At 45.9% G+C, this 45135-nt stretch carries 40 protein-coding genes and 3 pseudogenes; 6 read left to right on the top strand and 37 right to left on the bottom strand.

Annotated elements, in window-relative coordinates; genetic code table 11:
- Positions 1-581 precede the first annotated feature (581 nt).
- From LI015_RS25120 to pduB (LI015_RS25100), 5 genes are all read right to left on the bottom strand, one after another.
- Positions 582-3044: an ATP-binding protein gene (locus tag LI015_RS25120; RefSeq protein ID WP_195638804.1), complete on the bottom strand. Its 2463-nt coding sequence runs from the start codon at positions 3042-3044 to the stop codon at positions 582-584.
- 7 nt (positions 3045-3051) lie between these two features.
- Entirely contained in the window at positions 3052-4308 is a 1257-nt protein-coding gene (locus LI015_RS25115) for a DNA methyltransferase (RefSeq protein ID WP_227126592.1), read from the bottom strand.
- A gap of 693 nt (positions 4309-5001) precedes the next feature.
- Complete coding sequence (locus LI015_RS25110) at positions 5002-5196, bottom strand: hypothetical protein (RefSeq protein ID WP_002590932.1); 195 nt, start codon at positions 5194-5196, stop codon at positions 5002-5004.
- A complete protein-coding gene (locus tag LI015_RS25105; protein ID WP_227126591.1) occupies positions 5197-5523 on the bottom strand; it encodes a PIN domain-containing protein in 327 nt (108 codons plus the stop codon).
- A 750-nt stretch (positions 5524-6273) separates the two neighbouring features.
- The gene (pduB, locus tag LI015_RS25100) at positions 6274-6966 is read right to left on the bottom strand and encodes a propanediol utilization microcompartment protein PduB (RefSeq protein ID WP_227126590.1); all 693 of its coding nucleotides are present in this window, start codon (positions 6964-6966) and stop codon (positions 6274-6276) included.
- A gap of 143 nt (positions 6967-7109) precedes the next feature.
- Between pduB (LI015_RS25100) and LI015_RS29115 the strand changes: the two are divergent.
- Positions 7110-7250: pseudogene (locus LI015_RS29115) on the top strand (IS91 family transposase); the annotation flags it as partial.
- 296 nt (positions 7251-7546) lie between these two features.
- On the opposite strand, the gene LI015_RS25095 reads toward LI015_RS29115, so the two are convergent.
- The 22 genes from LI015_RS25095 to LI015_RS24990 form a co-directional block, all read right to left on the bottom strand.
- Positions 7547-8548, bottom strand: coding sequence for an AraC family transcriptional regulator (locus LI015_RS25095; protein WP_002568809.1), 1002 nt, complete (start codon positions 8546-8548; stop codon positions 7547-7549).
- Between the two features lie 17 nt (positions 8549-8565).
- The gene (locus tag LI015_RS25090) at positions 8566-9888 is read right to left on the bottom strand and encodes a PocR ligand-binding domain-containing protein (RefSeq protein ID WP_007038684.1); all 1323 of its coding nucleotides are present in this window, start codon (positions 9886-9888) and stop codon (positions 8566-8568) included.
- A 132-nt stretch (positions 9889-10020) separates the two neighbouring features.
- Positions 10021-12528 carry a glycyl radical protein gene (locus LI015_RS25085; protein ID WP_002570893.1) on the bottom strand — a complete coding sequence of 836 codons (2508 nt, stop codon included), beginning with the start codon at positions 12526-12528 and terminating at the stop codon, positions 10021-10023.
- Positions 12529-12871: 343 nt separating this feature from the next.
- Complete coding sequence (locus tag LI015_RS25080; RefSeq protein WP_002570894.1) at positions 12872-13918, bottom strand: helix-turn-helix domain-containing protein; 1047 nt, start codon at positions 13916-13918, stop codon at positions 12872-12874.
- 2 nt (positions 13919-13920) lie between these two features.
- Positions 13921-15252: a PocR ligand-binding domain-containing protein gene (locus LI015_RS25075; protein ID WP_118018452.1), complete on the bottom strand. Its 1332-nt coding sequence runs from the start codon at positions 15250-15252 to the stop codon at positions 13921-13923.
- 182 nt (positions 15253-15434) lie between these two features.
- On the bottom strand, positions 15435-16550 hold the full coding sequence (locus LI015_RS25070; RefSeq protein WP_002568814.1) for a 1-propanol dehydrogenase PduQ: 1116 nt from the start codon (positions 16548-16550) through the stop codon (positions 15435-15437).
- Between the two features lie 18 nt (positions 16551-16568).
- Positions 16569-17984: an aldehyde dehydrogenase family protein gene (locus LI015_RS25065; protein WP_002568815.1), complete on the bottom strand. Its 1416-nt coding sequence runs from the start codon at positions 17982-17984 to the stop codon at positions 16569-16571.
- A 21-nt stretch (positions 17985-18005) separates the two neighbouring features.
- A complete protein-coding gene (gene eutJ / locus LI015_RS25060; protein ID WP_002568816.1) occupies positions 18006-18830 on the bottom strand; it encodes an ethanolamine utilization protein EutJ in 825 nt (274 codons plus the stop codon).
- Between the two features lie 27 nt (positions 18831-18857).
- Positions 18858-19496, bottom strand: coding sequence for a phosphate propanoyltransferase (locus tag LI015_RS25055; protein WP_002568817.1), 639 nt, complete (start codon positions 19494-19496; stop codon positions 18858-18860).
- A 62-nt stretch (positions 19497-19558) separates the two neighbouring features.
- Positions 19559-19837 (bottom strand): propanediol utilization microcompartment protein PduA, encoded by a 279-nt coding sequence (pduA, locus tag LI015_RS25050; protein WP_002568818.1) that lies wholly within the window; start codon positions 19835-19837, stop codon positions 19559-19561.
- A gap of 45 nt (positions 19838-19882) precedes the next feature.
- Positions 19883-21067 carry a methionine adenosyltransferase gene (metK, locus tag LI015_RS25045; protein WP_002570896.1) on the bottom strand — a complete coding sequence of 395 codons (1185 nt, stop codon included), beginning with the start codon at positions 21065-21067 and terminating at the stop codon, positions 19883-19885.
- A 26-nt stretch (positions 21068-21093) separates the two neighbouring features.
- A complete protein-coding gene (locus LI015_RS25040) occupies positions 21094-22416 on the bottom strand; it encodes an aldehyde dehydrogenase (RefSeq protein ID WP_007038680.1) in 1323 nt (440 codons plus the stop codon).
- 33 nt (positions 22417-22449) lie between these two features.
- Positions 22450-22713, bottom strand: coding sequence for a EutN/CcmL family microcompartment protein (locus tag LI015_RS25035; protein ID WP_002568821.1), 264 nt, complete (start codon positions 22711-22713; stop codon positions 22450-22452).
- An 81-nt stretch (positions 22714-22794) separates the two neighbouring features.
- Positions 22795-23454, bottom strand: a complete 660-nt coding sequence (locus LI015_RS25030) for a BMC domain-containing protein (RefSeq protein WP_002570897.1) — start codon at positions 23452-23454, stop codon at positions 22795-22797.
- A gap of 21 nt (positions 23455-23475) precedes the next feature.
- Positions 23476-24249, bottom strand: coding sequence for a hypothetical protein (locus LI015_RS25025; RefSeq protein WP_227126589.1), 774 nt, complete (start codon positions 24247-24249; stop codon positions 23476-23478).
- 85 nt (positions 24250-24334) lie between these two features.
- Positions 24335-24613, bottom strand: coding sequence for a propanediol utilization microcompartment protein PduA (pduA, locus tag LI015_RS25020; protein WP_002568824.1), 279 nt, complete (start codon positions 24611-24613; stop codon positions 24335-24337).
- Between the two features lie 44 nt (positions 24614-24657).
- A complete protein-coding gene (gene pduB, locus LI015_RS25015; protein ID WP_002568825.1) occupies positions 24658-25452 on the bottom strand; it encodes a propanediol utilization microcompartment protein PduB in 795 nt (264 codons plus the stop codon).
- Between the two features lie 27 nt (positions 25453-25479).
- Positions 25480-26397 carry a glycyl-radical enzyme activating protein gene (locus LI015_RS25010; RefSeq protein WP_002568826.1) on the bottom strand — a complete coding sequence of 306 codons (918 nt, stop codon included), beginning with the start codon at positions 26395-26397 and terminating at the stop codon, positions 25480-25482.
- Between the two features lie 36 nt (positions 26398-26433).
- Positions 26434-29004, bottom strand: coding sequence for a glycyl radical protein (locus tag LI015_RS25005; RefSeq protein ID WP_002568827.1), 2571 nt, complete (start codon positions 29002-29004; stop codon positions 26434-26436).
- Between the two features lie 162 nt (positions 29005-29166).
- Positions 29167-29739: a DJ-1/PfpI family protein gene (locus tag LI015_RS25000; protein WP_002568828.1), complete on the bottom strand. Its 573-nt coding sequence runs from the start codon at positions 29737-29739 to the stop codon at positions 29167-29169.
- Positions 29693-30202 carry a EutP/PduV family microcompartment system protein gene (locus LI015_RS24995; protein ID WP_002568829.1) on the bottom strand — a complete coding sequence of 170 codons (510 nt, stop codon included), beginning with the start codon at positions 30200-30202 and terminating at the stop codon, positions 29693-29695. Before LI015_RS24995 ends, LI015_RS25000 begins: the two co-directional genes overlap by 47 nt.
- Before the next feature lie 31 nt (positions 30203-30233).
- Positions 30234-30614 (bottom strand): BMC domain-containing protein, encoded by a 381-nt coding sequence (locus LI015_RS24990; protein WP_007038675.1) that lies wholly within the window; start codon positions 30612-30614, stop codon positions 30234-30236.
- Between the two features lie 226 nt (positions 30615-30840).
- On the opposite strand from LI015_RS24990, the gene LI015_RS24985 reads away from it, so the two are divergent.
- The 3 genes from LI015_RS24985 to LI015_RS24975 are packed head-to-tail and all read left to right on the top strand — an operon-like array spanning position 30841 to position 33230.
- Positions 30841-32193 carry a 4Fe-4S dicluster domain-containing protein gene (locus LI015_RS24985; RefSeq protein ID WP_002570900.1) on the top strand — a complete coding sequence of 451 codons (1353 nt, stop codon included), beginning with the start codon at positions 30841-30843 and terminating at the stop codon, positions 32191-32193.
- Between the two features lie 16 nt (positions 32194-32209).
- Positions 32210-32755: a BMC domain-containing protein gene (locus LI015_RS24980; RefSeq protein WP_002568832.1), complete on the top strand. Its 546-nt coding sequence runs from the start codon at positions 32210-32212 to the stop codon at positions 32753-32755.
- A 16-nt stretch (positions 32756-32771) separates the two neighbouring features.
- Positions 32772-33230: a GlcG/HbpS family heme-binding protein gene (locus LI015_RS24975; RefSeq protein ID WP_002568833.1), complete on the top strand. Its 459-nt coding sequence runs from the start codon at positions 32772-32774 to the stop codon at positions 33228-33230.
- A 51-nt stretch (positions 33231-33281) separates the two neighbouring features.
- Here the strand turns inward: LI015_RS24975 and LI015_RS24970 are convergent.
- A pseudogene (locus tag LI015_RS24970) lies at positions 33282-34769 on the bottom strand (IS1182 family transposase).
- A gap of 184 nt (positions 34770-34953) precedes the next feature.
- Entirely contained in the window at positions 34954-35124 is a 171-nt protein-coding gene (locus tag LI015_RS24965; protein WP_002570902.1) for a hypothetical protein, read from the bottom strand.
- A 183-nt stretch (positions 35125-35307) separates the two neighbouring features.
- On the opposite strand from LI015_RS24965, the pseudogene LI015_RS24960 reads away from it, so the two are divergent.
- Both LI015_RS24960 and LI015_RS29110 read left to right on the top strand, forming a co-directional pair.
- Positions 35308-35826, top strand: a pseudogene (locus tag LI015_RS24960) (peroxiredoxin); the annotation flags it as partial.
- A 48-nt stretch (positions 35827-35874) separates the two neighbouring features.
- Positions 35875-36093, top strand: coding sequence for a glutaredoxin family protein (locus LI015_RS29110; RefSeq protein WP_316139475.1), 219 nt, complete (start codon positions 35875-35877; stop codon positions 36091-36093).
- On the opposite strand, the gene LI015_RS24955 is transcribed toward LI015_RS29110, so the two are convergent.
- From LI015_RS24955 to LI015_RS24920, 8 genes are all read right to left on the bottom strand, one after another.
- Positions 36090-36920 carry a hypothetical protein gene (locus LI015_RS24955; RefSeq protein ID WP_080637054.1) on the bottom strand — a complete coding sequence of 277 codons (831 nt, stop codon included), beginning with the start codon at positions 36918-36920 and terminating at the stop codon, positions 36090-36092. The genes LI015_RS29110 and LI015_RS24955 overlap by 4 nt on opposite strands.
- A gap of 584 nt (positions 36921-37504) precedes the next feature.
- Positions 37505-38860, bottom strand: coding sequence for a [FeFe] hydrogenase, group A (locus tag LI015_RS24950; RefSeq protein WP_002568840.1), 1356 nt, complete (start codon positions 38858-38860; stop codon positions 37505-37507).
- Positions 38853-40733: an anaerobic carbon-monoxide dehydrogenase catalytic subunit gene (gene cooS, locus LI015_RS24945; RefSeq protein WP_118018456.1), complete on the bottom strand. Its 1881-nt coding sequence runs from the start codon at positions 40731-40733 to the stop codon at positions 38853-38855. The genes LI015_RS24950 and cooS overlap by 8 nt, the downstream gene beginning before the upstream one ends.
- A 222-nt stretch (positions 40734-40955) precedes the next feature.
- On the bottom strand, positions 40956-41678 hold the full coding sequence (locus LI015_RS24940) for a FadR/GntR family transcriptional regulator (RefSeq protein ID WP_007038669.1): 723 nt from the start codon (positions 41676-41678) through the stop codon (positions 40956-40958).
- 112 nt (positions 41679-41790) lie between these two features.
- A complete protein-coding gene (locus LI015_RS24935; RefSeq protein WP_002570904.1) occupies positions 41791-42666 on the bottom strand; it encodes a dihydrodipicolinate synthase family protein in 876 nt (291 codons plus the stop codon).
- 13 nt (positions 42667-42679) lie between these two features.
- On the bottom strand, positions 42680-43003 hold the full coding sequence (locus LI015_RS24930) for an L-rhamnose mutarotase (protein ID WP_002568844.1): 324 nt from the start codon (positions 43001-43003) through the stop codon (positions 42680-42682).
- 18 nt (positions 43004-43021) lie between these two features.
- Positions 43022-43900, bottom strand: coding sequence for an amidohydrolase family protein (locus tag LI015_RS24925; RefSeq protein WP_118018458.1), 879 nt, complete (start codon positions 43898-43900; stop codon positions 43022-43024).
- A 36-nt stretch (positions 43901-43936) separates the two neighbouring features.
- The gene (locus tag LI015_RS24920) at positions 43937-45019 is read right to left on the bottom strand and encodes a Gfo/Idh/MocA family protein (protein ID WP_002568846.1); all 1083 of its coding nucleotides are present in this window, start codon (positions 45017-45019) and stop codon (positions 43937-43939) included.
- Positions 45020-45135: the final 116 nt, after the last annotated feature.

Below are 45135 nucleotides of genomic sequence, written 5' to 3'. Positions count from 1 at the left end.
GCCGGGAGGGGCGCCTTTAGGTGCACCTCCCTTTAACCTGCACACAAATCGAACGGGGGATACGGTTTGATTTATGGCTGCGAATGTAAAGTATCAATATCGGTTGTCCTTATACAAAAGGAGAATTTTTCATATTGGGCCAAATTAGCCGAATTTTCTATAGCATGCCCATCTATCCCATTCTTTTCCTTAAAAGCCAGTACTGCGGCTTACGGTGCGTTACAAGGGCTAATTCAAGTTGCTTTAGCTAAGTTAATTTTTTACTTTTCCCTAATCACTAAAACACTCGTCCGCATCATCTTTCAAATGCCCAGAAAAAAAAATTAAGCTATTGACTGTATTACTATCTCATTTATAGAAATCAATATTTACTCATAGCAAAATGTATACATTAATATAATTTAACAAATACTTGTATTGAGGTGATAAAATGAAGTCCATTATTGAAGCTTTTAATTGCCTAGAAGAAATACTACAAGATACTACTACGTTATCCACACAACAAATAGAGGCAATTAAAACCGCTCAGCAATCTATCTTAATAATAGAATTGCTTGGTATATCCATAAATGAGAGTATAACTAATCAATAAATATATCGCTATACATTGTCTTAGCTTCCTGTGGGATATCGGTATTTATTAAGTGAGCAATTCTATTTTTTATAGTATCTGGTTTATTTTGTACACCGACTGTTTTTGTATCTACTTCAATTGATATGGAACCTGGCACAAGTTGTGTGAGTATTCTGATATATCCTTCAACATCTGTTGTAGAAAATGTCTTTTTTAACTTTGAATTTAAATGATGACGAATCACGCTAATTGTAGGAGGTTCATTATCCGTGGTCTGAAACTCATAGATCGAATCGATAATTTCATAATATGGAGGGGTCTCAACTTTTTCAGCTTCTAATTTATCTATCCAACTTTTAACATCAAGAGGAGAAAAACATGTTTCAAATAAATTTCTAAGTTTATCCAAGCCTAACTGTTTAGGTGTCGCTAAAAAAAGTAATCTTATAAGATCCTTCGCTCTAATTATTGTAATCTTTTGTAATTTTGCCTCTTTAGAAATAGCGCTATCCGAATTATTCTCACCTTCATATCCGATTGCTACTTCTAAGGCATAATCAGCTTTATAATCAGCTTTATGGCGTCTCAACCCAGATAAATGTGCCGTTCCAGCAGAAATCCTTTTCTTCTCTGTACTTTTAGCATCATAAGTTAATGAATAGCTCAATGATTCACCCCTAGAATTATAGCCTAGCTTTGCATCAGCTTTTCCATCTGGCTTCCCTTTTCCACCTATCTTAATTGTCTCAAACCCTAGAGCCAATAAAACTCTATAAACTGCATCCTCTAATGCTGTTGGATTAGCTATCGCTTCTTTCAGTAATAAAGCCACAGCTGGAATACCTTCTCTATCAGATAATGCTAACTCACGTAAAGTCGTATCACGTTTTCTCATTACTTCATTAATTTGATGTTCATCTAATCCCAACTCATAAAGATGTGCTTCGGTTAAAACTTCAGTGATAGCAATACTTTGGAGTGGCAAGGTGTTTTGATATGCATCTGCATAATTTGCAATATATGGATGCGCTGAATTTATCGTTAACAGTCGCTTCTCTAAGTTTAACTTTGCAATAGGATCACTCGTAGACAATGCTGACCATTCTACAGTTTCAATAACTTGGCTTCCCGTTTCTATGTCCTGACCAAAAGATTGTAAAATTAATTCTTGCCGACTGCAATCTGGTTTTTCAATTAAAAACGGATTGATTATATCACCTGCAAAGAATTTTTTTGCAAAATTATAAATAGGACGCTTGGATGTCGTATAAGAAGTTTGAGATAAACGGTATGAAATAGTACGCTTATCCGCTTCTTTATTTTCTTCTTCAAAATAATAAGTCCTGATCTCGCTATTAAATTTTCGTTTGATATATGCTTTTAACTGCATATAAGGAATAGAATCTTTAACTGCTTCACGAGTAGAAGTTAGGTTGTTGTCTAACTCATCAGCATCAATTATAATACGTGTTCTATTGAAAGCTCCATGCGAGAAAGCTTCCATTCCAAGAAGAGGATCATCTAAATTTATTAGTCTCCCTCTTATGTTCAAAAAAATACCGTGACTCCGACCTAAGATTGTAGATTTACCACTTACGAGGGAATCCTGATATAATATAAATTTACCATGAATTCCTTTTAAGTTTTCAAAATCAAGATAATACTCACCATTTTCTTCTCGACAACTAGCATTCTTAAATGTCGCAGCAGTCTTATCTTCATACCCGATGATCCATTCCTTTATAATTGGAACATCTATTTTAGATGATTCTATTTTCTCGCCATTAAAAAACAAACTGAACTGTGGATTTAATGGTAAAGCGGTACGTAAAATCCACTTGAGCCGACCTTCCGATATTTCAAAGGCTTTGGGTTTCAAATCTGTTAGCAAAGAAAATGTCCAACTTTTTATTGATTTTGGGCCAAATAATTCAAACTCAATTTTTCCTCTATTATAAGGTGTTATGTAGGTTTCTAAAAGCTTTATCGTAGTAGTCTCATCAATTTCCCTTTCATCAAGAGTTAACTTTTTAATATCACCATGAATAAGATCGTAATCCATCGTAGCAATAATATACTTATCGTTCTTTTTGGATATATAAGTTAATTTTCTTGCTAATACATATGTGGCGAGTTTTCCTATCCCAAATTGACCAATTTGCAAACGGACACTATCTCGAGTATTATCTAAACGTTTAGAAGATTCACCTATTCGCCATAAATCCTTTAACTCTTGCTGGTCTAGCCCCTCTCCATTATCACAAACCCAAATAAAGGCTCCTTCTGCCGCCAAATCACTTGGCATATATACTGATACCTTATCAGCAAATGCATCATAAGAATTACACACTAACTCTTCAAACGCCTTATTCGGACTTGAATAAAGTCCTGCAGAAAATAGCTGTATAATCTTATAGCTTATTTCCACATCAATATCATCGATTTTTGTACCTATTGTACCTAAATCCATATTAATATCACCTCCCAATAACAATAAATTCTTCACTATATACTTTTCGCTTATCAGGACTTGATGAAAACTTCCCCTTTTCATCTCTATATGGTGTAAGGATTTTACCTGTTATTTTTCTCTTTGTTACAAAGATATTATCAAATCCGCTATTAAACATTGATTCAACTAGATGCTTCACATTATCTATCAAAACGCCTTTATACTCGGTGTTACCAATTACCATTAACATCATTCCATTCTGCCGCAATACGCTTTTACATACATCGGTTATTTGTTGCATATCAAAATAATATTTTGCTACACTTTTAGCCTTAGAATTGTCCACTACTTCAAGTGCCCTAACTACATTTTTCCCTGATTGATTTAGACTCTGCATTATATTACCATTGAAAGTACTATGCTTTGATCCTATAGAATCCTTCCTCAATGTTCTATAGTCACTAGCATAATCCAACCACAGTGTAGATAATTGATGCAAATCAGCATATTCATATGAGGTCACATATGGAGGGCTTGAAACTATGAGATCCGCAAAATCTCGTCGCCGTATCCTCAATGCATTTTTTTGCTCAATAATTGTTTTTGAATGAGGATACTGTGAAGAATCCATAGTGGCCTTCTCCATCATTTTACATTGATTTATAAATGCTTGCCTAACCCTCAAAGGAGTTTTTTCCAAATCAATCTGTGGTTTAATGGATTTTGTAAGCCACTTAGATGTTGATTTCAATATATTAGAAAATGCACAAAAAAAATACTCTCTATATTTACTATTTCGAGGAACTAAAGATAGTATACACTCTTTAAGCAAACTTAACTCCATAATCTCCCTTGGATAAAACCAATAGTTAATTCTTTCATTAACTGGTTCTGTTAAAGTATATGTTGGAATATACTCATCAAAACGACTTAATATCTTTTCAAAATAACATTTAATTGTATTAGTACTGTAATTAAAACTTTTTGCTTTGGCAATCAAAACAGCAGTTGGGTTAAGATCGCATCCCCAAAAATCTATTCCCATACGTTTAGCTTCAAATGCAACTGTCCCACAACCACAAAAAATATCTGCTATGGTGTTAACTAATACGCCATCATTAAGAGCGTATTGAATAGCTTTTTGTGTAATAAAAGCCGGAAATTTCGCTGGATACGAATGGATTTTATGATTTAAATGTTCCACCTCATTACCAACATTCCAAAAGGGGTCAACATCTATTTTCTCAAAATCTGTTTCTAAAGGATTATGTATCTGTAACATTCGCATACCCCTCTCTTTAATCACATTGTTATATTATACAATAAGTGGTCATGTATTACAATTAAAGATACAATCAAATAGCATAGTTCTGAAGTAAACAGTTGATTTAAACTTCAAACTATTCCCCATCTCATCTATTTTGAGGGAGGATTTGGCCCTTCACTCGTAACATAAACATTTATACAGATACAGTTTCTTACAAACTAAATATATGATAGTTTTATTATACTCATCTATTGACACATGTGCAACCCAGGCAACAAACATTTGTTCTTCTATTAATATATCAACTAAACAGGTTATAGTAAGCTAAACTATTTCCCTATCTTTATAATAAATTATCAGTATCGCTTATTAACTTAATCCGACTTATAAAAAACGTACCTTTAAATCCTTCTCCCCCTTATATTAATCCCTATCTACATAAATGCCAAAAAGCCCCTGGAAGACTCATCTCCCAGGGCCAAGGCATCTATTTCTCACGCCCTGAAAAACACCCATTTCCAGGCCGCAAATTCACTCAATTTTTCCTCAAAAGCCACTACATCTTGTGGTTTTATCCGTCATTCCCCTCCAAAACCACAATTCGGCATCTAAACTACCGTAGCTTAATGTGTTGCTGCGGTGGAATAGATGCCACTTATTTATATGTCGTCTATACTCTCTCTTTGCAAATGTATATCCATAAATATATTATCTTTTTAATATTGCATCAATCTCGTCCAGACTAATATCTGGTCTCTCATATTTTTCTTCTGTATAGTCTCCGTAACCAAGATCAAATTGCTGGATAAATTTGACCATTCCTACTGGCCCCAGTGCTTCTCTTAGGACCTTCATCCCGGCATTTCTTACATCGACTGGATTATTCAAATCAACATTTAACATTTAGAACACCTCCCAGGCAAACTGTAGTGGATTCTGCACTTTAACTTTTAACTCTAATTTTGAGGCCATGTTGCTCATTTTGTCATCTGTTGTAAGCAACACATCTGCATTCGCACTCTCCGCTGCAGCTATATGCAAACTGTCAAATGTGCGGATCTTTGATATCTTCATTATATCCTCTGATCGTTTTTTTATCTCATCTGTATAGGCTACGTGCATATGTGTAACCTGATATAGCTCTTTAACTTTCCGCTTTTTTGTCTCATCGCCCATACGTTCCATCTCTAATTCCAGCATTTCGCTTCCGACAATTTCATATACGTTCAATTGCCCTCGTTTCAATATAGTAAGGATTGCTTCACTTTCCAGATGAATACGTTCCTGCGTCTGATCATCAAACGGCCGATTGTAACAACAATTATCCAAATATATTCTCATACATCATACCTTTCTGCTAATCATATTATAAACCATTTTACCGGGATAAACAATCTTTTTATAATAACGGGATAGCAGTCAGCTCTGAAATGTGCCTTTACAGGAAATTTTGTCATGTCATGCTTTTTTGCCTAATTCCATTTCCTGAAAAAATCTCTTAAAATCTTCCAGTTTTGTATAAGCGTAATAAAAGACTGTTCCAAATGATTTCTGGCTCCCACGATAATCCAATGCAGTCTGGTCTTCACTACTGAATTTTATACTGAGTACCATCTTCCCGCTGTATTCTTCGTAATCAGTTTTTATTTACAAGAATCATCCTCTGCTTCCTGCCAGCTTTCTGGGGCAAGCCGGGCTTCATGGTACCGCTTCCCTTTGGTCCCTCTTAGGATCTGGAAAAATCCAGACATAAAAATATACCTCATCCCCACAGCCCATGGATTATCGGCTGTGGGGATCCATTAACGCAAAAAATCTAGGGAGCGTTCTTCCGCTCCGCAGATCTAAGTATCGCTAATAATCAAATTTTCTCATAATGGTCCACATCAATGACAATAACAGGTGAATCTCCCACATCAACCATTATAGGCATGGCCACATAATTAACCATGGTAATCTTTTATTTTCTTGCAAAAACTTCTAAATCCACGGATTTCCCAGAGAATGAGGTTCTTCGCCCAAAGAACCAAGAAGTTGTTTACCCGCATGAATCGCTGTCCGCAGCGCCTGTCGCACCGCTGCAGATTCCCCTGTGAAACACAGCACCACCTCATTAGCAAAGCAATTGTCAAGAGGGTGATGATAACCGATCACAGTCACCGGGGCAGACTTCACCGCCAGATCCGATACGAGGCATCCTATGGCGGCCGGCCCGCAGCATATGATTCCAAACGCCTTGCCTTCCACCGCTCCCAGCGTCTTGACACAGCACTGCCCCGCCCTCGCAGTATAGCTAAAGGAAAGATGACCTGCGTCATTTACATAAACTTCGCCGAACTGTTTCGGCAGCTGTTCCAGAGCGTTCTCTACCGCATGCCTTGCATCCGATACATCGTTGGCTCCAATATAGAACAGGGTACCGCATCCAGCTCCGCCCTTGCTGTCCCTGGATGCCTCCATGGAGATCAGCTCCACATCAGCCGCCTTTACAGCCTCATCCACAGCAATCACCTGCGGCCCTACCGCCACGCGGCCTCCAAAGATGCCAATAGAACGGTATTCTCCCAGCTTCATAAATGGTGCAAGGGAAGGATCGATTCCGGGAATCACCAGACCGATCGTATCTCCTATTGCAGTACCTACAAATTCTGTTATCTGGCTATGGTCTGTCATATGGTTTCTCCTGTTCTTTCATTTAACATATCCTTATTATACCATAGCTATTTCTTCTTCTATATGCAAAATCAAAACCATAAACCTGTAAAATCCATTCGAGTCTGTGTTGGACATGTTTGGTGATAATATCTTTATCCTACAACTGTGGCACTAATATTCTCTTTTTAGAACTATACTTTTGCCATAAACCGATTCCTTTGCATGAATTATACGAAATAGCCATGCGTAACTACCGCTGTCGTTCTCCCGCTTCTGTACTTCCGCATCCTTCGTTCTCATGATACAATCAATGTATCTGATATGATATGGAGCCAGTTCGAGCTAATGTATTACAGAAGAAGATGAGGAGGACTTTTGAGATGTAGATTACTTTTTAAATGAATTTGATGATATTGAAAATGACAATTTCGGTGAAGAAGGACTCTATATCTTCTAAATCCAAATTATTTACTTTCTATACCAGCTTTTTTAACGGGCTATTTTCATATTTTTAATCAAAAATAAATACTTTCCCATAAAGAGAAAAGCGGCCTTCTATGCATTACACAGAGCAGACCGCATTTACATCAAACAGATTTCATTTTTTTATTTTATTCTTATATTCCTTCACAGTCATATTCTCATATTTTTTAAATACTCTGCTGAAATAGCTGCTTTCGCTGTATCCAAGACGGAAGGCAACCTCCCCGATACTGTCCTCTGTGAAATAAAAATATCCCTTCGCAAGATGCATCTTTTTCATATGAAGATACTCTGTAACGCTCACATGGAACTGTGACCGGAATATCCTGCTTAAATATCCCTGGCTGACTGCACAGTTCTCAATAATCTTATTGAGCGTAATCTCTTCTTTAATATGCTGATCAATATACAGAAAAATATTGTCAAGAAGAGGATACCGTTTCATACTGCTCTGCTGGAACAAATAATCGACCACGCGGAACAGCCACAACTCAGATGTTTTCTTCTCTAAAATCAAACTCTTATTGATGGGAAACAGTTCAATTATGGTATTCTTTTCATCATATAAATTCTGCGTGTCCGTCAGCTGCTGCCCTATGTAAGAAAATGCTTTCACCAGCCGGTCCGGCTCAGGGCCGGCATTTTCATAAATACAGTCTATAATCCCCGGAAGTCTTTGGTAGAACATCTGAAAGTCCCTTTCTTTCAGTATCTCCACCAACTCCTCCACCTGTTTATTTGAGGTATCTTCCTTCTCTGTTTTATAGTTTCTAAAGATTGTATTCAGATTTTTGGCCATAACCGGTTTTTCAATCATTGCCTTTACCGTCCCCGGAACAATGCTCTCAATCAGGCCGGCCGAAGTGCAGACTGTCATTCCATAGATCACCGTATCAGGGCAAAACTGGCGGATGAGCCGACCTGTTTCCGCGCCTGATATTCCCGGCAGCTGCATTTCCACAAATACAAGATCAACTGCGCATGACCTGCATACCTTGACAGCCTTCTCTCCGGTTGTCACCTTATCAACAATCTCAAACTGTTCATATCCGGCAATCATTGCTTCAAGCGCTTCCTGTGAAAGCATATCGTTGTCAACAATCAAAATTCTGTACATAATTTTGAAATCCCTTCTTACTTATACTCCGGAAAGATAATTTCGCATCTACAGCCTTTGTTTTTGTTAATCTCAACTGTAATAGTATACTCATCTCCAAACAACTGAGCCAGCTTTCTCTTTGCGCACTCCATTCCCAGCTGAATATAATATCCCTCATGATTATTTTTGTATGGTTCAAATCTGATTTTAAGCTCCTCATTACTGAAACCGCTGCCTGTATTGATGATCTCCAAAACAAAGTTACCCTGTTTCAGATAACCGTTCAAGCTGATCGATCCGCCCTCCGGGCTCAGCATGACGCCGTGATAGAAGGCATTTTGGACAAAAGGAAACAGCACGCCTGCCGGCAGCTTCATCATCTGCATTTCCCGCGGAAAATGAAGGGTATAGTTAAACTGAGAACCTAACCGTATTTTCTGAAATTTAAGGTATTGTTCTACATATTCCAGTTCGCCTGCAAAATGAACAAAGGTGCCCTTGTCCGCAATCCCATATTTGACATGGCTGATAAACAGATCCGCCAGCTCAGTGGTTCTCTCCGCCTGTTCCACGGTTCCCAGGTTCTGCAGGGCAATCAGCATATTCAGGTAGCTGTATGGATTGGACTGTGCTTCCAGCTCATGGAAACGCACCTCCAGCTCAGCTTTTTCTTTTAAATGCTTCTGGTTTGTCTCCTGGATTTTCTTAATGCGCTTTTTCAGCATATCCTCCTGATAATACTGGTTGGCCCTGTTTTCACTGAGCTGTGTGATCACCAGACTTACCAGATTTGCCATATCCAGTATCTTTTCATATGAATATACCGGTAGTTCTTCAAATCTCTGCCTTGATTCCTCCCGCAGCCGTCTGAAACGTTCTGTCTCAACAGTCGGTTCTATTTGCCTAACTGTCTCCGGGGCGTCCTCGCAGCGGAACTGGCCGCCCAAAAAACCGCCCAGGTAATTGCCCTCCACCACAATCGGAATCGCCATCTCAATCAAACCGCATGGGCAGAAATAAATATGGGTTTTCTTTGTGACTGCGGCCTGAATGGACCCCATGGCATCCGAAGTCCGGCAATTCTGGCGCAGTTCCTTATCCTCCCTGAATTTTCTGCAAAAATCAGAGAAAAAAGTCATGTCTGTGACCGGTTCCCCTTTATAATCAACTGTAACAAACGCAAGTCCGGTCGCCTTCGACAGACTCTCCTGTATATGTTCCAGCTTGTCTCTTCCAAAGAGACGGATTATATCTATGGAACCAATTCCGCGGCTGGTCTCCCCTGTGTCCCTTTCTTCCTGGTCAGTGGATGCAAGCGGGCCTGTATCTTCGAATATCCTGTCGAGTTCTTCCATCATTTTTCCTCTTCAATGATTATATAAATTATTTTACTCTTGTTTTCCATGAAATACAATCTATTTTGTTCTCAAAAAGACCGGTCTGCATTACAGTCCGGTCTTTTTGGTATGATAGCTTTTTAGGGTTAACGTTTAAAGGGCCTGTTCTGTACGGCTGATGATATCATCCTGTACTTCTTTAGCAAGAACCGTAAACTGCGCACTGTATCCAGCCACACGCACCACAAGGTCTTTATACAGTTCTGGATGCGCCTGTGCATCCAACAGAATATTCTTGTCAATTACATTGAACTGAATATGCATACCTTTATGGTCAAAGTAGGAACGCACCACTGCTGAAAAACGCTTGAGACCTTCATCGCCTGCCAGGGCAGATGGAAGGAACTTCTGGTTATACAATGTACCATTGGAGTAGTTCTCATGATCCAGCTTTGCAACCGACATAGCTGCCGCAGTCGGACCGTTTGTGTCCTTGCCCTGTCTTGGCGATACACCGTCCGCCAACGGCTGTTTTGCAAGACGTCCGTCAGGCAGAGCTCCAACATCCTTTCCAAACAATACATTAGCCGATACAGGATAGCATCCTGCCTGGTATACTCCGCCTCTTGGGTTTTTATATTTTTCCACTTCACGTGAGTAGATCTGGCCACATCGTCTGGCAAGCAGATCCACATCATCCACATCATTTCCGTACCATGTGGTGTTCTCCATAATGCGTTTGATCCTCGCGTATTCCCCGTCCCCTGCATTCGCGGTCTGCGATGCAGAAAGCTGTGACTGAAGGGCTGATACGTCAATGGAACCGTTACTGCTGAGAATCCGTTTTACAGCCTCGTAAATCCTGGCCTCATCGTCGGAAGCGGTCTCACAGCAGCCGCAGCCGAAATTGTGATCCAGCGCATCCTTTAATTGAGCCATGGTAAGTTCTTTATTCTCAAAGACATGCGTCTGCATCGCATAAATGGAGTCACCGCAGTCAGCAACACCGAACGCCTGAGGTCCTGTAAAATTATAGACAGCCCCACCATGCTGCAGGCTGAGTCCCTTGCCAATACAGTCATCGACCAGACCGGAAAGGAATGGAAGCGGAGTTCTCTCTGTATGCGCATAATCCACGCTGTTACAGGCTTCTACTACGTGATGTACAAAGTACTGGATCTGTTTCTCAAATGCGCGCCACACATCCTCAATACTCTTGAACGACGTAACATCTCCCGTATCCGGCCCCACCTGGTGTCCGTTGTTCTTTCCGCCATTTAATGTAAGCTCCAGTATTTTCGCCACATTTACAAAGGCCGAATCATGCCAGCCGTCCGTCTTGTGCGGGCTCTGCGGCTCCACACAGCCGATCATGCCGTAATTTCTCGCATCCGCCAGGGATACACCGCGGTTGCAGAGGGCGGGTATAATTGTCTCATCATTATACATGGCCGGCACGCCGGTTCCCAGGCGTACCACCTCACATGCTCTGTACAGAAACTCCTCCGGAGTATTCTGGTGAACACGGATCGAGAAGGAGGGCTGCGGAAGCTGCACATGGGCTGCCGCCACCATACACATGTAGGAGACATCGTTAGTTGCGTCCAGTCCATCGCCGGTCTGACCGCCGACAATCAGGTTCTGGAATCCGCCGTAACCGGCAAATGCCTGTGCGGATACTTCATCTCTGATTTTGCTGAGTCCGTTGAATTTTACCCATAAACAGTCCAGAAGCTCCTGTGCAAATTCCTCTGAAATATTATGATCCATTTTCAGATATGGATACATATACTGGTCAAATCTTCCCGGGGAGATCGAATGTCCACTGGATTCTATCTGGATCAGAATCTGTGTAAACCAGAATGCCTGACATGCTTCATAAAAATTAGTCGCCCCATGCTCTGGAACCCTGTCACATACCTGAGCAATACGAAGTAATTCTGCCTTCCTGACCGCGCAACTGCATGAAGCCGCCATCTCCCTGGCTTTAGCCGCATATCTGCGGGCAAACTGAATGGATGCGTTGTAGCAAATAATCATCGATTCATAAAAGGTTCTCTTTTTTACATAATCAGGATCATTCTGATCCAGTTTCTCCATTGTCTCCACAATCAGTTTAATCAGACCGGAAAATCCAAGCTCCAGAACTTTCCCATAATCCGCGGACACATGTCCTATTCCGCCGTAAAAATAGTTGCCCACCGTAAACACACCGTTGGAAATAGCTTCTTTTGTAGCCTCCGACATATACGCGGATGCCAAATCACTGGTTGTCTTACCTTTCCAGTATTTGAAAGCCTCCTTTAACTCACTTTTTGCAGCTTCGCTGATCTTAAAAGGATCGGCGCTTCTCTTATCCATGGTATCGAACTCTTTTTCCACCCATTCGAACGAAAACTCCGGATAGATCTGGGCGGAGCGGAGATTTTTAGTAATTACACCCACAACCAGCTCGTCATCTCTAATTACGATGGGAAGATGGTTTAAGATTCTCTCCAGCGCTTTTGCGCGCCTTATAAGGATAGGCATCCCTTCCGTTTCGCGGTACGATTCTGTGACCAGTACGGCACGCTCCGACTCAACTTCCGGTACAGCAGCCACAAACGCTTTCTTTAAGCGCTTTATTCGTTCAGTTGGTTCTGTAAAGCCTTTTGCTATCATTTAACATCCTCCTTATATATTATTTTTCTACCACCATCATACCCTAATTTCTATAAAAAACCGATTCAATATATAAGCTAAAAAATCTCACAATACAGACTTCTTTCAAATAAAAAAAATTAATTCCCCGGCTTATACATGTCATTTTAGACACCACATGTATAAGCCGGGGACATTTTTGATAAAACAGGACAATCCAAACCTGCATCCACGCAGAACATGCCCTGGAGATACCCAGGGCATGTTCAAGGTTAACTCATTACCAACCAACTGGTCGAGCTCCAGATGAAAAGAAACTCTCACAGAATCCGGATATCTGGCGCATGTCATAATCAGAACCCGATTAGCGATTCCCGCAACGGCCAGTTTCCGTTTTTTTTTCAGGAGAACTTTGACGAATTTTGTTCTTGTATTGCTTAACCGTCATATTTTCAAACTTTTTAAACACTTTACTGAAATAGCTGCTTTCATTGTATCCGAGACGGAACGCAACTTCCGCAATACTGTCCTCGGTAAAGTAAAAATATCCCTTGGCCAGATGCAGTTTTTTCATATGAAGATACTCTGTAACACTGACCTGAAACTGCTCCCTGAAAATCCGGCTCAGATATCCCTGGCTGATGGCGCAGTTCTCAATAATACTGTTAAGCGTGATATCTTCTTTTATATGTTTCTCTATATAAATAAAAATATTCTCCAACAGCGGATAACGGCCGATACTGTTTTGCTGGAACAGAAAATCCATCACCCTGAAAAGCCAAAGCTCGGATGTTTTCCGGTCCAGAATCAACACCTCGTTAATAGGAAACAGCTCTGATATATTCCCGCTGTCGCCATACATGCTTCTGGTATCCAAAAGGTTTTGTCCCAGATAAGTGAATAGCTTAATAAGCCGGACTGAATCCTCCCCGGCAATCCCATAGATCTCATCGATGACTCCGGCAATCCCGCCGTAAAAATCTCCGAAATTTTTGTTTCTGAGATATGAAGCAAGCGTCTCAAGCTGGTTCTGCACAGAATCTTCGTGCTCTGTCTTATAGTTCTCCAGGATCTTTTTCAGAAAGTTGTATGTAATCGGTTTTTCCAGAAAATCCTTTACCTGGCTGTGAGCTGCGCTGCGGATCAGAATATTGGCAGCATGGGCAGAAAGGATATATATATTAATCTCCGGATTTGACTGGTGAATAATCCTGCTGGCTTCCAGGCCGGTCATTCCCGGCATCAGCATATCCATGAATACAATATCGATCACGTCCTCTTTACAAGCCCGCACCGCCCCCTCGCCGGTTCCCGTCATATGAACCACCTTGAACGCACTGTCCTTCGCAATCATTATATTCAGCGCTTCGCGCATAAGTATATCATCATCAGCTATCAAAACCCTGTACATGATTACTCAGTCCTTTCTTCATAATGTTCAGGCCATAGTAAAATAGTTTTTGATCCCTTGTTTCTGTAGCTTTCTGAGATTATGCTGTACTCCTCTCCAAACAGGCGCTTCATTTTTCCCCTGGCGTATTCCATGCCCATTTTGATGTAATATCCTTCGTGTTTGTCTTTGTATGTTTCATACTTGATATCCAGCTCAGCTTCCGTCAACCCCGGACCGGTATCATTAATTTCCAGCACTACATTACCGTTGCGCACGTAACCCGTTACAGTGATCTGTCCGCCTTCTTTTTTCAGCATCACGCCATTATAAAAAGCATTTTGGATAAAGGGCATCAATACGTCGGAGGGCATCTTCTGCATATGCAGGTTTTTCGGTACCTGAATCGAATATTCCAGCCGGTCTCCCGTCTTTTTTTTCTGAAACAGCAGATACTGTTCCGCATGTTCAAGCTCTCCGGAGATGTGCACGAAGGTACTCTTTTCCATGTATTTATACTTTATATAATCAATGAAAGAGCTCAGCAGTTCGTTTGTTCTGGGCGCGTCCTCTATAATTGTCAAATTAAGCAGCGATGTCAGCATGTCCAGAAGTTCATACTGGTTGCCGCGCATTTCCAGCTCCTGTACTCTCTTGTTCTTCTGTACAATCTCCTTGGCGTAACCATGGTTTACCGTCTGTATCTTTTTAATACGCTTTTTTAAAATATCTTCCTGGAGATGCTGGCTGATCTCGTTCTCACTTAACTGATTGATAACCAGAAAAACAAGATTGGCTATGTCCAGAAATTTTTCATATGAATAAACAGGAATTTCATCGAGCAACGATTTGTATTGGACCACCGCTTCATCCGCTTTTGCCGCGTGCATCACGGACGATAACCGGCTCACCGAATCGGGTGCGTCATTACATTGGATCTGACCGCCGATAAACCCGCCCAGATAATGACCGCGCACGATAATTGGTATCGCAACCTCCAAAAGTCCGCATGGGCAGAAGTATACGTTTGTTTTCTGTGTAACCGCTGCCTGGATGGATCCGAACGCATCGGATGATTTGCACCGTTCCATTGCCACCGGATTGTTCCGGACCTTTTCACAGTATCGTGAAAAGGATGTAGCAGATGTAATGGGATCCCCCTTAAAATCCACGGTTATAAAAGCCAGCCCGGTTGCTTTGGAAAGGCTCTCCTGAATGGTCTCCAGTTTCTCTTTTCCGAACAGATGAATGATATCCAGTTCGTTGATACGGTCCTCTTCATTTATGCTTAGATATTCATCCAATGCATCTGGTTCCACTTCATCCATGTGCATCATCTTGTGATATTCCGCCATCTGATTATCCCTCTCTTTACTGCCTGTCACTGCTATTTTATCACTTTTATTTCTTTATAACAATCATCTTTCAATGCAGAGGGTTGGATTGGAACGGCAAAAGGCCGTGCTGTATCCCTTTGGGCGGCACGGTCTTATGTCTATCTTGTCATAAGGCATCTGTTCTGTATTTCATCTGTATATTAATAGATGCTTAATAAAATTTCCTTAATAGCCTCTGTTCCAGCTTCTCTCGGATTACTTATAAGACAATTATCCATAAGAGCATTGTCAGTCATATTCTGAAGCTGCCCCTCATACGCTTCTCTGCTGATTCCCAGCTCTCTGATAGATGCCGGCATATCCATACAGCACATCAGAGACCGAATCAGCTCCTCAAGGGTTTTAACAGCCATCTCCGGGGCCTCGTTCATACCGACTAACTGAACTTTATATGCAAGAGTCGCATACTTGTTCATAATATCATGGTTGACGCTGTTATACTCAATCACCTTATTTAACAGCATAGCGTTGGCTAACCCGTGAGGAATATGGAAGGTTCCCCCAAGCTGATGAGCGATGCTGTGATTCAACCCCAGGCCCGCTGTGTTGAAAGCCATGCCTGCTAGTGTGGACGCCTCATGCATCAGGGTTCTCGCTTCCAGGTTTTTTCCGTCCCGGTAGCATTTTAAGAGAGCTTTGATCAGCAGTTCCGTTGCCTTTTCCGACAATGCGTCGGAGAACACATTGCAGCCGTTCGCAACATAGGCTTCCAAAGCATGTGTCAGCACATCCATACCCGTATTCGCGGTGATAGCCGGAGGCACAGACAGGGTCAGCCTTGGATCAAGGATCGCCACATCGGCCAGGATATCTTCGGATGAGATCAGATGCTTGCTCTTTGTTTCCGAATCAGTTATCACGGCAGCGGAGGTAACCTCTGAACCGGTTCCGCTGGTTGTGGGGATGGTGACAAACCTGGGTTTGGGAACCAGCTCACGCACACCGGCAAAGTAAATCATTGCCTTTGCCGTATCAATGGCAGAGCCTCCTCCAAAACCGATAACAATATCAGGGCGTACCCTGCAGAGCACCCCAAGCCCCTTGCCCACGATCTCAATGGTGGGATCCGGTATAGCCTGGTCGAACAGCTCCACAGAGTTGCTTGAGTCCAGAGAATCCAGTATATAATTGATTGCCCCACTCTCCGCAAGAAATTTGTCGCATACAACCAGAATCCGTTTTTTACGGATCTTACGCAGGTATTCCATTGCATAATTTCCGCTTCGTATCTTTGTTTTTATATATACATTTGACATGTGCGCTTCTCCTTTACATTAACGGATACTGAAGGCATCCGTCATGACGCATTTGCGCTTTCTGCAGAAGGTTCTCGGCGATGTCAGACCTTCTCCTGTGGGACCGGCAATTGTAAATGTGGTATAGCCCTCGCCTCCCACGCCGATACCTGCATAGGATGGAGCGTTTTTTACAAAGATGGTAGTCTCCATGATCTTTGCCATCTTACTGAGCTTTTCTACATTTTTAGAGTGCATCATAGCCGTATGGCGGTTTCCATGCTCCGCCTGATGGGCATATTCAATGGCTGTATCCACATCGGATACACGTACAACAGGGAGAATCGGCATCATCATTTCCTCCTGAACAAGCAAATGATCCTTGGGGACTTCCATGATGATCACCCTCACGCTGGCATCCACTGTAATACCCAGCTTATCCAGGATATAGCGGGCGCTCTTTCCTACAAAGGATGTCTTGGGACCGCCTTTTTCCGTAGTAACAAGCGCTACCAGCTGCTCTAACAGCATTGGATCCGTGATCTGGTACGCGCCGTTTTCTTTCATGTGGTGGATCAGATAATCGCAGATCGAGTCTACTGCAAACACTTCCTTCTCCGCGATACATGGAACGTTATTGTCAAAGCTGCATCCATCCACAATATCCTTTGCCGCTTTGTCAATGTCAGCCGTCTCATCGACCACTACCGGAGGATTGCCTGCCCCTGCGCCAATCGCCTTTTTGCCGGAGGAAAGGACTTTCTTTACAATAGAAGGTCCTCCTGTGGCTACCAGGAGGCGGACACTTGGGTTGTCGATCATCTTATTGGTATTTTCAATGGACGGTTCTTCCACCATGGTAATCAGGTTTGGCGGTGCGCCGTTGTCAATCAGCGCCTTGTTCAACATTTTCACCGTCATCTGTGAAACTTTTTTGGCTCTGGGATGAGGGCTGAAAACAACCGTATTGCCGCCGGCAATCATTGAAATGGAATTGTTGATGATTGTCTCGGTGGGATTGGTGGTAGGCGTAATAGCACCGATTACCCCAAATGGGCAGTATTCCACTAAGGTCAGACCGTTGTCACCGGTAATGGCCTCGGTCAGCAAATCCTCTGTACCGGGTGTTTTCTCGGCAGCCAGGCGGTTTTTGATTAATTTGTGTTCATAGTCACCAATCTCGGTTTCTTCCACAGACAGCCTGGAAATCAGCTCAAGATTCTCTCTCTTGATTATGGTTGACCGGATCACATCCACATATTTTTGTCTGTCTGAAATTTTTGAGAACAACAGCTTTTTCTGGGCCTCTTCAGAAGCGGCAATGGCCTCATCCATTGTCTTAAACACACCGTACCGTTCTAATTTGGGTGCTGTAAACTTCAGAGGCTGCTCTGCCTTAATCTCTTTTAAAGCCTGTTCTACCAGCTGTTCAATTACTTTTATATCCATATCCAAGCGTATCACACCTTCTTTCATTTATGCGCAGTCGGCAGCGGCATTCCATGCAATGCCAAGAGGGGTAACAAGGAGCGCATCATTTGTCTTAACAGTTGTTATCCCTAATGCCTTCTCAAATGTCTGTTCAAACTCGTCAAAACAACTGGCTCCGCCTACTACATAGACGCAGTCCACATCATAACCGGAAAGGAATCGCTTTACAATCGAAGCCATTTTCTCTACCACCGGTTTTATAATAGGAAACACATCATTTTCCTTGTCCTTATCCTTTTTCAGCTTTTCTGCTTCTTCGATCGGGATTCCATAATATCCGGCCAGGACCAGAGTCATATGGGTTCCTCCGGTTGGCTCATCAGCGGTAAAAATTACCTTTCCATCTTTCAGTATACTGATTCCGGTGGTTCCGCCGCCCACATCCACAACCGCGCCGTCTGTGATCTCCAAAACGGAAGCTGCCGCAGTCGGTTCATCGATCACATTGATCACTTCAAATCCTGCGCCTTCCACCACATTGGAAATGCATTTCACATTCCCATCCATAATACCCGGAGGAACCGCGGTGGCCGCTGTCTCCAATGTTACTCCAAGCAGTTCTTCCAGCTGAGCTTTCAGTCTGCGGACCGTCTGCATCGCGCCGACGAAATCCACCACAATGCCGTCCTTTACCACTTTGGAAACCGCAGTCGCACCTGCAACGGGATGGTTATCTTCGTCTGTGACAGCAATCACAATATTGGCTGTTCCCAAATCCACGCCCGTCTTTAGGTTCCCTGAATAAGGATTGCACTTGTTTTCCCTAATCAGTTCTGCAAATTCAGACAGCACTTCTTTGGTCATGAGCATATAACCCCTCTTTTCTATCTCTTTAATTTAATGCCGGATGATTACATAATCATTGTTTTTCAGCGCACATGCATTGGCTTCATCCACATCCACATGCATCTCCAATTCAAACTGATCCGACACCCGGATTAATACATCTCCAAATACTCCATGTCTCTCTCCGAATGTTTCCACTTCCACGATATCCTTATCCCATACTCCCATGGCCTCCGCCTGCTGTGGGGTCATATGAATGTGGCGAAGCGCGACAATCGCTCCCTGCGGCAGCAGGACCGTTCCCTTTGGTCCCACTAGCTCCAGGCCAGGCGTTCCTGACAAATCTCCTGATTCTCTGATCAGCGCTTTCACTCCAAGCCGAAAGCTGTCCGTTTTGGATATCTCGATCTGGCTCTGTTTTCTGACCGGGCCCAGGATACGTACCCGTTCAAACTCTCCTTTTGGCCCACGGATCGTCACTGTCTCGTTACTGGCGAACTGCCCCGGCTGCTTTAATTCGCCTTTTACAGTTAGTTCATATCCTTTTCCAAACAAGGTCTCAAGATCTTCCCGAGTCACATGAACGTGCCGATTGGATACTCCTACAGGGATTTTATAAGTATTATAGTTTACAACTTTCTCCATTACCCGTTCAGTAATCAGTTTCAGCAGTTCTTCATTTACCATCATGTTCAACCCCTTTCGGAAGTTTATAAACCGGCCGTATTGGCCGGTATATACTTACTGATACATTATAATGACTTTGGTAAGATTTTCTCTACGTCTGTGTGTGGTCTTGGAATTACATGCTGGGAAACTACCTGGCCTACATTGGCCGCAGCGGCTGCGCCTGCATCCACGGAAGCCTTTACTGCGCCTACATCGCCGCGTACCATAACTGTTACAAGTCCGGAACCAATCTTCTCATAACCGATGAGCGCTACATTAGCAGCCTTTGTCATTGCATCTGCCGCCTCAATTGCTCCTACCAAACCTTTGGTCTCAACCATTCCTAATGCTTCGTTTGACATATTTTTTTCCTCCTGAATGATATGTTTTAGTTATTATAGTAAAATTTAAAATGCTAACTGTTTCAACAGCCAGGCCTTGTCGGTCTCTTCCCAACGGAAGCCCTGGTCATCTCTTCCGAAATGGCCGTATGCTGCTGTTTTTAAAAACTGTGGCGTTCTCAGGTTCAGTTCTGAAATATAATCAGCTACTCCAAAGGAAAACACGGATTTAACCAGCTCCTCAATACTGCTGTCCGGTATCCTGCCGGTTCCGAAAGTATTGACTGTAATTGCTTCCGGTTCAATGCCTCCGATCACATAAGCCAGTGCAACCTCACATCGGTCCGCCAGCTCCGCGGCTACAATATTCTTGGCCACATAACGGGCCATGTAAGCGGCCGAACGGTCCACCTTGGTCGGATCTTTTCCTGAAAAAGCGCCTCCGCCGTGTTTTCCCACAGTTCCATAGGTGTCTACCATGATTTTTCTTCCGGTGACACCTGTATCCCCGGCAGGCCCTCCTATGACGAAACGCCCCGTGGGATTCACATGGATCCTTGTCTTCGGCGTGATCCATTGCGGATCAATCACAGGCTCTATGACAGTACAGCGTATAAATGCTTCCAGCAACTTGTGTGAAATATTTTCACTGTGCTGTGTGGATACAACAATACTGTGGATGCAAACCGGCTTTCCCGCCTCATTGTACTTCATTGTAACCTGGGTTTTTCCGTCAGGATACAGAAAGTCTGCTTTCTGAACCTTTCTCACATAAGCCAGACGTTCCGCCAGGCGGTTGGCCAGATGACAGGACAGCGGCATCAGGCTTTCCGTCTCATTGACAGCATAGCCATACATGATACCCTGATCTCCTCCGCCCAGAACTTCTTTGCCGGTTCCGGCGCTTCTGGTAACTCCCATGGAAATATCCGGCGACTGGTTATGTATATTGGTAAAAATCATACATGTATCGGCATCAAACCCTTTTCCATGTTCCGTGTATCCTATGTTTCTGATAATCTCTCTGGCCTTTGCAACAACGTCTACATGACCGCTTGATGTAACCTCACCCGCCAGCATTAGCGTATTGGCAGATGCCATAGCCTCGATCGCCACCCTGGATTTTGGATCCTTTCCCAGATATGCATCCAATATACCGTCTGAAATCTGATCACATACCTTGTCAGGATGGCCCTCTGTTACAGATTCCGATGTCACATAATAAAATCTGTCATCCCGTCCTTCCATCATTCCATCAACCTGCTTTCTTACTGCAATCAGCGGATCGAAAATCCGCTTGTCAACGTACATCTTCTTCTACGGGCGAAATGCCTTGCTGTGGTCGTCCCTTCTCCTGTTGTTGTTGCGATTGTAAAACTGGTGTGACCTTCTTTGTCAAATCCAATTCCCATAAAGGAGGGGCCGTTCTTTACAAATACAGAGGTCTGCATTTCTTTTGCCGCCTGGTTCAAATGTTCGATGGACTCTGAATGAATGGTTGCCGTATGTTTATAACCTTGTTCCACATCCAAAGCAATCTCCAGAGCTTCCTCAAAGTCAGCCGCCTTCACAAGAGGCACAAGAGGCATCAGAAGCTCCAGCGTAACGAACGGATGAATCCGCTCTGTCTCTGCTACGATCAGTTTGATGGTTCCATTACAGGGAATACCTGCATATTCAAGAATTTCATTGGCGCTCCGACCTTCCAGTTTTTTGTTAATCACAAAATCCCCGGTGACTGCCGCGTCCAGAAGTTTTTGAATCTCTTCCTCATTTTTGACATAATAAACTCCATTTTTCAGAAGCTCAAATATAAAACGATCCGCTGCTTTTTCTTCCACAACCATACACTTTTCCGACGTACACATCAGATTGTTGTCAAAAGAAGCTCCACGGACAATGTCCCTTGCAGCCTTTTCGAAATTCGCTGTGGCATCCACGATGGCGACAGGATTGGCTGGTCCGGCTCCGATTACCTTTTTGCCGGAAGTCATGGCCTGGCGCAGCGAGCCGCTACCTCCTGTGCAGACAACCAAATCCACGTCCGGGTGGCTCATAACCTCTGTGGTAAATCCCATCAGGCTTACGTGAAGGGTAACTACCAGGTTATCTATACCGCTGATGCTGCGGATCGTCTCACTGATAATCGTTGTCAAAAACTGTGAAACTTTTACTGCTCTCGGATGTGGGCAATGGATGATCGCATTGCCTGCAGCCAGCATTCCAATGGTGTTACTGATGAGTGTCGCACAGGGGTTGGTGCATGGCTGTACCGCACAAACAATACCAAAAGGGGAAAGTTCATAGAGCGTCATACCGTGGTCACCTGTATTCACTTCTGTTATCAGGTCCTCCACGCCGGGCGTCTTCTCAATGGCAAGCTTTATTTTTTGTGCCTTATCACAGACATTTCCCATGCCTGTTTCTGAAACGGTCATGGCTGCCAGTTCATTGGCAATCGGACGAAGTGCTTTTTTCACTCCTTCCAGAATTTCCTGCCGTTCATTCAGAGTCAGCTTTGAATATCTGCTGTAAGCTCCCTTTGCAGCAGCCACCGCATCGGTCACACTGGAGTAAATACTGCTTTTCATGTCATTCATTACCTCCTTTCCTTAAAAATAATTCATTTTACACTAAATATCCATTGTATCTACAATTCCGATAATCGCCATATCGATGACAGCCTCCCGTTTGGACTGGTCCACGCGGACAGAAGAGCCCGAACCAATCAGGACCGTCTCACCGATTCCGGCTCCGACATAATCCACAGCCACTTCCTCTGAATCAATGAAATTACCGTGTCCATCAATCCGTCTGATAATCATCAGTTTGTAGCCAACCAGCGAATTGTCCTTCCTGGTAGCTACTACTGTGCCTATTATCTTAGCCAATCTCATACTCTTCACATTCCTTTCACGGAGAATCCGGCTGTCTCAGGAGCGTGTTTAAATATTTCTTACCGGAACTCCTGTTCTCCATTAATTCTTTTTGTGCCTTGTAGTACTGGTGCTCTTCGCAGATGTCGTGCGTTTAGCCGTCTTTTTGGGCCTTTCGGGCGGCGTTTCCGGAGAATCCGGGACTTCCGGTTCTGCCGGATCTACGGTCCCGGTCCTGGTCGGTTCTGCTTCAACCAGAGGCTCCGATTTAATTTCTATCGGCTCTGCTTCAATCTTCGGCTCCGGTCCGGCCTCTGCTGGTTCCGCTTCAGTCTCCTGCTCCGTATCTTCCGGCGCTATTTCTTCCAGCCCAGTCTCTTCCGGTTCTCCCGCCTTAACCGCTTCCATTGTCTCAGCCTTTACTTCAACCTCAGCCTCCGTCTCCTCCTGTGCTTCTTTCTTAGGAGGGGAAGGCGGTACTGGTGGCTCAGGACAACAAAATGTCTGATCGACATAGTCGGACGGCCTTGGAATGACCTTCCATGAAACCAGCTTTCCGTTTGCGGTTCCAATCTGCTTTCCTGCATTGACAGCAGCATTGACAGCGCCTACATCCCCGACGATTTTAATGGTCATATATCCAAGACCTTTTGTGTTTTCAATCTCCAGGATCCGTACATTGGCTGCTTTGGCCATGGTATCGGCCACCACAACCGCAGTGGACAGTCCACTGATTTCAACTAATCCCAACGCCTGTTTCATCCTATCACCTCGCTCTCCTGTTTATTTGAATACGATATTCAGAAACTTCGCCCTGTCTTTAGCCAGGTCCGTTACAATATCGCCTTGCTGAAGGAATATAACACCGCCGGATGCAAACTGTTCCACATTGGACGATGATATAACCCTTTTTTTCTTTGTATCAGGATGCTGCGTATCATTTCCCGATGCCGTCTCTCCGGCCGGAGAATGACCAGGGGATTCATAGGGCGCTCTGCCTGTGAATTCATCCACGCTGCATATCTCGACTCCATACTCCAGAATCTGCCTGTAATAATTCATGACCCGGTTCCGGTAAGCAGGTTTTTCCTTTCCGGAAAATCTCGCAAGGCCAGAACGCAGAAGCACTACGCGGCTCCCCTTATCCATGCATTCCGATATCCAGGAGGTTTCGTATGTATCGCTGATACACAATGCAGTTTTTACGAGAACATCTCTCGGAACCACCGGCATCACTGTAATCGCCGTTTCCAGATCCGCAGGTTTTTCACAGGAGCGGTGCAGAATGTGGCTGCAGGCTTTCGTTTTCATGAGTCTTGCTTCATATCCCATGTCCTTCCACGAGGAAGGAATCACAGGTACGATCTCATATTGATCCGACGTTTCCATTTCCCTTAGAAATTCCATGTACCGGTCGCTCCATGGCGACACGCACAGCATATAAAGCTTCTGTCCGGGATGGTTCGCGTTGTCTGCTTTTCTTTCTGCCTCCAGCTCTCCGAGTACACGCAGCACCAGCTCTTTCAACTGTTCTTCGCTGATTTTCAATTCCTTCACCTCGTTTCAAGGAATGCCCCTATCCAACGGATAGGGGCATTCCCCGCTGCAACCGCTGCCAGATAATTGATTCTATCTGCTGCCTTTATTCAAGATGTGGAAGAATCTTCTCAACATCCGTATGAGGGCGTGGAATAACGTGGGTAGATACAACCTCTCCCACTGCTGCCGCAGAAGCTGCGCCGGCATCGGTAGCTGCTTTAACCGCACCTACATCGCCTCTTACCATAACGGTAACAAGTCCGGATCCGATTTTCTCATATCCAACCAGTGTAACGTTGGCAGCTTTAACCATGGCATCCGCTGCTTCAATTGCACCGACCAATCCTTTTGTCTCGACCATACCTAATGCATCTGCATTCATATTAGAACCTCCTTAATTGATTCACATTCTCCAGATTTATCTTATTAGATATATGGAGTTGTTGTAGACTTAGGTTCATCACCTAATGCACCAAGCATTTTCTTGCCCGCTTCGATGGAAGCCTTCACTGCCTGGCGTACAGCGCCGGAATCACCGGTAAATGTGAGGATAACCTCGTTTGAATAGCTGGTTCCGCCGTTACCTGGTGAGCAGTAGCCTACCACTTCAACGTTAGCAGCCTTTACCGCGATATCCGCCAGAACCGTGCCGATTGCAGCCGGTCCCGCGCATGTCATGCCGAATGCTCTTCCAACCGGCGCACCCAACGCCTTCTCAAGACAGTAACTGGCTCTTGCGGTATACTGGAACTCCAGATGTCCCGCATCGTTGCCGTATACATCGCCGAAGTATTTTGGAAGAACCTGAAGGGCAATCTCAACTGCTCTTCTGGCATCCGATACATCATCTGCTCCAATATAGATCAAGCTGCCGTGTCCGGCACCGCCCTTCGTATCTCTTGGAAGCTCTACGGAAATGATTTCTGTGTTGGTTGCCTTTACAGCCTCATCAACTGCCCATATCTGAGGGCCCGCTCCGGTTCTGCCTCCCACAATACCGATGGAACGGTATTTACCTAACTTCATAACGTCCACTAACATAGGATCCACGCTGGCAATAACAAGGCCGATCGTATCGCCGATTGCCGTTCCCACAAACTCGGTTAATCCAATATTACCGCAGCATTCTTCCTTTGGCGCCTCTGCCTTGCACTCCTCTTTCCCGATGCCAAGTTCATCGGAAACCTGCTTCATTACTTTCTCAATTAACTGCTGATCCATTTTTCTTCCTCCATTCTAAAATCTTGTCTAACCGCCAATGATACATTGAAAACCATAACTCTCCACCACTGCCTTACATTCCTCCAGATCCTCCGGAGCCAGCGGCTTAATTTGTTTCAGTGTGTAATCCTGGCCCAACAAACCATACTTGTTTTCGCCAAAGGAATGATACGGCAGCAGATGTATAGTCCGTATACCCACCAGGGTTCTGGCAAACTCTGCGATCGCCTTAATATCCTCCACCGAGTAGTTAAAGCCCGGAATCACCGGAACACGGATTACAGTATTGGATATTTTACAGATCTCGGGAGCATTTTTAATAACCAGGTCATTGCTAACCCCCGTGAACTTTTTATGCTGCTCACCGTCCATATGCTTAATATCCAGAAGCACCGTATCCACATAAGGAATTACCTTCTCAATCGCTTCACGGCTCCCCACTCCAGTGGTCTCAATGGCGGTATTCCATCCCTGCCCCTTGCATGCCTGCAGAAGCTCGGAAGCAAATTCATACTGCATCAGCGGCTCACCGCCGGATAAAGTGATGCCTCCGCCGGAACGTCTGTAGGTTGTGGCATCCTTTTTCAGTTCCCGGATTACCTGCTGGATCGACATTGTCTTTCCTTTCAGCACCAGGGCGCCTGCCGGACATGCATTGACACATTCGCCGCATCCACTGCACAGCTCTCTGTTAATCCAGGTTTTATTTTCCGGACTGATTGCCCCTCTCTTGCAGGCCGTTATACAACGGCCGCAATGAAGGCAATCATCTTCTTTATACATAATAACTGGTTTGATACTCTGGGATTCAGGATTACTACACCACTGGCAGGAGAGAGGACAGCCCTTTAAAAACACGATCGTCCGGATTCCCGGTCCGTCATGCAGGGAAAACCTTTGTATGTCGAACACGGTTCCCATTAAATTATAATTGATTGAATCCATGCCGAACTCCCTTCACTGTATTATACTGGAACCGCACTAAAAGGTCTGCTCTGTACGGCTGATAATATCGTCCTGAACTTCTTTTGCCAGAACGGTAAACTGTGCGCTGTATCCTGCAACACGGACTACCAGATCCTTGTAATCCTCCGGATGCTCCTGTGCTGCAAGCAGGGTTGCTCTGTCAATAACGTTGAACTGCACATGCATGCCCTTGTGATCAAAATATGCGCGTACCACGGATGCGAAACGTTTCAGGCCTTCATCCCCTGCAAGTGCGTCAGGAAGGAATTTCTGGTTGTATAACGTACCGTTGGAATAGTTTGCATGATCCAGTTTTGCCACGGACATGGCTGCCGCCGTCGGTCCGTTGGTATCCTTTCCCTGTCTCGGGGAAACGCCGTCAGCCAGAGGAGTCTTAGCCAGCCTTCCATCCGGAAGAGCGCTTACATCCTTTCCGAATAACACATTGGCAGATACAGGATAGCATCCAGCCTGGAACTGTCCGCCGCGCGGATTCGTGTATTTTTCCACTTCGTAGGAATAAATCTGTCCACAGCGTCTTGCGATCATATCAACTTCGTCAATATCATTTCCAAACCATGGGGTGTTCTCCATCAGTCTCTTAATGTGTGCATAATCAGGGTTCACACAGGCCGGTTCTGTCTTGGCCGGCTCTGCGGGTGACGGCCAGCGGCATGCCTGTGCAGGTCCGGCAAGCTGTGCCTGAAGATCCGCCAGGTTGATGGAGCCGTTATTGCTAAGGATTCTCTTGACTGCTTCATAAATCCTTGCTTCGTCCGTGCACTCGTCAGCCGTAGCAGCAGGTGCGGAGGCATTGCATGCATAACCGAAGTTGTTTGCCATTGCTTCTTTCAGCTGAGCCATGGTTACTTCCTTGCTCTCAAATACATGTTTCTTGATGGCACACAGGGAGTCTCCGGAATCGGCCACGCCGAATGCCTGCGGGCCTGTAAAGTTGTAAATTGCTCCGCCTTCCTGTACACTCTTGCCTCTTCCGATACAGTCATCTACCAGTGCTGACAGGAATGGAAGCGGCGCTCTCTCTGCATGTGCGAAGTCAACACAGTTGTCGGCTTCTGCCAGATGATATACGAAATATTCCATCTGTTTTTTGTATGCCGCAAAAATATCCTCAATGCTGGTAAAGGAAGTCATATCACCGGTCTGCGGGCCTAACTGCTTGTCGCCCACCTTGCCGTTGTTCAGGGTGATTTCCAGAACCTTTGCAATGTTGAAGAACGCTGCGTCATGCCAGCCCTCTGTCTTGTGCGGGCACTGCGGCTCTACACAGCCGATGATGCAGTAGCTTCTTGCATCTGCTAGAGACACGCCTCTGTTGCACAGTGCAGGGATAATTACTTCATCATTGTACATAGCCGGAACGCCCAGTCCGAGACGGGTCACTTCGCATGCTCTGTAGAGGAATTCATCCGGTGTATTCTGGTGAACGCGGATGGAGAAGGAAGGCGCCGGCAGAGCTACGTGGGCAACAGCTTCCATACACATATAGGATACGTCATTGGTTGCATCCAGGCCGTCCTCTGTCTGGCCGCCCACGATCAGGTTCTGGAATACTGCGTATCCGGCAAATGCCTGTGCGCTGACCTCATCACGCGTCTTGTTGACATCATTTAATTTAACCCAGATACAGTCAACCAGTTCCTGTGCAAATTCCGGGCAGATGTTTTTATCTGCGGCCAGATGCGGATACATGTACTGGTCAAAACGTCCTGGTGAAATGGAGTGGCCGTTGGCCTCGATCTGAAGGAGGATCTGTACAAACCAGAATGCCTGGCATGCTTCGTAGAAATTGGTTGCTCCCCGTTCCGGAACCCTGTCGCAGTTGGCAGCGATCTGGAGCAGTTCTGCTTTTCTTACAGGATCCGGGCATGAAGCTGCCATCTCTCTTGCCTTGGCAGCATAGCGGTGTGCAAAGTTGATTGCTGCCGTATATGTAATTACAATCGCCTCATAGAAATTTTTCTTCTTGATGTACTCCGGATCACTTGTATCCAGCTTTTCCATGGTCTCGATTACCTGTTTAATGATTCCGGTGAAACCGATATCCAGAACCTTGCCGTAATCTACACACACATGTCCAACGCCGCCGTAGAAGTAGTTGCCTACCGTAAACACTCCGTTTGCGATGCAGTCCTTAGTCTCCTGTGACATATAGGAATCTGCCAGAGCGCTGGTGGTCTTTCCTTCCCAGTATTTGAATGCTTCATGCAGCTCTGCTGCGGTATCTTTTGGAATCTGGAACGGGTCGGCAACTCTGGTGCCCATTGTCTCAAATTCCTTCTCAACCCAGTCATAAGAAAATTCAGGACAAATCTCTGTTGAACGCAGATTCTTTGTGATTGCGCCTACAACCAGCTCGTCATCATGAATGGTAATCGGAAGATTGTTAAAAATTTTCTCTGCTGCTTTGGCACGGCGCATAATAGGAGACAGTCCCTCTGTCTCTTTATAGGACTCTGTTACCAGAACCGCCCTCTCAGACTCAACGTACGGAATTGCATCGACAATTGCTCTTTTAAGACGTTTCACTCTCTCGGTTGGCTCTGTAAACCCCTTTGCTATCATACAAATATCCTCCTTTATTTTGTTTTCTATTGCATAGTTTTCAGTTTCCGGGATTTGCCCGTCCATCAATTCCAGGGCGTCCCTCCTCCTCATAATATCCTATACGGACGAAAAAGAAGACATATTATTAAAACGTAATAGATGTAAAATACAGACTTTTCATCACGAAATTGTGACGCCCAGCAGCTTGAGAAACCCTTTTAGAATTTCCACATTCCCGGGCCAGGCCGGGGAAGTTACCAGATTTTCAAAGATTACCGCTTCATACGGCTCCTTTTCCATGAAAATGCCTCCGGCTGCCAGTACCTCCGGCCGCACCGCCGGATAAGCAGTCACCTTTTTTCCCTTCAGCACTCTGGCCGCGGTCAGGATCTGTACTCCGTGGCATATGGCCGCCACCGGTTTTTTCAGATCCATAAAGTAATGTACCATATCTATTACCCTGGAATTCAGCCTGAGATACTCGGGCGCCCTTCCCCCGGTAAGGAACAGTCCGTCGTATTGTTCCAGCTTCAGATACTGGAACGAAGCATTGAGCACAAAATTGTGCCCCGGTTTTTCAGAATAGGTCTGGTCACCTTCAAAATCATGAATCGCTGTCCTTATGGTGTCTCCCGCAGTCTTGTCCGGGCAGACCACATCCACCGCCACCCCCGCCATCAGTAATGCCTGATACGGCACCATCACCTCATAATCCTCCGTATAGTCGCCCGCCAGCATCAGAACTCGCTTCATCCGTTTCCTCCTCTCTTTCCCATGGCATGGTATCGCCCTCTTCCCGCAGGTAATTAAGAATATCTCCCACCCCTTCGCCGGTCACGGAGCTGACATAGAATATCTTCTTGCATCCCGTAAGTTCCAGCCACATGGTGGCTAGGTCCGGCCTTGCCTCCGGCTGGTCAATCTGTGTCACGATCCCTATGACTTCCCTGGTTGCCATGGATACAATATTGGGGCTGTACAGTGAATAGTCCTCAATGGCGCTCATCAGCAGTCCCACAATGTCAGCCTCATAGGAATACAGAATCAACGCCCTTGCCAGGGTTTTGTTCTCCGCATACTCTCCGGGCGTATCGATAATAACATCGTAATTATTAATGTACTGCGTCTTATGGTATGTTATCTTTCTACCCTTCATCGCCTGTGTCAGCGTGGTCTTTCCCGCTCCGCTGCGCCCCACCAGCATGATCTTTTTCATTGACGCTCCTTCCCGGCTAAGCAGCATGTAATCAGGCCTTTGTGATCCTGCATACCGTAAAATCAAGTTCTGAGGACGTGTACTCCAAAATCCGCTCAAAGGCGATATTGACATCAGAAATGGTTCCCGTGATAATGAGCGTACCGCTGAACCGGTCGATAAAACCAATCTGTATATTAGAAGCCTTGATGGCCAGATCCGCTGTTATGATTGCTGTCTCACTGGGAGTAAGGGTCAGTACTCCGATGGCCGAACGGTGATAATCAACCTTTGGATCCAGTCCCAGTTTTTTGTAAATCACCTCATCCGGGCTGGCTATTATATGAGCCATGGTAATCTGTTTGCCGGGCACTGATTCCTGTATAATCCTCATCAGGTCCCCCTGGCTTCCATTCCAGTTTTTTATTTCCATTTATCACCATCACCTTTCCGCCTTTATTTTTATATTGTAACATTTTATAAAAGTTTCCTTTAGTACTAGACAAACTGATTTTTTGTATTATACAGACTTGTACGCAATGAGTCGGACAGTATTGGATAATACCATTTTTTAGACTGCCCATTCATTGTATAGGATATCTTTTTTCTTTATAATTAAAAAGAAAGGGATTTGAGTGATATATGAAGGGAGAGTATATATGACGCTGTTAGAACAAATAAAAGAAGCGGGAATCGTCGGGTGCGGCGGGGCCGGCTTCCCTACCCATGTCAAGCTGAACTGTACCGTGGAATATCTGATTATCAATGCCGCCGAATGTGAACCGCTCCTGCGGACCGACCGTTTTCTTATGCTCCATAAGGCCAGGGAGATCGTCACGGCCGCCGGTATGATCGGAGATATGGTACAGGCGGGTAAACGTTATATAGCACTGAAAGAAACATACTCGGAAGAGATTGCCGCACTGGAAGCTGCCATTACAGAACTTCACAGTCCTGTCAAGCTTTATAAGATGAAGAACTTCTACCCGGCCGGCGATGAACAGATCATGGTCTGCGACGTTACGGGGCGCACGGTTCCGCCTTCCGGAATCCCCCTTGACGTGGGTGCCGTGGTATCCAATCTGGCCACCGTTTATTCCATTTACAATGCATCCCAGGGACAGCCCTTTACCGAAAAATACCTGACGGTTACCGGGGCGGTGAACTCCCCCTGCATTGTCCGCGCTCCTCTGGGTACTTCCTTTGCAGAGTGCCTTCTGCTGGCCGGAGGAAGCAGTCTTTCCTCCTTTCACGTAATCGCAGGCGGCCCCATGATGGGTAAATGCTACAGAAAGGAGGAAGCCGCGGGACTGACCGTCACAAAAACCACTTCCGGCTACATCATTGTCGCTGACGATACGCCCCTGGTGGAAAAGCATAATATTCCCATATCCGTTTCGCTGAAGCGGGCCAAAATGTGCTGTATCCAATGCTCTTACTGCACCCAGATGTGTCCGCGTTACCTCACGGGACATCCGTTAAAGCCGCATATGATTATGCGAAAGCTCGCCTATGCCCAGTCTCCCGAGGAGGTTCTGGAGGACGAGCATGTCAGGCAGGCCATGATATGCAGCGAGTGCGGACTCTGTGAAACATATGCCTGTCCCATGGGACTTCAGCCGCGCCAGGTCAATATCTATGTCAAGAATCTGCTCCGGCAGAATAAATACCGCTATCCCAAGCCTTCAGAGACATTTACACAGCTGGAGGAACGAAGCTACCGGAAAGCGCCGTCCAAGCGCATGGCGGTCCGCCTGGGTGTCGACCAGTATTATGACTATCATATTGACAGCTGCAAAGCCGCTGATCCCGCCACAGTTCGGATCTCCCTAAGACAGCACATCGGCGCCCCCAGCCAACCTGTGGTACAGACAGGTGACACGGTTTCGTGCGGGCAGCTGATCGGAGCGATTCCTGCGGAGGCGCTGGGTGCCAACATTCATGCGAGTATATCCGGAACCGTCGTACAGGTTACTGATACTGAAATTGTTATTTCTGCTGACAGGCAGTAGTTAGGAGGAAAATCATATGATTACCATCGGTTTTTTAGAATTAAACAGCATTGCCAAAGGAATCCTGGCCGCAGACATGATGCTCAAGGCAGCGGAAATCAAGCTTGTCTCTGCAAGGCCCAGCTGTCCCGGCAAGTATCAGATTTTAATAACAGGGGAAGTTTCAGCCGTGGAATCAGCTTTGAGGATCGGTGAGGAAAGCGCTAAAACCAATGTGGTGGACCGGCTTCTCATCCCCAGAGTAAACCCGCAGGTGATTGAGGCCATCAACATGTCCTCCATGCCCTCCAGCCTAAAGGCGCTGGGCATTCTGGAGTTTTTCTCCGTCACAGGCGCAATCATCGCCGCCGATGCAGCGGCCAAGGCGGCCAATGTATCCCTAATCGAAATCCGCCTGGGAACAGGGATTGGGGGCAAATCCTTTGTAACCTTTACAGGGGATGTGGGCGCGGTGGAGGAAAGCGTGGAGGCAGGTGCAAAGACAGCAGAAAACAGCGGCGCACTGCTTGAAAAGGTTGTGATTGCCCATCCGGACAAGGAACTGTACCGCAGCCTGCTTTGATAAAGGAGACAACATTATGAATGAAACACATACAGCAAAAGAAATAACAGCCGCCCTTTTGGACGCGCTGAAGCATCAGGGATTATGTTTAAAAGAAGCCTTGCAGATGATTGAAAAAGGCGAAGAAATGGCAGAGATCATCCATGTACCCATGGTTATCACAGTGGTGGATGAGGGTGGCAATACAGTTGCCATGCACCGGATGGATGACTCCCTCCTGGCCAGCATCTCCATCTCCTACTCGAAAGCGTACACGGCGGCGGCGCTCCGCGCGCCAACCGGGGAAGCCGCCAGGGATATCCTGCCGGGACAGTCCTTATACGGGCTCCAGCAGACCCATCCCGGCAAGTTCTGTATCTTCGGCGGAGGAATCCCCATCATGAAGAACGGACGCTGTATCGGCGGTCTGGGCGTATCCGGCGGCACTGTGGAACAGGACATGACCGTGGCCAGACACGCGTTATCACTGGATTAAAACAAACAATACGGAAAAAACAGGAGACACCGGAATCTTCCGGATGTCTCCTCAGACTGTAGACAAAGCGGCTCTGGGATTTGTATCCCAGAGCCATTTTTCTCTTATTATCCGAATTGTGTATAAAATAGAAATTTTGTGTGGCTCCCCTTCTTCCAGGAGTCCCCATTTTGCCTTAATCTTCGCCAGTTTTTTGAGATTCATGCAGGCAAATGTAAGCCCGGCTTTCATTTCCATTCGGGCTTTTCCATACATCTGTGTATACCGGAATCCATGATTCTCCTTTGCACTTGCGAATACTCGTTCAATGGTTTCTTTTCTTTGCGAATATAACTCTTTCATCCCAAGCGTATGACGGATATCTTCACACGTTTCCAGGTATGGCTCCCATATGTGGCGTGTAACAACCTTTACATGATCCTTGCTTTGGGTACACTGCTCCAGGTATGGACAGTTTTCGCAGACCGTTCCGCTGCTCTTATATTCACGATATCCATCACGGTTGGTTGTACGATAGGACAGTACCTGATTGTTTGGACAGATATAGCAATCATAATACTCATCATAAACGTACTCATATTTCTTGAAGAACCCTTTTTTGGTCATGGGACACTTGTATGGCAAAAGCGGCTTGATCCCATCATCTATCAGGAGTTTTGCTATACCGGGGGTTTTATATCCTGCATCGGCTATCAGCGTCTTGATTCCAATCTCTTTTATCTTGTCATACAGGAACTTAAAGGTTCTGCTGTCATGATGGTTTCCCGGATGAACACTATAACCAAGTATTCAGCCATTCTTATCACACGCGGTCTGTACTGCATAGGCAAATACACTTTTATGTTCCCCTTTGTGGAACCATCCACTTTCAGGGTCAGAAGTACTTGTTTTAATCGTCTTTTCTTCTTTGCCACCGGATGGGCCGGATGGCGGATTACTGTCATCATCCTTTTCTTTCAGAGGCCGTTTACCATGTGCTTCACGGTCTTCATTGATTTCCTTCTTTAGCAAATCTTCAAAAAACAAAGCCTCCTCCTGAGCAATCCGCTTCTGCATCTTTTTATTGTTTGCCCTGGCTTTTACATGGGTAGAATCCACGAAGACCTCACTTGGGTCTATCAGTTTAAATTTATAACATTCCTGCAGTATATGGGAAAATATCTGCTCAAAAAGGCCAGTGTCCTTAAAACGGCGGGTATAGTTTTTTCCGAACGTTGAGAAATGAGGGACCTTATCCATCATTTCAAGTCCAAGAAACCATCGATAAGCTACATTTACTTCGATTTCCTTTACGGTCTGCCGCATGCTTTTGATACCATACAGGTACTAGATGAATGGAAGCTTTATCAACATGACCGGGTCCATACTGGGGCGTCCATTATCAGGACTGTACTTGTCCACTACAAGGCCATAGATGAAGTTCCAGTCAATCGCTTTATCAATGATTCGCAGAAGATGATCCTGGGGAACCATGTCATCCATACAGAATATCTGAATCTTTCCTCTTTTCTTGTCCTTATTTTGAGTCATCATAGAAATATCCCACCTTCCTTTGATACTTCCATTCTATCAGAAAAGAGCTATAAAATCCTGAAAACAGGAATATTTATAGCTCTTTTAACGAAAAATCCGAGGCGTGAGCCTTGGGCTTTGTCTACAGTCTGAGGAGACACCGGAATCTTCCGGATGTCTCCTGTCTTTTACTGTCTTTTACTGAGTACGGTTACTCCTGCCCTTCCTTCTTCTCCTTGTTGGGAATGTAATAACAGTTGGGGCATTCATCCGGGTCCTTCTCTGCTTTCTTGTTCTGATATAGGCAGTTTGGGCAGTCGTCTGGAGTTTCTTCTATCTTGTCCGTTTTATAAAAATTACCGGAGTACTTCTTATCACTCATGCTGTTACCTCCTAGTTATGAGCACTTAGAGACCGTATTCTGGTCTCTAAGTGCGATACATGTCACTGGCACTTGGCGAGGTCCTGTCGAGCTTAGTGCAGTGACGAAAATGTGGTGTATTTCTTCTTTATCTGTGATATCATTATAACAGAAACAATCATGCAAATAAAGGAGGAATCAAAATTGAACCGAATCATTGGAAAAAAAGCTCCTGACTTTCACTTAAAGGCTGTCTCCGGGGATGGAGAGGATTTCTTTGATGTGAGCCTTGATACCTATAAGGGGCACTGGCTGGTCCTGTTCTTCTATCCCATGGATTTCACTTTCGTCTGCCCCACCGAGATCACCACGTTTAGCAATGACCTGTATCTGTTTGATGAAGCGGATGCCAAACTTCTGGCAGTCAGCACAGACAGCGAATACACGCATCAGGCTTGGATCCGCAACGGCCTTGGCCGCATTGGTTATCCCCTGGGAGCCGACAAGACCTTGTCCATGGCGGCTGACTACGGAGTACTTCTGGAGGACCAGGGAGTTGCGCTGCGCGGCCTGTTTATTATTGATCCTGACCAGACGATCCGCTACAGCGTGATCCACGACAACAACATCGGCAGAAACACCCAGGAGGTTCTGCGGGTCTTAAAAGCGCTTCAGACCGGTTCGCTCTGTGGTGCCAACTGGACCATCGGGAGCCAGCCCCTGAAAGAGGACCGGCCCTCTCTTCCCGACTCCTTCGCTTCTGACAAAACGGTGAGAATTTATACCCTTCCCGGCTGTTCTTACTGCCGCCAGGTCAAGGAATTTCTTGCCGACAACGGAATTTCCTATGAGGAAATCGATCTGGACAGCGATATGCAGGGCCAGGCTTTTATGGACAGCCGCGGCTATACCGCACTTCCTGTGACCGTGATCGGCAGCCATGAGATCTCCGGGTTCCGTCTTGATAAAATCAAGGAGCTGCTGCTTTAAACGCTAAAGAATCCGCTTCCGAACAGTACATTTACAATAAATGTAAATATAAATATGGTAAATGCAGGAGGATCGATATGGGTGTCGCAGCAGCTGTTAAAGGTCTTGCCTATAAAATCACCGAACAGCGAGGTCAATATACCGAATACGATACCCATAACAGGGTTCTGGGCGGTAACGGCCGCCAGTGCTGAGATCAGCGCAATGTGGTGGGTTGCCGGCATGGCAAACCCAGTCTGGGCAAAAATAAGGGATACCGCTGCGATTCCAAAGCAGAGAACCGGATAACTACCAATGGATGCCGCCGATGCCCCACCGTCCACCAGCGCCTGATACACAAATCCGGTTGTGGTTCCGATACCCAAACCAAGAATCACATTACAAAGCATTCCCTTTCCGCCGGTAAAATACTCTCTCGTCTCACCGGGAGCGGCTTTTCCTATCAGGCCACTGGAGCCAAATACCAGACGCGCAATGACGGCGGATATGATAACGGTGAATCCAGGAAGATCTGTGTTTAGGTGAAGAACTGCCCCGATCACATAATGAATCAGAAAACCAATCACACCGAACACGCCGCCTACCAGCAGTGTGGCCGGATCCGCCAGCCCGTTAAGGCAGGACAGAATATCGGTTCCGCTTCCCAGTTTCTTGGTCTTACCTGCATATGCGGACGCTGCCACGCCGCCGGCAAACGCAATATGCGGGCCAAGATAGGAACCGAACGCAATGAATCCCACCGTCATGTCTGCCCCTCCGGCCATAGCCGCCACAGCCCCTGCAATGGCGATCACGCCGGTCAATATAAACGCGGGAAGCGCTCCCATATATGCACCTATGATTCCTCCTCCAAATGATGCTACTAATGCAAACAAATTCATATGCCTATATTCTCCCTTCTTTTTATCTGCCCGTGGGCAATCCACTTCTATGTACCCCTACCCTCCTTTCCCAAATGTATTATGTTATATAGATTTTATCATCCCGGAGGCTGTTTTTCCTTATGCTATTCATACGAAAAAATGGTACTTTTAAGACATTTTCAACTAAATACAGGAAAAATTGAGCACAAAAAAAGCTGGCGTACAAATTTCTAAATCACCTGTACACCGGCCATCATTTTTTATGATACAGACTCCACGATCGCAAGCTTTTCTCTTGCAATCGCCAGTTCTTTGTTGGCGGGAATTAACCAGTACGCTCAGCTTAGAATCAGGGGGTGAGATAACGACCTCCCGGTCTCTCTTTCCATTGGCTGCCCATGCCGGTGTCAATCGTTCTACCGTTGAAGACAGCCGAAATGCTTAAATACAATTGTTTTTATAAACTATGGCGTGAATCTTGATTAAATCAATAACTCCCATAACAAAAGTTCCCCCTCTGTTTGTTCATAATTTCACATCCTATATATTTAAATCCCGCGCTTTCTGCTGTGATAACTGGTGTGCAGAAGTAATTGCGCCATTTTACTCATAGGTTCCCCGATAAATGTTTCATATAGATGTTTAATCTCCTGATTTTCAAGGGAATTTCTGAAACTTCTCTCTTGATCAGCCAAATAAAGTGACCGGATTCTCGCCATCCGAAGCTGGTCCGGAACAGGGAGTATACCGTTGTCCGGCTGTCCTCCGCCGCCAATACACCCGCCGGGACAGGTCATTACTTCCACAAAATCATAGTCATCCACAGCTCCTGTTGCAATCAGCTGTTCCGCCGCCCTGGTGCCGTAGACAACCGCGGTACGCACATCGCGGCCGCCAAGAGATACCACAGATTCCTTCACCTGTTCCAGCCCTCTCACCGGCTGGTACTGCATCAGCAGATCAGGCGGTTCAATCCCGTTCACAACCGAATATGCCATGCGCAGAGCGGCCTCCATCACGCCGCCCGTATTGCCGAAAATCACCCCTGCCCCGCTGCCTTCTCCCATAAGGGAATCAAAGGCAGATGGGGTCAGATCATAAAAACCAATACCTGCTTCCCGTATCCACTCCGCCAGTTCCCTTGTGGTCAATACATAGTCATTGTCCCTAAGTCCCGGAATCCCCAGATACGCTCCTGCAGAGCACAATTCTTCCCGGGAAATCTCAAATTTCTTGGCAGTGCACGGGGCAACCGCGATATTCACGATCCGCCGCGGGTCAATCCCCTTTTCTTTAGAAAAATATGTCTTAATCAGGGCGCCCTGCATACTGATCGGGCTTTTTGTACTGGACAGGCACGGAATCCGTTCCGGGTGAAATGTTTCTATATATTTTACCCATGCCGGACAGCAGCTTGTAAACTGGGGCAATGGATGGGAATCGGCTATAAATCGTTTGAGAAACTCCGTCCCCTCCTCCATAATGGTCAGATCCGCTGAAAATGCCACATCCAGCACAAAGTCCGCTCCCAGCTTCCTGAGCGCAGAAACCATATAGCTTTCCACAAAGTCTCCGGGCTTTCCGCCAAAACATTCCCCCAGCCCCACGCGCACAGACGGTGCTGTGGAAAATATAACAATTTTTTGCTGGTCATTTACAGCCATGGCAGCTTCCCGCCACTGGCTCTTTGCGCGGATTGCCCGCTCCGGGCAGGCAGCCGCGCACTGGCCGCAGTGAATACATGTAAAATCATCCGCTCCCGTGACTTTACACGGCTGTGCCACTCCTATTTCTTCTGCGCATACGGCCAAGCAATGGCTGCAATTCGCACAGATGTCCTCATCCTTTTCAATTGCAGGGTTATCCGGGGATACAGGAACACTTTTAGGATAACGTTCACTCATTCAGTCCCAGCCCCCTTCTCTTATCTGATATGACAGCAGCGATCTTTTCGGCCGCCGCATCAATCTCTGTCTCCACCATCAGCTTTCCGCCTGTTATTCCTTCCATCTGATTACACAGCACATCCAATATTACAGGGCTTCCCATCACAAATGGCGCCAGCCCCAGATGCAAGTGAAAGCCCAGGGCCAGTGCAAACGCCCCATCCGCCAATGCCTGTTCTTCCAGCCATTGGGGTGCGGAAACCACCACCGGAAGTTTGGGCAGATCCACTCCCAACGCTCCGGCCAGCTCCCCGGCAACGGCTTCAATACGGCCGATTGCAAGGCAGGGGCCGAAATTGAGTACTGGTGGAATCCCAAGGCTGCGGCAAACCTGTGACAAGCCCGGTCCCGCCAATCCGGCCGCATCCCGGCTCATAAGACCGCAGTTTTCAAGGCCTCCGCAGGTACATCCGGCAGACACCACCAGTATATCTCTGGCAATCAGTTTTTTCACCAATTCCACTGTAAATACGTCATGGCCCTTGGCCCGCAGGTTGGAGCAGCCCACAACAGCCGCCACTCCCTTGATGCTTCCGGCAGCGATTAGATCAATCAACGGGGCAAAGCTTCCCCCCAGCGCTCCTTTGAGGGTTCTCTCCGTCACACCTGTAACCGCCTCATTACATCCGTGATCCTGCATGGGATTCTGCCGCTTTCCCGCCCTGCTGCGCCTTACATAGGACGCAATGGCAGCTGCAATTACATTGACGCTTACATCTTCGCGGTCCTCCGGGTGATAGGGCAGGTGCCTGGCTCCCTTTTTCTTTGCCACATCGTCCAGACAGAGCATGGGGATAGAAAGTTCCTCACAGATCGGTTCGATCCCTGGAAGGGAACAGTTAAATTCCGATACCACCAGATCGATGCATCCGGTCAGCAAAACAGCCTCACTGCTGTAATTATTGCCCGCATGCCCGCAGAACACTTTCTCATAACAGCGGCTTCTGGCCTGGAAGTCCTGTCCCACACACGTACATCCCACAATCCGTATACCCCTGGCTCCGGCCCGGTCAGCCATCTCCTTGATTTCCGGATGCTCCATCATCCCGGTCAGGCTGCCGAACATAGAGTGCTGGTGGCCTGTAACCATGATATTGATGCATTCAGGATCTATCACCCGCATTCCCACGGGATCAAACCCTAATTCCGGCTCCCCCATCAGGATATCATTCAGACGGTTGACCAGCACAAGTCCGTATATTCCGGTGGAGATTCCCAGCCGCAGACACTGGGTCAGCATGTCCATTGGATCTGAATTCAGATTGGTGGAAGTTTTCACGATTGCGTTGAATATCTCATCCTTGGCGCCACCCGGAAGAAGCCCCGCATTTTTCCACACCCCGGTCCGCTTAGCATAGGCCAGTTTTTCCGTTAGATGCATGGGTTCCTCATATGGCCTGCGCAGATCCTCCAGCACTGCCTCTGACAGGCGAAGCGCCATTTGGGAATCATCCGCTTCACCAATCCCCAACTCATCGCACAAACGGTGAAGCGCGTCAACTCCCTTTAGCTTCCTTCCGGCTAGAGCTGCCGTCTTCAATTCTTTGGCGGCCTGCTCCATCACATGAATATAGCAGCCTGAACCAGCGGCCACCGAGCGCAGGAAATTCCTTGCCGCTATGGTGTCCCTGTCCGCTCCGCATACCCCCTTTGGCCTTGCTTTGGATATACGGCAGGGTCCGTTGGAGCAAAGCCTGCAACAGACGCCGTCCAGGCCAAATCCGCATTTTACCTCCTGCTGCACCATTCTGCGATGGGAATGATCCTCCGGTACTGATTCAAGAAATTCCTGCAGCCGTTTGTCCGCACTGATACACATTGTTTTATCCATATGTCCCTCCTTTATAGATGTATCCATATGGATTCATTATAACATTCTTCCAATGAATGTTATGTGTACGATCCAGACATAAAACCTGGCATTTACAGTTATACAGCCCAAAATCCCTGCATCGCTTGAAAATAAAACATTTGCCTATCCATAGTTTTAAACTATATCCCAAAGGGTCAGCTGTCTATCCGTCAGCTGACCCTTTATCATCCTATAACTCGTTTATTCTTGTATGGAAATTTCCCTGATTGAATATTTAAAGAAATCATTCAGGCATTTCTTTACTTTATTCCTGTCATCCTGATGGAACGAATTCAGTATCTTACAGCGGTAAAACACAGCGCTCTCTTTGGATGATGCCAGAGACAGGATCTTCATGGCCGATTCTTTTCTCATCAGCACCATAATCTGCATCAACCTTGCGTATATACCGTTGCCACACACATCACCCACATATGTATCTATATCTGTCAGCAGCTGACAAAACGCCTCTGCTGTAATTTCCTCTGTCTCCACATCCAGCAGCCTGTCCCTGAATCCATCCAGCCTCTCCAGAATCTCAGGCGTACGGTTATCATAACAGGTCAGATACACTTCCGTCTCGATCAGATTCCTGGCAGCATAGATTTCATCATGCTTGTTCATTTCCTGGTAATACATCCACATGACAGTCTCTTCGGGAACCTTTGTTCCTTCCTCACTGACGAAACTGCCGTCTCCTGGTTTGATGGTCAGCATTCCCACAAGAGAAAGGGCCCTTAACGCCTCCCGTATCCGGCTCCTCGTAACACCAAACAATTCTGCCAGGTCCCTCTCGTTTGGGAGCTTATCACCTGGCTTCAGCTGGCCGGACGTAATCATCCCCGCAATCTGTTCCATAATCTGTTCCGTCAATGTGACTTTCTTTAACGGCTCACATTCCATATTGATACTCTCCCTTTCCATAACCTCATTACTCTTACTATAATAGCACAGCTTATCCTTTCATGTCCAGGGAATAAAAATGGCCCTGCAGCGCGCACCGCAGGGCCAATCCGAATAATCTGCCATTTCATTATCACTTGATTTCCATATACATCCCAATTACCCGGTCAATCTCTGCCTTCTGATTTTCCGTCAGCGGACACATCGGCTTTCTGACCTCTCCAACCTGGATTCCCTGACAAGATGCTATGTATTTAAGGCTTGCGCATAAACCGTTTTTAAGCACTGCATCCAAAATACAGTTGGATTTGGACTGCAGAATTCTGGCCTCATCATCATGGTGGGACAGATACAGCTCCATCACCTTCTTGTACTGAGGCAACATAAAATTAAAATTGCTGCCAATGAAGCCGTCACACCCAAAGGCCAGGAAGGCAACCATACAATTTTCAAATCCGCCGTAGCACCTTATATCCGGATTAACGTCGTGAATCCGCTCCATTTGATAGAGATTGAGATTGGTGTGTTTGATGGCTCCCACAGCTCCTGATTTCAGGAGGGCTGCCAAATCCGGCTGGGACGGATTCAGCTCCCTGTGGGTGCTGGAAGGAATGTTATAATACAGGACCGGCATATCCACTGCCTCAGCAATGTCGTAGTAATATCCTGCCATTTCCTTGTCGGAAAAGCCAAAGTAAAATGGCGGAGTTGCTGCGATGTTCTGTATTCCCATTTCTTTTGCTTTTCTGGCATAGAATATGGCCTCTTCCGTGCTGATAGCTCCCACATGGGCGAACATCTCTGTCCTATCCGTATATTCGCCAGCCAGTTCAAAGGTATGTACCCGCTCTTCCCTTGACAGCAGGAAGCATTCCCCGGAGCTTCCTCCAATAAAAAATCCATCGGCCCCCTCTGCAAGATTCCTATCCCATAACTGTCTCATGGCAGAATCATTTATCTGATTATTTCCATCAAAAGGTGTGATGGATGCCACATATAATTTTTTCATATTTGTCTGACCTCTAATCTAAATGATAAATTTCCTGCATATCCATCCATGGACCGTCTGCCGATAGCGGGTTCATACACGGCACGCACTCTCCCCACCACCGCTGTGTCTCGGAATCCGCTGCCATCTTGGCCATGTCCGCCTCATAATTATCTCCAGTATACTCATAATAAGAAAATAGGTACTCTCCATGGCAATATATAGAGTAATTCCGGATATTGCACTCCTTTATCATGTCATTAATCTGTTTCCACGGCGCTGCATGAAGTTTCTTATAGTAATCGGCCTTTTCAGGTGTTAATCTTGAAATACTTCCATAACGTTTTACATCTGACATATGTATCTCTCCTTTTCTTTACAAACCGTATATCCGTTTAGCGTTTTCACGGAACAGTTTATTCTGGAATTCACTGCCTCTTCCCTCTGTAATTTTCATCAATGCTTCAATCCAAGGGGACAGGCCGGTTGCAATGTTGCACACAGGATAATTGCTGGCAAACATGACTCTGTCTTCTCCAAAATAATCCAGGGCAATGTCAACTGCTGGCTTCAATGTTTCCGCAGACCACTCCCCTTTCGGATTCAGTCCGGAAATCTTGCATACCACATTGGAGAGGGATGCCAGCTTTCTGATATTCAGTATCCAGCGTTCCTTATACTGCTGTTCTTCCTCTGAAGGCGTCTGAACGGAAATAATATCCGGGTCCACAATTCCCATATGGTTCAGGACAATGGTTGTATCCGGGCAGGCTTTTGCCGTTTCATATAAATCGCCCAGCTCTGCATTCCGTACACAGCCTTCAAACACCAGTCCCTTCTTTCCCAGATAACGAACATTTTCAACAAAAAGCTGTCCCAGGCATGTTCCCGGCAAGGCTTCAGGGACATGGAGCACCTGTCTTACTCCCTTTACATATTCGGATGCATATTTATCAATATACCCCTTAAACCCCTCCTCGTTGAGATAACCGGATATACATGCGCCGGCAAACAGCTGGCCCGGATTGGCGCAGCATCCGGCAATAAAGAGATTTTCCTTCTCCTTATCCCTTCTTGCGCAGTCCACCTCAACATATACAGCCGCCTCAACCTCATAGCCCTTGTCCGGCTCCAGTGCGTTTTTATAGTCTTCCAGCGAATATGTACGGTTCAGAACTTCCCCTTCTCCATCCAGCCACGGGAGCGAAAATTCTTCCTTATTCCAAATATGCAGATGGGTATCAATGATTCTCATGGTGCTCCTCCTTGCTTATAATGTCAATCTATACGCCTACTGCGCATAATCCACGTTCAGCCCTCCGGCTTCGCTGGATTTATAGCAGGCCTCCACCACGCACATGGTATGGTAGGCATCCTCTACACTGTTCATATAGTGATAAGAGGGATCCTCCAGTTTTTTCATCAGGCCGCCCATAGTCCCAATAAATGCCTCGTTGAACCAGCTTCCCTTTACCTCCAGTTCCCTCCAGCCCTTGCCGTCTTCCGTAATATACTCCACCTTATCAGGACGGCCTGTCGGATAGTCCAATATAAGCCCCAGCTGTATGCGGATTGCGCCCTTAATACCTTCTATCTTCATTGTACTTTCCTGATAATCCGGCGCATAGTCGTGATTATGGTTAATATGAAGATTCACACGCAGCGTATCGCCGTAATCCATGATAATGGCAGTCCTTGTCTGTGAAAGAGCCTGCATCTTGGGATGCTGCATAGTTTTGCAATACACGCCTTTTGGATTTCCCACGAAGCTGCGGATACAGTCAATGTAGTGAATGCTGTGATAGTTAATTTCCATACGCTCCAGGCCAAACAGGAAACTCCACAAGTGCCATGGATGAAGTTCCACAACCCTCCAGTCAATGTCCACAATATCTCCAATCACGCCATCCTGGATGAGTTTCCTTGCGGCAATCATATACGGCGCCTGACGCAGCTGGAAATTCACACCTGCAGTCAGATTCTTGGCATGGCAGATATCCAGGATTTCTTTGGCCTGCTCTATACTCTCACCCATGGGTTTCTGCATAAGCACAGCAGCATTGTCGGGCAGCAGCCTTAAGATACTGGCAGTCTTGGAGGCAGGTACCGCTATATCAAAGACTGCGTCTTCCCTTACTCCCAGTTCGATTAACTGTTCCAGCTCCGGCACTGCATTGGGAATCCCAAATTCCTTTGCCGCCTTTTCAGCCTTCTCATGGTCCAGGTCATAAATACCCACTACTGGATACCCGGCCATCTTATAAGCAGGGAGATGTGAACCGGATACAATTCCTCCTGCCCCGACAATCACGATATTCCTTGCCTTTTCAGGCATCTCCGGTACATAATTTAATTCTTCAATCCTGTTCGCCATAGTTAAAATACCTCCTCAAATCATACTCAGATTTTATTGTACCACGCCTCCCTTTCCTTTAGATAATCTCTCGGAATCTCTAAGCCAGTAAATATAAGGCTTTCAGATTCCTTTTT

The sequence above is a fragment of the Enterocloster sp. 210928-DFI.2.20 genome, from assembly GCF_020554465.1.
Taxonomy (GTDB): domain Bacteria; phylum Bacillota; class Clostridia; order Lachnospirales; family Lachnospiraceae; genus Enterocloster; species Enterocloster bolteae.
Note: the sequence above shows the minus strand (reverse complement) of the source record. Positions and strands in the feature narration are given on the sequence as shown.

Coding starts and splice junctions, on each gene's coding strand:
- LI015_RS24920 (WP_002568846.1), bottom strand. CDS start 45,019: ATGGCGAACAGGATTGAAGAATTAAATTATGTACCGGAGATGCCTGAA.
- LI015_RS25110 (WP_002590932.1), bottom strand. CDS start 5,196: ATGTTAAATGTTGATTTGAATAATCCAGTCGATGTAAGAAATGCCGGG.
- LI015_RS24980 (WP_002568832.1), top strand. CDS start 32,210: ATGATTACCATCGGTTTTTTAGAATTAAACAGCATTGCCAAAGGAATC.
- LI015_RS25085 (WP_002570893.1), bottom strand. CDS start 12,528: ATGATAGCAAAAGGCTTTACAGAACCAACTGAACGAATAAAGCGCTTA.
- pduA (WP_002568824.1), bottom strand. CDS start 24,613: ATGAATGCAGATGCATTAGGTATGGTCGAGACAAAAGGATTGGTCGGT.
- pduB (WP_227126590.1), bottom strand. CDS start 6,966: ATGACAGACCATAGCCAGATAACAGAATTTGTAGGTACTGCAATAGGA.
- LI015_RS25090 (WP_007038684.1), bottom strand. CDS start 9,888: ATGATGGAAGAACTCGACAGGATATTCGAAGATACAGGCCCGCTTGCA.
- LI015_RS25075 (WP_118018452.1), bottom strand. CDS start 15,252: ATGGCGGAATATCACAAGATGATGCACATGGATGAAGTGGAACCAGAT.
- LI015_RS24930 (WP_002568844.1), bottom strand. CDS start 43,003: ATGTCAGATGTAAAACGTTATGGAAGTATTTCAAGATTAACACCTGAA.
- LI015_RS24975 (WP_002568833.1), top strand. CDS start 32,772: ATGAATGAAACACATACAGCAAAAGAAATAACAGCCGCCCTTTTGGAC.
- LI015_RS24985 (WP_002570900.1), top strand. CDS start 30,841: ATGACGCTGTTAGAACAAATAAAAGAAGCGGGAATCGTCGGGTGCGGC.
- LI015_RS25010 (WP_002568826.1), bottom strand. CDS start 26,397: ATGGATTCAATCAATTATAATTTAATGGGAACCGTGTTCGACATACAA.
- cooS (WP_118018456.1), bottom strand. CDS start 40,733: ATGGATAAAACAATGTGTATCAGTGCGGACAAACGGCTGCAGGAATTT.
- LI015_RS25005 (WP_002568827.1), bottom strand. CDS start 29,004: ATGATAGCAAAGGGGTTTACAGAGCCAACCGAGAGAGTGAAACGTCTT.
- LI015_RS25120 (WP_195638804.1), bottom strand. CDS start 3,044: ATGGATTTAGGTACAATAGGTACAAAAATCGATGATATTGATGTGGAA.
- eutJ (WP_002568816.1), bottom strand. CDS start 18,830: ATGCTCATGACCAAAGAAGTGCTGTCTGAATTTGCAGAACTGATTAGG.
- pduA (WP_002568818.1), bottom strand. CDS start 19,837: ATGTCAAACGAAGCATTAGGAATGGTTGAGACCAAAGGTTTGGTAGGA.
- LI015_RS24940 (WP_007038669.1), bottom strand. CDS start 41,678: ATGGAAAGGGAGAGTATCAATATGGAATGTGAGCCGTTAAAGAAAGTC.
- LI015_RS25070 (WP_002568814.1), bottom strand. CDS start 16,550: ATGTCAAATGTATATATAAAAACAAAGATACGAAGCGGAAATTATGCA.
- metK (WP_002570896.1), bottom strand. CDS start 21,067: ATGATGGAAGGACGGGATGACAGATTTTATTATGTGACATCGGAATCT.
- LI015_RS25095 (WP_002568809.1), bottom strand. CDS start 8,548: ATGTACAGAATTTTGATTGTTGACAACGATATGCTTTCACAGGAAGCG.
- LI015_RS25000 (WP_002568828.1), bottom strand. CDS start 29,739: ATGAAGCGAGTTCTGATGCTGGCGGGCGACTATACGGAGGATTATGAG.
- LI015_RS24965 (WP_002570902.1), bottom strand. CDS start 35,124: ATGAGTGATAAGAAGTACTCCGGTAATTTTTATAAAACGGACAAGATA.
- LI015_RS25115 (WP_227126592.1), bottom strand. CDS start 4,308: ATGTTACAGATACATAATCCTTTAGAAACAGATTTTGAGAAAATAGAT.
- LI015_RS25035 (WP_002568821.1), bottom strand. CDS start 22,713: ATGAGATTGGCTAAGATAATAGGCACAGTAGTAGCTACCAGGAAGGAC.
- pduB (WP_002568825.1), bottom strand. CDS start 25,452: ATGGATCAGCAGTTAATTGAGAAAGTAATGAAGCAGGTTTCCGATGAA.
- LI015_RS25040 (WP_007038680.1), bottom strand. CDS start 22,416: ATGAATGACATGAAAAGCAGTATTTACTCCAGTGTGACCGATGCGGTG.
- LI015_RS24950 (WP_002568840.1), bottom strand. CDS start 38,860: ATGAGTGAACGTTATCCTAAAAGTGTTCCTGTATCCCCGGATAACCCT.
- LI015_RS24990 (WP_007038675.1), bottom strand. CDS start 30,614: ATGGAAATAAAAAACTGGAATGGAAGCCAGGGGGACCTGATGAGGATT.
- LI015_RS24925 (WP_118018458.1), bottom strand. CDS start 43,900: ATGAGAATCATTGATACCCATCTGCATATTTGGAATAAGGAAGAATTT.
- LI015_RS25055 (WP_002568817.1), bottom strand. CDS start 19,496: ATGATGGTAAATGAAGAACTGCTGAAACTGATTACTGAACGGGTAATG.
- LI015_RS25030 (WP_002570897.1), bottom strand. CDS start 23,454: ATGAAACAGGCGTTGGGATTAGTTGAAATCAGTGGACTGTCCACTGCG.
- LI015_RS24955 (WP_080637054.1), bottom strand. CDS start 36,920: ATGGGAGCGCTTCCCGCGTTTATATTGACCGGCGTGATCGCCATTGCA.
- LI015_RS25080 (WP_002570894.1), bottom strand. CDS start 13,918: ATGTACAGGGTTTTGATAGCTGATGATGATATACTTATGCGCGAAGCG.
- LI015_RS24995 (WP_002568829.1), bottom strand. CDS start 30,202: ATGAAAAAGATCATGCTGGTGGGGCGCAGCGGAGCGGGAAAGACCACG.
- LI015_RS24935 (WP_002570904.1), bottom strand. CDS start 42,666: ATGAAAAAATTATATGTGGCATCCATCACACCTTTTGATGGAAATAAT.